Below are 56981 nucleotides of genomic sequence, written 5' to 3'. Positions count from 1 at the left end.
CGCACAATACGCATACCACGACCGCCACCCCCAAGGGATGCTTTAATAATAATCGGGTAATCATACTTTTCAGCAAATTTTTCGACTTCTTCTAATGAATTTACTGGACCATCACTACCAGGTATAACTGGAATTTGTGCTAGCTGCGCTTGTGTTCTTGCTTTCACTTTATCTCCAAACATATCTAAATGCTTACTTTTCGGACCGATAAAGATAATTCCTTCTTCTTCACAACGTTTAGCGAATTGAATATTTTCTGACAAGAAACCATATCCAGGGTGGATTGCATCTACATGATTACTTTTTGCAATCTCAATAATGCCTTCAATATCTAGATAAGCATCAATTGGTTTTTTTCCTTCCCCAACTAAATAGGACTCATCGGCTTTATAGCGATGATAAGAACCACTATCCTCTTTAGAATAGATTGCAACTGTTTTTAATCCAAGTTCCGAACAAGCTCGAAACACACGAATTGCAATCTCTCCACGGTTAGCTACCAATACTTTTTGAATACGTTGCAGCTTTGTCATGATTTTCCCCCTCTACTTTCCTACCACTCTAGAGATAAAATATATACACACCTTAAAAAGCGTGAAGTTCTTCACTTTCCACATTATATTATACTTAGAAAGCTTCACTTTATTTTTATCCATCATACCTTATTTTTTAACAAATGATAAGTTTTCTGTGCAATTTGTTTCACAAAAATAGTATAGCATACCTCTTCCTTTTCTAACAACTTAATTGTATATCACATTAAACTAAATGTGATATATCGTTTAACCGAAAGATATATTAATACATCACATTTAAAACTACTTAAAAATAAAAACACATCATGCTCTAAAGCACAATGTGTTTTTATTTTACAACTACAAGATGTGGTCCATTTTGTTCTTTTTCTTTCATTAATCCATTCTGTTGTTTCTCTTGTCGTTTCACGTGACTAGCAATATTGAGTAGTATCCCCATCGCAAGTAGATTAGCTAATAAAGAACTACCACCGTAACTGACAAACGGTAATGGTACTCCGGTAAGTGGTATTACTCCAGACATACCACCAACATTAATAAACGTTTGAACTCCAAACAAGCTTGCAATTCCGATAGCTATTAAACTTCCAAATGGATCTGTACACTTTTGTGCGACTCTAAATGATCGAATAATTATAAGCAATAAACAAATCAAAATGATTGCTACGCCTATAAAACCAAGTTCTTCCGATATAATTGCCATAATAAAATCCGTTTGTGGTTCTGGTAAATAACCATACTTTTGCACACTATTTCCTAATCCCCTACCATTAAGCCCTCCAGAAGCAATTCCAATAAATGAATTTACCAATTGGAATCCATCCTTTTGAGGATCATTAAACGGATCAAGGAAAACAGAAAAACGTGCCTTTTGATATGGATTTAATGCATAATTGCCAAGAAGATATAGTGCCGGAATCCATACTATAGAAGTTAAAGCAATTCGTTTAATCCATAAGTTAACCTGTACTCCCGAACAAAGGAACATAATTCCTACTGTTCCTGCAATTAACAAATCAGTACCTAAATCATTTTGCTTTAATATTAAAAACATGATTATACCAACACCAATGAGTACTGGACCTGACCCTTTGAAAACAGGTGTATTCGTTTCTTGTCTTTTCGCAAAAAAATGAGCTAATATGAGGATAACCGTTATCTTTACAAATTCCGCAGGCTGTATTCCAAATATCCATCCGTTTGCACCGTTTACTGACTTAGTGAAAAAGGCAGCTGCAGCTAATAAAGCAACACTAGCACCGTAGCTCCCCAACAAAAAAATTCGTTTTCTCCAAACTTTATATGGGATAGTAGCAATAATTATTAATACTATTGTCCCAGCAACTAAAGTAATTAATTGTCTTTTAAAAAAGAAATTTGCTGGTTTATCAAATCGCGAAATCGCAACAATGGAACTAGAACTATATACCATTATTACCCCCAGCACACATAAGATAACAAGAGGAAGTAACAATGAATAATCCATTGATTTCCATACTTTTTTCATTTCATTTCCTCTTTCTGTTTCAATTTAATTATTGTTGTATTCCATATGTACATTGATTCTTCCTGCTTTATTATACAAATAAAAAGCTCAAACTAATTTAGTTTGAGCCCCCTTATTTGAACCCGTTATTGTTGTTTGTTTGTAAATGCTTCATGAAGTGCAGATAACTCACGTTCGAGCTCACCTAACATTGCTTTCCCTTGTTCTTCTGCAATAAGACCAAGGCGAACTGCAAAATCGACCTCGCGGGATAGTCCAAACATTTGTGTGTCTAACACTTCTTCATATAATGGACATTGCGGCATTGTAAGATGGTCCATTTGCACCTTAATAAGTCTTAAAATCTTCTCTGCATCCGCTTGTAGAAGGGCTAGTGCCTTTTCCTGATGATTTGCTACTGTCTCAGACGCCAAATTGATTCCCTCCGTTTCCGTCCTACTCTCCTCTATCCTATCTATTAATATTAGCGATAGTTTTAATAAATTGCAATAGAAACATTTTTTGTGACAACAGTGTCTAATACTATTATACTGAAAAGTGGGAGTATAACACAAATGGGGGAACAACAATGAGCGAAATTTTATTTATTAACGGAAAAGTACGTTTTCCAATCACTATTGATCCAACTGTTTGGATCTTTGATGATCGAAAAGTAGATTTGACAACTTACTTTGATGAAACTAGAGAAAACACGTCTGAACTAGAAACTTATTTAAAAAACACTTCAGAACATTGGGATCGCGAAATCCGTGATGGTGCCGCTTTTCCTCCAATACAACAAAGTGTGAAGAAATATAAAAAAGAACAGCTGATTACTGGAACATTTGGTATACCATTTCATCCATTCCTTGCTAACGCTGAAATTTTAGAGGACGCTACGCAAGTTGAAATTGAAACGGTAGATCATACAATGACACTTCCATTAGAAACTGTCAAAAATGCTATACTAGGCTTTTCAAAAGAAGGAAAACCATTAAAAGAAGACGGGCCTGTTCATCTCTATTTCAATGATGGATCTAATCAACAAAATCCAATCCGTAACATCCGTAAATTTACAATTATTTAAAGAAAAGGAGTGAGCTTAAGCTCACTCCTTTTTACAATAAATCTGCTGCTAGTTGAGCTAAATTAGATCGCTCTCCTTTAACAAACTTCACATGACCACTAATACGCTGTTCTTTAAACTTCTCTACAACATACGTTAAGCCATTATTATATTCATCTAAATATGGGTGATCAATTTGCTGAGGATCTCCCATCAATACAATCTTACTCTTTTCCCCTACCCTAGTTAATATCGTTTTCACTTCATGCTTTGTTAAATTTTGTGCTTCGTCAATGATAATGAACTGATCTGGAATACTTCTCCCGCGTATATAAGTAAGGGCTTCTACTTCAATCGAACCCATTCCCGCTAGAATAGCATCTAACTCTCCTGGCTTTTTCGTATTAAATAAATACTCTAGGTTATCAAAAATTGGCTGCATCCATGGTCTTAATTTTTCTTCTTTTTCTCCTGGTAAATAACCGATATCTTTTCCGACTGGAACAATTGGTCTTGCCACAAGTAATTTTTTATATAACCCTAAGTCTTCTGTTTGCATAAGTCCCGAAGCTAACGCAAGTAACGTTTTTCCTGTGCCGGCTTTCCCCGTTAACGTTACAAGCGGAATATCTTCACGAAGCAACAATTCTAATCCCATAATTTGCTGCACGTTTCGTGGTCGTATCCCCCACACTTGTTCATTGTGAAAAATAAGTTTCTTTACCTTCTTCCCTAAGTGATCCACAATGCCAAGCGCAGAACTAGAGCCCCCTAATGCATCTTTCATTACTACAAATTGATTTGGGTAAAAAGGATGATTCGCAATTTCAGATAGAGGCAATTCACCTTTCTCATAAAAATAATCCAATTGTTCTTTTGATATATATCCTTCTAAAAAACCAGAATATATATTTTCTACTTCAATTACGCGATCACTTAAATAATCTTCAGCCTTCAAACCAATTGCATCAGCTTTTACCCTTACGAGTACATCTTTACTTACTAAAATAACAGACTTCCCGTCCTCTTTTTCCTGTTCTTCTAAAGATAGATTTTTTGCTACAGCTAAAATTCGATTATCATTTGTTTTTTCTACAAAAATATCTTGTAGTTGCACAAATGAACGATGGTTCAATTCAATACGAAATGTTCCGCCGTTTTCTAGCGGGATACTTTCATGCAGCTTTCCTATTTCACGAAATTTATCTATTAACTTAGATACATAACGAGCGTTTCTTCCTACTTCATCCATATAACGTTTTTTCGAATCAACCTCTTCTAATACAACTGCTGGAATCACTACTTCATTGGTTTCAAATGAAAAAATAGATAAAGGATCCTGCAAAAGTACATTCGTATCTAACACATAAATTTTATCCAACCTGTTACCCCCTGACTCCACTTTTAAATTTGTAGAACAAGGGTTTCATCCATAAAATATGGACGAACCATTGTTATAATTATATGTACCGTGTAAACGAGGTAGAATCGAAAATCATAGTCATTAAACCTTTTATTTATTCTTTATTCATTTCTATTCAATATATTACTTTTTATTATAATTATTAACGTTAAATCACAATAACCGACTACAAAAGTGAATAAACGAATTTCTTATTTAGCATCTTTATAATTCTCTTATCCCTACTAAGACTTCGTTATCCAGCTTTTTCGCTGCCCGAAGATCATATGTTTTTTCATATGTTGGTTCAATTGCAAGTTTCGCTCCATAAAACATAACATCACGCACTTCTTGCACCTTTACTTCTATTACAGTTAATTTTAGAGAAATACCTTCCATTCTATCTGTCAAAATTTCACCTGCACCACTTATAGAAAATACGGATTCATTCGCCATTATAGTCAATACCACACCTGTATTATGACGTATATTTTCCACAATACGTGAACGTTGATCTACTGCAAATCGAATACTAGTTTTACTCACTGCATACACCCAAGAAATAGCACTTACGTTAGGAACTTGTTTTTCGAAATCTGTCGTTGCTATCATAACAATACACTCTTTACGCAACGTTTGTACTAAATCCTCTGTTAAGGTAGGCTCTACTACATTCGCCATATTTTCACCTCCAAATATACTTGGTATATCCTTATCATAACTTATTTTTTGAATTGCGAAAATATTATTTTTTCCCACTATTATTCAAAAACATTATACTTCCATGATATACTTATACTGATAGAATTCGTATTGAGGTGACGAAATGAGAGTCAAATGTATGATTTGTGATAAAAAAGATATGTTAGATGATGAAAATCCTATGGCAAAAAAACTGCGTAATCGCCCTATTCATACATATATGTGCATGGAATGTTCGGAACGAATTGCAGAGCGTACAATGGAACGTCATGCAAGTGGTAATTTCCGATTATATCGTGATAAAAAAATCGAAGATGATTGGTAAAATGTAAATAAGTCCTTACTCATATAGATAAGGACTTATTTATATTTTTCTGGTTCACGATTCATCTGATCCAAAAAACAATCAATGGCTTCTAACGGAAACCTTGCAGATTTCCGTTCTCCATTTATTTCATATGTAATTAAATACATTTCCTCGTTCTTTTCGACTTCCACATTTCTTAATTTATGTTCTTCATATACCATATTTTGAAATAACAAATATGTTTCTTTTGCAGCACTATCATCTGGACGTGCTTCCGCAACTGTTTTAATTGTTAACCAATTATATAGTGCATCTTGCACTGAACGCATGAAAACTCCCCTTTCTTATCCTGCTTTTTGTTGTTTCGCTTGACGCAAACGCAGTCTATAAATTCCAAGTACAATTGCCGCTACAACAAGTCCTTCTCCAACAGGTAAAAACACAGCAAAAAAGGTTAATACTGTGCATCCAATTGCTAATGATATGTATATCACAATATTTTTTAGTACAGACAACTTTCTAGCAAACCCTAAATTATAAACGAGAGCACTTAATATAATAATCGTCCCATAAAGTAACCACATTCCTAACTCTGGATTTTCATCTACCTTACACAATTTTGCAAAAAAAGACATCCTTTCTAACACACTCTTCCCCCCTAGCAGTAAAATGCAATTTTCTTTATACACTTAATACAAGAGTAACTCGCAAAAAAAATACTGTCCACAAAAAAGAGTAAATATTCTAAAAAATAAACAAAATAAAAAAACAACGCCCTTTATAAAGGGCGTTGTTTTTTTATTTTTACGCTTCAACAGATTTCTTTTTCTTAGCAGCTCTTTCGCGCTCACTCTTATCAAGAATCTTTTTACGTAGACGAATTGATTCTGGAGTTACTTCACAGAACTCGTCATCGTTTAAGTACTCTAATGATTCTTCTAAAGTCATTAGGCGTGGTTTCTTCATTGTTGAAGTTTGATCTTTCGTCGCAGAACGAATGTTAGTTTGTTGTTTCATTTTCACAACGTTAACTGTTAAGTCGTTCTCACGAGTGTGTTCTCCGACAATCATACCAGCATATACTTCTGTACCTGGTTCAACGAAGATTACACCACGGTCTTCAACTTGCATAATACCGTATTGTGATGCTTTTCCTGTTTCAAGTGAAACTAGAACACCTTGGCGACGTCCACCAACTTGTCCAGCGTGTACTGGTTGGTAGCAATCGAATGTATGGTTTAAAATACCGTAACCACGAGTTAATGTTAAGAATTCTGTTGTGTAACCAATTAAACCACGTGCTGGAACCATGAAAGTAAGGCGAACTTGACCGTTTCCGTTATTCACCATATCTAACATTTCACCTTTACGTGCACCCATAGATTCCATAATAGAACCAGTGTATTCTTCAGGTACATCGATTTGTACGCGCTCTACAGGCTCACATCTTACGCCATCAACTTCTTTAATGATTACTTCTGGCTTAGATACTTGTAATTCATAACCTTCACGACGCATGTTTTCAATTAAGATAGATAAATGTAGTTCCCCACGTCCAGATACGATCCACGCATCAGGAGAATCTGTATTATCTACACGTAAACTTACATCTGTTTCTAATTGTGAACGAAGACGCTCTTCAATTTTACGAGATGTAATGTATTTACCTTCACGACCTGCAAATGGGCTGTTATTTACAAGGAACGTCATTTGTAGTGTTGGCTCATCAATACGTAATAATGGTAACGCATCTTGATGTTCAACTGGACATACTGTTTCACCTACGTTAATGTCTTCCATACCAGAAACGGCTACTAAGTCCCCTGCTTTTGCTTCTTCAATTTCTTGACGTTTTAATCCCATGTAACCGAATAATTTCGTTACGCGGAATTGCTTCACGCTTCCGTCTACTTTCATTAAAGCAACTTGTTGTCCAACCTTCATTGTACCGCGGAATACGCGACCAACTCCAATACGTCCAACGTAGTCGTTGTAATCAAGAAGTGCTACTTGGAATTGAAGTGGCTCTTCGCTGTTATCAATTGGTGCTGGAATATGTTCGATAATTGTATCGAATAATGATTTCATATTCTCTTCTTGATTTGCTGGATTTGAATCTAAGCTTGCTGTTCCGTTCATTGCTGATGCAAATACAACTGGGAACTCTAATTGATCTTCGTTTGCACCAAGCTCAATGAATAAGTCGATTACTTCATCAACTACTTCATCTGGACGAGCGAAGTCACGGTCAATTTTGTTTACAACTACGATTGGAGTTAAGTTTTGCTCAAGAGCTTTCTTTAAAACAAATCGTGTTTGTGGCATACAACCTTCATATGCATCAACAACAAGTAAAACACCATCAACCATTTTCATGATACGTTCTACTTCTCCACCGAAGTCAGCGTGACCAGGTGTATCTAAAATGTTAATTCTTTTATCTTCATAGTGAATCGCTGTATTTTTCGCTAAAATTGTAATACCGCGTTCTCTTTCTAGATCATTTGAATCCATTGCGCGTTCTTCAACGTGTTCGTTCGCACGGAAAGTCCCCGCTTGACGTAATAACTGGTCAACAAGTGTTGTTTTACCATGGTCAACGTGGGCAATAATTGCTATATTACGTAAATCTTGTCGTTTTTTCAACATGTCCAACTCCTAATGTCTTTTTAATCCTTCTCTATTATAAGAGCGAAGGGGATACAATAGCAATTAAAATAAAAGCAAGAATGAAAATATAGTTGTATTCTTACTTTTGTGAAAGTAAAATGAGATTGGAGGGTGAAGAAATGGAACACATTCAATATCGCTTTTTATTAACTGCAATTATCGGTGTTATTTTCTTAATCGGTATCGGCATTATGATTGCTGAAAATAGTCCAATCGGTATTATTATTTGCATTATCGGCACATTTGTTACAGTTGGATACGGTTTTGTAACAAAAAGAAAAATGCGCAAATCACAATAACGCTAAAAAGTAAGAAGCTTATACACAGCCTCTTACTTTTTTTGTTGCTCTCATATAAACGATAACACTTCTTCATACACTCCTGGTTTTGCAACTAACACACTGCTCTTCTCTATGATAGAAAGTGGCGCTCCAGAGAATGTCGTCACCTTACCTCCAACTTCTTCTACAATTATCTGCCCTCCGCCAAAATCCCATGGTGATAATCTCGGCGTTACATATGCATCTATTCTTCCTGTTGCAACGTATACCATCTCTAACGCTGCACAGCCATATGACCTTGTGCCCCTTGCTTTCTTAACAAGTGCCATCATACTTTCCATATTAAGCAATGGATTATCTGTAAGCCATATCGCATTTAAAGCTACAATACCTTGCTCTACAGTTCCTTTTTCCAATGGAGGAATTGATATATCATTACAAAAAGCTCCAGATCCCTTGACTGCATGATATAGTTCATCATGCACTGGATCATATATAAGTCCAATCTTTCCGATACCGTTCTCATAAATCCCAATTGAAATCGCAAAATTTCTTTTTTGATGAACAAAGTTCATCGTGCCGTCAATTGGATCAATTAACCAAACAACCCCGTCAGAAGACGTTATCTCGTCTCCATAACCCTCTTCTCCTAAAATATTATGATTCGGGAATGTTTCTTTAATTTTCCCAATTAAAAACTGTTCTATCTCTCGGTCCATATTTGTAACTAAGTCAGCTGCATTTGATTTTGTTTCTATAATAAGTGCTTTTTTCATTGATGCCATTAAATGCTCTCCTGCATCCCGAATCCACCGTTTGGCGTGTGCATCGATGTCTTTCCATACTTCTTGCATGTTTAAACACTCCGATCTATACTGTTCACAGAAAAAACGAACCCTTTATAAGGTTCGCACCAACTAATTTTTTATACATATACTATTATTACGCTTCTAAACGAATCATTTCAAGTCTTAACACTTCTAACTTTTGTACACACTCTTCTTTTTTCTGGTTATCATCTTCCATCATCGCATCATATAAAGTTGCTAATTCATAATCTAGCTCCAAACGTAGCACCGGTATTCTCTTTTCAGCATCTGTTCTCTTTAACGCATTAATCACCTGTCTCATATTATTTGCCTCCTCCCAATATTCGTCTGCCCTCGGACTAGAATTAATTCAATTTTCTGATTTTTTGTTTTATACTATACTATGTTGGATAAATCATCTATGCAACAAAATTATATTTTTTTATTTAAATTTTTTTGTGCTGTTTTTTTTATGAATAGTACAAGCTATGCTAAAATAAAAGCAAAATAGGAGTTGGAGGAACAATCATGACAATTCAAACATTCAAGTCAACTGATTTTGATGTCTTTACAGTTGATGGTCTCGAAGAACGAATGAGTGCAATTAAAACGAACATTCATCCTAAGCTAGAAGCTTTAGGGGAACAATTTGCAGAATACTTATCCAAACAAACTGATGAGAACTTTTTTTATCATGTTGCAAAACACGCACGCCGCAAAGTCAATCCACCAAACGATACTTGGGTTGCTTTTTCAACAAATAAACGAGGATATAAAATGCTACCGCATTTCCAAATCGGCTTATGGGGTACTCATGCCTTCATATACTTTGGTTTAATCTATGAGTGTCCACAAAAAGTTGAGACGGCTCATGCCTTCTTAGAACATTTAAATGATTTAAAAACAAATATTCCAAATGACTTCGTTTGGTCCATTGACCATACTAAACCAAGTGTGAAATTACATAAAACACTTGAAACCGAAGACTTACAAAAGATGATTGAACGATTAGCTACTGTAAAAAAAGCAGAATTATTAGTTGGTATTCATATATCACCAGAGGAGTTTTCAGCAATGACCAACGAACAATTCCTTGCTAAGATTGAATCTACGATGCAATCACTCCTTCCTTTATATGCACTTTGTAATCGATAGTAGAAAACGGACAATTTATATTGTCCGTTTTTAGTTGTTATCACATTATATCACTTCAGTTTTTATTTTTCAAAATATTTTTTACATTTTTACAAGCTTTTGTTCTTCGACTTCTTTTGCCCTTTGAATAGCACGATATATAGAGTATCCACTTACTTCTTGAAATTCTTTATCAATTTTCTTTTCTTCTGCTTTCGATGGAACAATCTCTTTAAAACGACGATATAAACCCATTAACTCTTCTCTTATAATTCCTTTTTCATAAGCTTTCTCAATCGCTTCATAAAACTTCACCATTGTAACCATTTCCTCATTTGACCAATCATAATCTAACGGATATTGATATTCCATTTCGCACCTCATTTATCATTTCTTCTTGTTTCATTATGCTATCTTAAAGAGAATATTTTATTCTTCATTATAGCCACTCTGCATTATACACTATTTATTCATTTTAATGGAATTGTCTTCCTCTATTCATTAGTTGAGGCTAACTATTAAACATACTCACCTTAAAAAGATTTTTTTCTATACATCTATAATTATTGGTGATATAATGCTTTTGTTTTATAGAAAATAAAGTGAAGCTACCATCTCAAAAACGATTTTTTGAATGGCAGAAAAACAAGCCTTATTCTAAAAAGGGCTACACTTTTTTAGAGCAGGATTATATAAAACAAATTACACTAAATATTATGAAGAAGAAGGGGTGTATAGATTGTCCCAATACGAAACACCATTGTTTACCGCTTTAGTTGAGCACAGTAAGCGAAATCCAATTCAATTCCATATTCCTGGTCATAAAAAAGGACAGGGCATGGATCCTACATTTCGCGAATTTATTGGGCATAATGCATTAGCAATTGATTTAATTAATATTGCGCCACTCGATGATTTACATCATCCAAAAGGTATGATTAAAGAAGCACAAGATTTAGCAGCAGCCGCATTCGGTGCAGATCATACTTTCTTTTCTATTCAAGGTACAAGTGGCGCTATTATGACAATGGTGATGAGCGTTTGCGGTCCTGGTGACAAAATCCTAGTACCACGAAACGTGCATAAATCAGTAATGTCAGCTATTATTTTCTCAGGTGCAAAACCGATTTTCATGCATCCTGAAATCGATCCGAAGCTCGGTATTTCTCATGGAATCACAATTCAATCTGTCAAAAAAGCACTTGAAGAGCACTCAGATGCAAAGGGCTTACTTGTTATTAACCCAACGTACTTTGGGTTTGCTGCAGACTTAGAACAGATTGTACAATTAGCACATTCTTATGACATCCCTGTACTAGTCGACGAAGCTCATGGTGTTCATATTCATTTTCACGATGAATTACCTATGTCAGCGATGCAAGCTGGTGCGGATATGGCAGCAACAAGTGTTCACAAATTAGGAGGCTCTTTAACTCAAAGTTCTATTCTTAATGTGAAAGAAGGCTTAGTGAATGTAAAGCATGTCCAATCTATTATTAGCATGCTTACAACTACATCAACTTCTTACATCTTGTTAGCATCCCTTGATGTTGCGAGAAAACGTCTTGCTACAGAAGGAACAGCACTCATAGAACAAACAATACAATTAGCTGAGCATGTTCGTGATGCTATAAATTCTATTGAGCATCTTTACTGTCCTGGAAAAGAAATGTTAGGTACAGATGCTACCTTTAACTATGATCCTACAAAGATAATTGTATCTGTAAAAGATCTAGGTATTACCGGCCACCAAGCTGAAGTATGGCTTAGAGAGCAATATAACATTGAAGTAGAACTCTCAGATCTATACAACATACTATGTCTTATCACTTTGGGAGATACAGAAAGTGATACAAATACACTTATTGCAGCATTACAAGATTTAGCAGCAACATTTAGAAATAGGGCAGATAAAGGTGTTCAAGTACAAGTAGAGATTCCAGAAATTCCAGTGCTAGCACTTTCTCCTCGAGATGCTTTTTATTCGGAAACAGAAGTCATTCCATTTGAAAATGCAGCGGGTCGTATTATAGCTGATTTTGTTATGGTTTATCCGCCAGGGATTCCAATCTTTACTCCGGGGGAAATTATTACACAAGAAAACTTAGAGTATATTCGTAAAAACTTAGAAGCAGGTTTACCTGTACAAGGTCCTGAAGATATGACATTACAAACATTACGTGTTATTAAAGAGTACAAGCCTATCAGTTGATAGGCTTTTTTTTCACCTTTTTTCCTTTTCTTCATACGATACTTAAGAATGTAACGTATAGGTGGGGATACTATTATGATTGTAATAGGCCGTTCTATTGTACATCCTTATATTACAAATGAATATGAGCCATTTGCAGCAGAGAAACAACAAATTTTATCAATAATGGCAGGAAATCAAGAAGTTTATTCCTTCCGAACAGCTGATGAACTCAGCTTTGATCTCAATTTACGAGTTAATATTATTATCTCTGCACTAGAGCTTTTTCAAAGTGGATTTCAGTTTCGTACATTTCAACAATCCTTTTGCAACCCCCAGTATTGGAAAAGAACGTCTCTTGGGGGATTCGAGCTTCTTCCAAACATACCACCTTCTATTGCCATACAGGATATTTTCAAAAACGGAAAACTATATGGAACTGAATGCGCAACCGCTATGATCATTATTTTTTATAAAGCTTTACTATCATTGTATGAGGAAGAAACTTTCAATCGTCTATTTGCAAACCTTTTACTTTATACATGGGACTACGACCAAGATCTAAGGCTTATAACAAAAAACGGTGGCGATCTTGTTCCAGGTGACCTCGTTTACTTTAAAAACCCACAAGTAAATCCAGCTACGATTGAATGGCAAGGAGAAAATACAATCTATTTAGGAAATTTCTTTTTTTACGGGCATGGCGTAGGTGTAAAAACAAAAGAAGAAATTATTTATTCATTAAATGAACGACGAGTCCCTTACGCTTTTATTTCAGCTTTCTTGACCGATACTATTACCCGTATCGATAGTCGTATAATGAGCCAATACGCTTCTTCTAGTACACCACAGACCTCCATAAGCTTTATTCCGATTAGGGATGATGCAATCGTTGCAACAGTTGGTCATACAACTACAATTTATTAAAAAAGCGCCTACACATGTAGGCGCTTTTTCTTATTATTAAGCTTTTGTATGTTCTTTATGGTCACATTCGCAATGAGATCCACATTTCCCGTATAGTACTGTTGATTTTTCATCTTCAAAATGTCCAATTGTTCCTTCACATACTTGGCATACGATTGTTCCCATTTTCATTTCCCCCTGAGTTTCAATAGTAATCTATTTATTTATCATTAAGCTTTCGCATTATCTTTTCTAGCACAGTCACAATTTGTTCCGCATTTTCCGTAAAGTACCGTCGTTTTCTCATCTTCAAAATGTCCGATTGTTCCTTCACATACTTGGCATACGATTGTTCCCATTTTTCATTTCCCCCTAAGTTTATGGTCCTAAAAACTTTTAGCTGTCCATTTCCTATCAATTATTGGGCTTTTGTATGCTCTGTGTGATCACATCCGCAAGATCCACATTTCCCGTAAAGTACCGTTACTTTCTCATCTTCGAAGTGTGCAATTGTACCTTCACAATCTTGACATACGATTGTTCCCATTTTTCATTTCCCCCTAAGTTTATAATCCCAAAAACTTTTTGTAACCGCTTAACTTTCTGTCTTTATTTTAATATGTTATACTTTTTACGTCAATAGGTTTTTAGTATAACACATTAAATATTTTAAATTTAAATTAGTATGCGATATTCAAATAAAAAACAGCCATATTTATAAGTACGACTGTTTCACATTAATTATTCTTCATATTCCGCATGTAAAGAAGTTGACGGAACTAGAAATTTGAAAAACTGAGCTAACTCCTTTGCTTCCTCTTCTGATCCTAATTTAAAAATCTCCTGTATATATTGAACATTCTCTACATCATCTCGTCCGAGTAAAGTAGACCTTCCTGTTTGCATACAAACAATGAGCGGCTTTCCAAAAAACATATTTGTATAAATAACACCAAAATCATAACGTGTATCATGTGTCATAAACCCTAAAAATCGTACCTTCACACTTTCATGCTCATCATACAATTTTTCAAACATTGGTTTCCACCTTTCTACATCACGTTTCATTAATAGTATATTAAACAAAACATGTAATACTCCTTTTAATTGTCAAAAAATTCAGTAGGATGTAGAATGATAGTATTCTACTAAGTTAGGGGGAACTTATATGCAACACGCCTTTATTACGCTTGTACCGAAATCCAACCAACAATCAGTTTCAATAGATGATATAAAACAACTTTTTCATTATTATAAAACGGTTACTTCTAAAACTGGTGCCCAAATTAATTACACGTATACAAATACCGCTTTTCCTTATGAAATTTTAGATACATCTACAACAACATTAAAACTTCAATCCAATCACGACCGGTATGACTCAATTTATATTGGTGTTGGTATAGAAAATGAACAATCTTTCATCCAAGTTTCTTTACCACCTAATGCAACATTTGGTGACAAAGGGAAAGCAAATGAATTTTGCCGTTTTTTAGCGAAGAAATTAGAAGGAGAGTTACAATTATTTAATGGAAGAACAATGTATTTTTATAAACGCTAATTTAAAAAATAGATAATATGATTAAAAATAATATACAATTCGAACATGTAAGAAATAAAGCTTGCTTTCTTACGTGCAATACAAAATATGCTATTACATAGGCTAAATATAGAAATACGAAAAAAAGAATAACTTTATAATGAAACTTATCACCATTCGATAATGTTAATACAGTGGAAAAGCCACTCCATAGTAGTAAATGATAAAATATAACATGTAATATTTTCATGGAACCTTCTCCTTTGACATGCTCTATTTTATTAATATATGGGGTTACGTTTGAATCAATTACATATTATAGGATGATATATATTACCTTTGAAGTAAGTTAAGCCGGAATCATTTGTTAAAGTATTATATATTCATTCGACAAGTACGTTTAAAGACCTTGCAAGTCATTTGATGAAAATAAAAATAGCCCCTCTCTTACAATAAGAGAAGGGCTATTTACATTACTTAAATTATTTTACAATGTGAATTGGCATTCCAAGAGCAACTTCAGCTGCTTCCATTGTGATTTCACCTAATGTTGGGTGAGCATGGATTGTTTGAGCGATATCTTCAGCTGTCATTCCAGCTTCGATAGCTAAACCAATCTCAGAGATAATATCAGAAGCACCTGCACCTGCAACTTGAGCACCTACAAGAAGACCATCTTCTTTACGTGTTACAAGTTGTAAGAAACCGTCAGTGCTGTTTAATGATAATGCACGACCGTTAGCAGCGAATGGGAACTTAGATACAGTCACAGTCATTCCAGCTTCTTCAGCTTGTTTTTTAGTGTAACCAACAGATGCTAATTCTGGATCAGTGAAGCATACTGCAGGAATTCCGATGTAATCGATAGCTGATGCATGGCCACTAATTGCTTCTACAGCTACTTTACCTTCGTAAGAAGCTTTGTGAGCTAATGGTGGTCCAGGAACGATATCACCGATTGCATAGATGTTTGGTACATTTGTACGACATTGCTCATCGATTTCGATGATGCCGCGGTCAGTCATTTTAACTCCAACTTGCTCAAGACCGATTTCTTGAGTGTTTGGACGACGACCTACAGTTACTAATACGTAATCTGCTTCTACAGTTTGGATTTCACCTTTAACCTCAAAGCTAACTTTTACGCCAGTTTCTGTCTCTTCAACGCCTTTAGCCATAGCTTTTGTATGGATATTTACGTTACCTTTTTTCTGTAGAGCGCGTTTAACAACAGAGCTCATAGCTTTTTCGAAACCAGCTAAGATTTCGTCGCCAGCTTCTACTACAGTAACTTCTGTACCGAAGTTAGCATATGCAGTACCTAATTCCATACCGATGTAACCGCCGCCGATTACAACAAGTTTTTTAGGAATTTCAGGTAAGCTTAAAGCACCTGTAGAGTTGATAACACGTTTAGAGTATTTGAATCCTGGAATTTCGATTGGTGTAGAACCAGTTGCAAGAACAGCATTTTTAAACGTATAAGTTTGAGCTGCATCTTCAGTCATAACGCGTAATGTATTAGCATCTACGAAGTAAGCTTCACCGCGAATGATTTCAACTTTGTTACCTTTAAGAAGGCCTTCAACACCGCCAGTTAATTTCTTAACTACGCCGTTTTTCCATTCTTGAACTTTTGTAAAGTCAACTTTTACGTTTTCTGCAGTAATACCCATGTCATCAGAATGCATTGCATTCTCATAACGATGACCTGCATTGATTAACGCTTTTGAAGGAATACATCCAACGTTTAAGCATACGCCACCAAGGTTAGCTTTTTCAATGATTGCTACCTTTTGACCTAATTGTGCTGCACGAATTGCCGCAACGTATCCACCAGGACCTGCACCAACAACGACTGTATCTAATTCAATTGGGAAATCTCCTACTACCATTGTTATTACGCCTCCATTACTAATAATTGTGGGTCATTCAATAGACGTTTAATTTGGTTTAACGCTTTTTGAGCAGTTGCACCGTCAATTAAACGATGGTCAAAGCTTAGAGATAATGCTAATACTGGAGCTGCAACGATCTCACCGTTTTTCACAACTGGTTTTTCAGCGATACGGCCGATACCAAGGATTGCTACTTCTGGGTGGTTGATAACTGGAGTGAACCATTGTCCACCTGCAGAACCAATGTTTGTAATTGTGCAAGAAGCACCTTTCATTTCAGCTGGAGCTAGACGACCTTCACGTGCTTTACCAGCAAGATCATTGATCTCGTTAGAGATTGTGAAGATAGACTTACGATCTGTATCTTTAACAACTGGTACTAATAGACCTTTGTCTGTATCAGCTGCGATACCGATATTGAAGTAATGTTTATGAACTACTTCTTGAGATGCATCGTCTAAAGAAGTGTTTAACATTGGGTATTCACGTAATGCAGATGTTAAAGCTTTAACAACGTACGGAAGGTAAGTTAATTTAATACCTTTGTCAGCTGCTACTGCTTTGAACTTCTTACGGTGAGCAACAAGTTCTGTTACATCTACTTCGTCCATTAATGTTACGTGAGGAGCTGTGTGTTTAGAGTTAACCATTGCTTTCGCAATCGCTTTACGGATACCACTCATTTTCTCACGAGTTTCTGGATATTCACCAGCTGGGATTGGTTGTGCTTTTGGTGCTTCTTCTTTCGCTGCTGCTGGAGTAGCTTCTACTGCTGCTGGAGCCTCAGTTGCTGCTACAGTTTGTCCACCATTTGCAAATGCATCGATGTCAGCTTTTACGATACGGCCATTCTTACCAGTACCAGCTACTTTATGAATGTCTACACCTTTTTCACGAGCGTATTTACGAACAGATGGCATAGCGATTACGCGCTCATTTACTACTTCTGCAGTTGCTGCTGGAGTAGCTTCCGCTGCTGGAGCTTCTACTGCTGCTTCTTCAGCTTTTGGAGCTTCATCATGATCGTCACCTTTAAATTTAAGGTTTTCGTATCCAGGAGCATCAAATTTAATTAATGTATCTCCTACGATTGCAACTGTTCCTTCTTCTACAAGTACTTCAAGTACTTTACCTTTAACAGGAGAAGGGATTTCTACTACTGCTTTATCATTTTGTACTTCAAGAAGTACATCGTCTTCGTTTACTTCATCGCCTGGTTTAATAAACCATTTTACGATTTCACCTTCGTGGATACCTTCACCGATATCTGGTAGTTTAAATTCAAATGCCACGGAATTCAGCCCCCTGATTCATTTCATTATTATGGAATATGTACAAAAGAAACCAGCATGTGCTGATTTCTTTTGCACATGAAAAGCTAAAAATTAGAAGTTCATTACTTTGTTTACAGCTTCAACAATATCTTTGTGGTTTGGTAACCATACGCTCTCTGCTTGAGAGAATGGGAATACTGTATCAGCAGCTGCAACACGTACAACTGGAGCTTCTAAGTTTAAGATTGCACGGTCGTTAATTTCCGCTACAACGTTAGCTGCAATACCAGCTTGTTTTTGAGCTTCTTGAACTACAACTACGCGACCTGTTTTTTCAACAGAAGCGATGATTGTTTCGATATCTAATGGTTGAACTGTACGTAAGTCAACAACCTCTAAAGAGATACCTTCTTTTTCAAGTTCTTCAGCAGCTTTTAATGCAGCGTGAACCATAGCACCGTAAGCGATAACAGATACATCTGTACCTTCACGTTTGATATCAGCTTTACCTAAATCAATTGTGTAATCACCTTCTGGTACCTCTTGACGGAATGAACGGTACAATTTCATATGCTCTAAGTAGATAACTGGATCGTTGTCACGAATCGCAGAGATTAAAAGACCTTTAGCATCGTATGGAGTAGATGGAATAACAACTTTTAGACCAGGTTGTTGAGCCACTAATCCTTCTAAGCTATCAGCATGAAGTTCAGGAGTATGAACACCACCACCGAATGGAGAACGAACTGTTACTGGAGCAGTCCAACGTCCACCAGAACGGTAACGCATACGAGCTAATTGACCAGAAATTGAATCCATTACTTCATAAACGAAACCGAAGAATTGGATTTCTGGAACTGGACGGAATCCTTCAAGTGCAAGACCAACTGCAAGTCCACCAATACCAGACTCTGCAAGTGGAGTATCCATTACACGATCTTCACCAAATTCAGCTTGTAAACCTTCAGTAGCACGGAATACACCGCCGTTTACACCAACGTCTTCACCAAATACAAGTACGTTAGGGTCATTTTTCATTTCAACGCGTAAAGCATCAGTGATTGCTTGAATCATTGTCATTTGAGCCATGGCTTACTTCGACTCCTTTTCTTTGTAGATTTCATATTGTTCAGCTAAGTTGTAAGGCATTTTTTCGTACATGATTTCCATTAAATCAGTTACTTTTTGTTTTGGAGCTTGGTCAGCCTTAGCAATTGCTTGTTTGATATCTTCTTTTGCTTCTTCGATTACTGTCTCTTCAACTTCTTGAGACCATAGGCCTTTAGCTTCTAAGAACTTACGGAAGCGTACGATTGGGTCTTTTTGTTCCCATTCGTTTTCGATATCTTTTGTACGGTAACGAGTTGGGTCATCACCAGCCATTGTATGTGGACCGTAACGGAATGTTAAAGTCTCGATTAAAGTAGGGCCTTCGCCATTTACTGCGCGCTCACGAGCGAAAGCAGTTGCTGCGTATACAGCTAATGGATCCATACCGTCTACTTGAATTCCGTAAATACCTGCTGCTACTGCTTTTTGTGCTACAGTTTTAGCTGCAGATTGCTTTTCTACTGGAGTAGAGATTGCATAACGGTTGTTTTGAACAACGAAGATTGCTGGAGCTTTGAATGCACCTGCAAAGTTCATACCTTCGTAGAAGTCACCTTGTGAAGCACCACCGTCACCAGTGTAAGTAATTGCAACAGATTTTTTACCACGTAGTTTCATACCTAACGCAACACCAGCAGTTTGGATGATTTGCGCACCGATAATGATCTGTGGAGCTAATGCATTTACATTCTCAGGCATTTGGTTACCCATGAAGTGTCCACGAGAGAATAAGAATGCTTGGTATAATGGTAATCCGTGCCATACTAATTGTGGTACATCACGGTATCCTGGTAAGATGAAGTCTTCTGCTTCAAGTGCGAAATGACTTGCTAATTGAGAAGCTTCTTGTCCAGCTGTAGGTGCGTAGAAACCTAAACGTCCTTGACGGTTTAAAGAAATAGAACGTTGATCTAATACGCGAGTATACACCATACGACGCATTAATTCTTTTAATTGATCATCAGATAATTCAGGCATAGCTGCTTCATTCACAACTTCACCGTTTTCATTTAAAATTTGTAATGTTTCAAATTGAGCTGCGATAGCTTTCATTTGCTCATCAACATTAAATAGGGTCTTTTTTGTTTTAGTACCCATTCCGTTCACCTCTTCCTCTCTTGAACCATATTCTGAAACGCTTTCACTGGCTATTTTCCAGTTTAAAAAGCGCAACGATGTAAACCAACATGTTTGTATGTCGGTTGAGAATAATTTTGTGTACCTAACAATCTGTACTAATGTTTTTTCAGAAACATATTAATACAATCTTGATCACGTTTTTTAGTTTACAACTATTCTAATTACGATGTCAATTACTTTGAATACGTTTTTTTATAAATAATATGCAGGTTTCTACTACACAAACGTGTTTTTATTTTTTACATCTGTATTAGTAAGCATTGACCTACTGTTATATTATTCCCTTTTTCACTTATTTTTTCTCTTAGAATAATATGTAAACGATTTAATTCTCTTTAGTTTTTCTCTCTTCGTAACAAAAATATACAAACTACTCTTCCTTTTTTAGGTAAATACCTATACATTTCTACCCTCTCTTCCATACATTATAGTAACCGCAGTATTAGCGGGAAATGATAAAGGAGGTCATCTCATGTACGGATACTCATATTGCTATCCAACTTGTTCATATCCTTCCTACGGTTATGGCGGTTCTTGTGGCGGGTCTGGACGCGGCTTCGCCTTAATCGTTGTGTTGTTTATTCTTTTAATTATCGTTGGTGCTGCTTGCATTCGCTAATTGTAAAACGAAACAACTATGGAAAGAAAAAGACGGCTTTGCCGTCTTTTTCTGTTTATCACATACATAACTACTCTATAATAGAACGATTTCCAAAATGCCTTCCCTTTCTTGCCGATGACTTTTTCCATCTCCTTTGGTAGACTAAAGAGGAAAGGAGAGATTACATATGCTTACAATGAAAGATGTTATTCGCGAAGGAGATCCTATTTTGCGCAACGTTGCAGAAGATGTGTCCTTACCGGCAAGCGAAGAAGATACAACTACCTTAAAAGAAATGATTGAATTCGTAATAAATAGCCAAGATCCTGAAATGGCTGAAAAATATAGTTTACGCCCTGGAATCGGATTAGCGGCTCCGCAAATCGGTGTTTCAAAAAAAATGATTGCAGTTCATGTAACCGATGCGGATGGTACATTATATAGCCATGCATTATTCAATCCAAAAATCATTAGCCATTCTGTTGAACGTACATATTTACAGGGTGGTGAAGGCTGTCTATCTGTAGACCGCGAAGTACCTGGTTATGTTCCTCGTTATACAAGAATTACAGTAAAAGCAACTTCTATTAACGGAGAAGAAGTAAAATTACGTTTAAAAGGTTTACCAGCAATCGTATTCCAACACGAGATTGATCATTTAAATGGCGTTATGTTCTATGACCATATCAATAAAGAAAATCCTTTTGCCGCTCCTGATGATTCCAAACCTCTAGAGCGATAATAATAAAAAGGCGGAAGTTAATCTTCCGCCTTTTTATTATGAAATGGGTTCCATATTCACTTATAGCAATCCAGCCCACTTTAGTCCATGATATATACCGTCTTCATTAACATCCTTTGTCACATGATTTGCAAGTTTTTTCAAGTCTTCATGGCCATTTCCCATCACAATACCTGTGCCAACGGCTTCGATCATTTCTAAATCATTTAAGCCATCTCCAAATGCATACACTTGATCACGATTAAAACCTAACTTTTCAATGTATTTCTCAATTCCTTTTGCCTTAGAACCACCATTCGGAATGATATCCATTGAATATGCATGCCAACGAATAAAATGGAAATCTGGATAATGATTAATAAACTTTTCCTCTTCATTTACTTCACAAAAAAGTAGTGTTTGATAAATATTACGTTCCTCATAAAAATTAGGCTCATATGCTGGATGCTCAAAGTTTAAGCTTCCAAAGCCTTCTTTCACATAATCATGATATTCCACTGATGCTCTCATATCTTGATGGTCAAGATATACAAGTGGATATCCTTCTTGTTTTGCAAACTGAGTAAACTTATGTAAAGCATCTGGATGTAACGGATTATTAAATATTACCTCATCTTCAAAGACAACATATTGTCCATTAAAACTAACATAATTATGTATATTAAGTTCCTTACGAATATCTTCGAACATAAATGGCGCGCGCCCTGTCGCAATTGCTACATGTACACCTTTTTCTTGTAACTGTTTTACTGCATCTCGTGTAGATTGCGGAATTTTTTTATCATGATCTAATAATGTTCCATCAATATCAAAAAAGACAATTTTATCATTCATTTGTCAAAATCCTTTCTGAGACTCTATATTCCTATTTTGAATATCACTTTTCAAATTCTAAAAAAAAGTATAACATATTAAACATCTGTGAAGAAAGCGTTCCCTTTCTGACCTTATTTGTAAACTTTGCATATATATATTAGTAAAACATGTAGATACTTGTTCGGATGAATTTTCTTTTCCATTCTTCCTCATACTATACCTATAACTAACGGCTACTGATCGTTACTATAGAATAACTTTCACTGTATGGGAAAGGACAAGATTCACCATTCACTTTTGTCCTATCTCTTATATCAGAGATAGAGTTTTCACTAGTAATAGGCATGTTTAAAATAAGGAAAGGAAGGAGTAATCATGCTGAAGAAGCTGAAGAAAAAGCTCAAGCGTTATTTAAATGGTCTAGTCCGTAAAAAGACAGTCGCTTAAATTGTGCCCATTTCGGGCTTTTTCTTCATTCTCATTCGAAAAAACATGAAAATCGTGACTGTTTGCTTTATAATAAGTAACAGATAATGCAAAACATAGACAAGGAGAGGTTTTCCAAATGATTTTTAAAGTATTTTATCAAGAAAAATTAACTGAGGTTCCAGTACGTGAAAATACAAAAGTTTTATATTTAGAGGCTACGTCTGAAAAGGATGTTCGTACAAAATTAAATAAGTTCGCATATAATATCGAGTTTGTTCAGTCTGTTACTGGCGCTCATCTTGAATATGAAAAAGAAAACGCTGATTTAACATTAGCGGAAATCGTATAGCGATATGAAATTTCTAAAAAACGACCAAGTTGCTGTATTTGCTCTCGGTGGGCTTGGTGAAATCGGTAAAAATACATACGCTGTTCAATTTCAAGATGAAATTATTATAATTGATGCTGGAATTAAATTTCCAGAGGACGAACTTCTCGGAATCGATTATGTAATACCAGACTACACTTATTTTGTGCGAAACGAAGATAAAATTAAAGGGTTATTCATTACACATGGTCACGAAGATCATATCGGCGGAATCCCTTACCTATTACGTCAAGTGAACATTCCAATTTACGGCGGAAAATTAGCAATTGCACTCATCAAAAACAAATTAGAAGAACACGGCTTACTTCGTAAAGCAAAACTTTACGAGATTCAAGAAGATGACGTTATTAAATTCAAAAAAACGTCTGTATCCTTCTTCCGTACAACTCACAGTATTCCAGATTCGTACGGCGTTGTTGTGAAAACACCTCAAGGTCAAGTTGTTCATACAGGTGACTTCAAATTTGACTTCACACCAGTTGGTGAACCAGCTGATTTAACAAAAATGGCTGAAATCGGTAAAGATGGCGTACTATGTCTATTATCTGATAGTACGAACAGTGAAGTTCCAAACTTTACTATGTCTGAGCGTCGCGTTGGTGATAGCATTCAAGACATTTTCCGTAAAGTAGAAGGACGGATTATATTCGCAACCTTTGCATCAAATATTCACCGCTTACAACAAGTTGTTGAAGCTGCTGTTGAAAACAACCGTAAAGTAGCTGTGTTTGGTCGAAGTATGGAAGCAGCGATTGAAATTGGACAAAACCTTGGTTATATTCGTTGCCCGAAAGATACATTCATAGATGCATCTCAACTAAACCGCTTACCAGCTAATAAAGTTGTTATTTTATGTACAGGTAGTCAAGGTGAACCGATGGCAGCACTTTCACGTATTGCAAACGGTACACACCGCCAAATTCAAATTATTCCTGGAGATACAGTTGTTTTCTCTTCTTCACCAATTCCAGGAAATACAATTAGCGTAAGTCGTACAATTAACATGTTGTACCGCGCTGGCGCTGATGTAATTCATGGGAAACTTTCAAATATCCATACAAGTGGACACGGTGGACAAGAAGAACAAAAATTAATGTTACGTCTAATTAAACCGAAGTACTTCATGCCAATTCATGGTGAATATCGTATGCAGCGTATGCACATGAACATAGCAAATGATTGTGGCATCCCTGAAGAAAATTGCTTCATTATGGATAATGGCGATGTTCTTGCTTTACGTTCGGATGAAGCTAGCGTAGCTGGAAAAATCCCATCTGGTTCGGTCTACATTGATGGAAACGGTATTGGAGATATTGGCAATATCGTATTACGCGATCGTCGTATCCTTTCTGAAGAAGGACTTGTAATTGTAGTTGTAAGCATTGATATGAAAGAATTTAAAGTTGCAGCAGGACCTGATATCATCTCACGCGGTTTCGTTTACATGCGTGAAAGTAGCGATTTAATCAATGATGCACAAACATTAATTACAACTCATTTAGAAAAAGTAATGGAGCGTAAAACAACACAATGGTCTGAAATTAAAAATGAAATTACAGACACATTAGCTCCATTCCTATATGAGAAAACGAAACGCCGTCCAATGATTTTACCAATCATTATGGAAATATAAGAAAAAGGACAATGCCATGAAGGCATTGTCCTTTTCTTTTCTCTTATCTTAAAAAGTGTTTAAATCGATCCACTTCATCGTCATGACCAATGACAATTAATATATCTCCTGCTTGAATATTCTCCGTAGCTCGAGGGGATACGATAACTTCTTTGCCTCGTTTAATTGCTACAATATTCAATCCAAACTTCGCACGAATATCTAATTCAATTAAAGAGTGCCCATCAATTTTTTTATTCGCAATAATCTCTACAATACTATGCTCATCTGAAAGCTCAAGGTAGTCTAGCACATTGCTTGATGCAATATTATTAGCAATCCTTTTTCCCATATCACGTTCTGGATGCACAATATGATCTGCACCTATTTTACTTAACACTTTTTCATGATAATCATTTTGAGCTTTTACAGTAATATTTTTTACACCCAACTCTTTCAAAATCAAGGTCGTTAAAATACTTGAATTTAAATTATCTCCAATAGCAACGACTACGTGATCAAAATTTCGAATACCAAGGCTTTTTAATACCATCTCATCTGTTGAATCTGCAATTACAGCATGCGAAGCTATATTTGCAAATTCATTAATTTTATCCTCATCTGAATCGATTGCCATTACTTCCATTCCTAATTGAGCTAGTTCTCGGCAAATACTTCCACCAAAGCGACCAAGTCCAATGACAGCAAATTCTTTTTCTTTCTCACCCACGGGAATTCCTCCAATAACTTCAAGTACTATTTATTTTCAGTGTAACACACTTTATATGCGTCACAAAAACTGTAATTAGCTCTTATTTTTGTTTTTGTATATAAAAATATTGTTGCAAGTAAAAAGCGATACCAACAAGTAGCATAGCAAATACAAATATATTTCCAAAAGAACTAAATGTTTCAAAAACGAATAATAATGTTTCTTGACCAAAAAAGGCAAATAGAAGCTGTGTGAATGCAAATAACAACGCCCATATGTAATGATGTTGATGGAATAAATAATGCGTTGCACCTAAAAAAGCAATAAACGAAAAGATAAAGATCCACCAATTTTCTAAAAATAGTTGCCAATTAGAAAATTGATATCCATTTACTAATATCGCAATAAGCGCGATAACTACCATCGTCGGCACACTCCAAAATAATGCCCGTCCTCTAAAGAAACGAGTGCCTTTAACATCTCCTTTTTCATGTGCAATATATGTTAGTACTACTGTGCTTATATACAAAACAGAAAGAATTGTTAAAACGATAATAAGCCAAAAATGTAATTGATAATATTCATGCTCTATATTTGTCACGATTGCAGCTAACATGCACGGAATTAACATTCCCGTCCAACCATCTACTTTTCTTTCATTCCAAAAGACCGTATTACCAATCCTTATTCCTAACAACATAAAAATAATGATACCCAATACAAATAACGTAGTTTTATTCCCTACTAAACTCGTTGAAAAAGCAATTAATCCAATAAATAAAAAGAGCACAAACCCATTCATAATTTCTAGTACAGGTGATAAATATCTCTTCACCCATTTGTATGTTTCGTCATATTCATTATTATCTACTAGACGATAGGCATAAAAACTTATCCCAAAATAAACCGCCGCAATAATAACATACGCATATAAGACGAAACATAAAATCGCACTGCTAATTTGCACGTAATTCCCCACCCTTTTTTCTATGTTTCACATTGATTTTACACACTTTTCATACTAAAAGTAAACATATATAAGTTAGTCAAATAATTAATAATGAGCAGTGGCTAAACCCCCTGCTCATTATTAAAACAGTACAATTAACTTTAATTCTTCCATTTGTATATAAATGTCTAAAATCAATCTATACGAGCGTTACTTACACCTCAGAACAAAAAGTTTTTTGGAACCTTCAAGAAAGTGGAAGTTTTATTTTCTATTCCCTTTCCACTTTACATATTGGCTTAAAAATGTAATTGCCTTTTCAATCACTTCTTCGTCTGGTTTTAATTTTGCATGATGTAAACCATATTCTGAATTTACTCCAAGCCAAAACATAAATCCAGGGATTTCTCGAAGCATATAACCAAAATCTTCACCCGTCATTGCCTCAGTACATGTAATAACATTCATATCAGTTTGTTTATGTACAAATTCCATAAACTCTCTCGTTAACTCTTCATGGTTATATACTTGATGATACATTGCTCCGTAATCTATAATCGCCTCACACTGGAAAGAAGCTTCGATACCTGCAACAATTGACTCAATTCTGCTTTTCACACGCTTCATTGATTCCACTGATAATGTTCGAATCGTTCCTTCTAAACGAGATTTTTCTGCAATAATATTTTGAACCGTACCACCAGTAATTTTCCCGATTGTAATTACTGCACTATCAAGAGGATTTACATTGCGACTAATAACGGATTGAAGCTGTGTAACAAGATGACTCGCTGCAACAATCATGTCATTTGCAGTATGCGGATAGGCAGCATGGCCACCTTTCCCTTTTAAATCAATATATAATTCTGAAGTATTGGCAAATAACAGTCCTTCTTTCGTTGCAATTGTCCCCACAGCGTATTCTGGTGCAATATGAAGACCAAGAATTATATTCGGTTTCCATTCTTTTAACTCTTCACTTTCTAACATAGGAAGAGCACCGCCTGGTCCTTCTTCTGCTGGCTGGAATAGAAATACAAGGTCATCATCTATTCTTTCGCTCACAGCTTTCGTTAGAAGGCCTAAACCGATTGTTGTATGTACATCATGGCCACATGCATGCATCATTCCTTCATGAATAGAAGCAAACTCGTATCCAGTTTCCTCTGTAATTGGTAAACCGTCTATATCTGCACGATAACCTATTATTTTTTCGGGATTTTTTCCATTTACTTTAACGATTACACCCGTTTTCCATGTCTTCACTTCCACAAATTCATGAGAAAGTGTTCCTATATAATCTAAAATATACTGTTGTGTTTTCCATTCCTTAAATCCGATTTCTGGAATTCTATGTAGATCTCTACGAATTTGGACAAATTTGCTTACTGTCATTTTTGCACCTCTATCTATAAAAAGCGTAAGAGCCCATTTACGCTCTTACGCTTTTTTTACTTTTTATTTCTCTGGGTTTAATTGACGAAGCTCTTGTTTAATTTCTGTTTTTGCTTTTGTCTTCTCATCAATTTCTTTGATTACACGTGCTGGAGTACCTGCAACAACTGTGTATGGAGGTACATCTTCTGTTACAACAGCTCCCGCTGCTACAACTGCACCTTTACCTACTGTAACACCCTCTAAAACAACTACATTTGCACCGATTACTACATCATCTTCAACGATAACTGGTTTTGCAGAAGGTGGCTCAATAACACCTGCAAGTACAGCACCTGCACCTACGTGACAGTTTTTACCGACTGTTGCACGTCCACCAAGTACTGCGTTCATGTCGATCATAGAACCTTCACCAATTACAGCACCAATGTTAATTGTTGCATTCATCATAATTACAGCGTTGTCACCAATTTCAACATGGTCACGAATAATAGCACCTGGCTCGATGCGAGCTTTAATACCTTTTAAATCAAGCATTGGGATTGCAGAATTACGACGATCGTTTTCTACAACGTAGTCAACGATGTGCTTATTATTCTCATCAAGAATTGTCTTAATTTCAGACCATTCTCCGAATAATACACCTGATTTTTTATTCACAAATGCTTGTACTGTTTCAGGGAATGTTACTTCTTTTAAATCCCCTTTTATGTATACCTTTACAGGAGTTTTCTTTTCACTTTTTTGAATAAACGAAATAATTTCGTTAGCGTCCATCATTTTCATTCTTGTTGCCTCCTAAATCCATTTATAATGTTACTCTACCAAACGAAAGAGCGAGTAGCAAGATAATAATCTTATTTTTCCCTTTGAATTTCTTCTATAATTTCTAAAAATGCTTGTACTTGCTTCAACTGCCTTGCCGAGTCACTTGTTAACAACCATGTTTCTCTCGTCAGTTGAACAGGTGTTTTATACATATTTTCCTGTACTTCCTTTAAAACAGTAGAAGGTAAAAGGGCATAACCTATACCATTTAAAACAAGTTGTTTACATGTTTCAATTTGGTCAACTACAATCGTTCGCTTAGGCGGATTAGAAAATAAACCATACCACCAATTTTGTATTTGTCCATAATAAGTCGAGTCACTTTTAAATTGAATGAACGGCCTATTTGTTTCTTTTAACATCGAAATATCTTTTATTTCTTTATCAACTAAATACAGTTCATCTTCAAATAATTGTTGCTTCTGACCTTTATATTCTTGTGTTCCCCTCAGTATAGCAACATGCACGTCTCCTTCATAAAACTGCTTTTGCACTTCACTACTCCATCCAGTAAACAGCGATATCTTTACAGAAGGATATTTATGCACAAACTTTTTCAAAACAGGAGGGAGCCAATATTGACCAATAACTGATGCAACAGCTATTTTTAACGTTCCATGAGTTTCCGTTCTGAAAACAGCCAGCTCACTTTTTATATCTTCTTCCCTTTGCAACATTTCTTTGGCATAATTTGCAACTTTTTCCCCTTCAGGTGTAATTGTCAATCCTTTTTGTGAGCGAATAAAAAACTTCATTCCCCATTGTTTCTCCATAGATTGTAATCGTTGACTCAGCGCAGGTTGGGAAACAAATAAACGTTCCGCCGCTTTTCTCATATTTGATTCCTGAGCTAACACAACCATCATTTGAAAATCATCAATTTGCAACTTTCTCCCTCTTTCCTTAGCTTCCATACACCTTATTTCAATAAGCTTTTCATCCTTAATTTATCCGAATGCTTTCATTCAGAAAATACAATTGTCCAGCGCAAACTTTCCTTATGTTTTATGTCTTTTTAAATATAATACATACACAAGTGATATGCACGAAAAAAAGTGACTTCTTCGTTTCTATGAAGTCACTTTTTTCACTTTATCGATTATGTTGCCTTACTTTCTTATTCAACAATTTTAAAATAGCCCGACGTGTTAAAATCCCCTCAAAATAGCCTTCTTCATTAACAGCGCAAATAAAAGGATGATCAATTGTCATTTCTAAAGCTTTTGCAAATGAATCGTCTAATTTAAGAACAGGTATATCTTCTTTCATCACCTGCTCTACTTTCATATCATCGAGCCTTTCAAACTCAATACGTTCTAATCCTAACATACCATCTAATATCATGGCAGTACTAATCAAACCATGTAGTTTATACATTGGATCTAAGACAGGTATCGCTGAATATCCAGATTTTACAAGAACAAGTAAAGCATGTTCTAAACTATTTCCAATTTGGACATGAGCTACTTTTTCCGATGAAATCATTAAATCCTTCACAAGAATTTGTTGAAATTCGTCTTTCGGAATACTAATCATATTACATCCCCCATTTTCCCTTTTTCCTGCTTATGTTCACAACTCTATTCACATTTTATGACAGCGTTTTCATATTATTATTTTGTCCTAAATTTATTTCAATAAAAATACAATCACACAGCTATTTTAGCATACCGCACAAAAAAAAGACTACCATTCCGGTAGCGCTTAATACCCTTTATTTTTTAATCTGTAAAATAACCTTGTGATTTTTTTATATTGCATCACATCTGTCTGTTTCAAACCATTCTCAATATCTGTAAGTTCCACAGCTAAAATTTCACTTGCGTAATTTTGCTGAAATAAAATATCTAGTAGTAAACTTTCTTCTTCCTTCGTTAAAACAACTTCCCTTTGCATATACCCCTCTCCTTACACTCGCATCGTTACTCTTATTATATAAAAAATTCAACCTATTTAATAGATGTAATATTCAGTTTTTATTAAAAGATATGTAACAATCGTACACATACAAAAAAATCATTTCGTATATCGATTTGCATAGCTAAACGCCGCATAAGCATCCGGCTTAATTTTTGCAGTTAATCCCATCGCTCGAATTTTTTCTGTCATATCTAAAATAAATTCTTTTGTTAAGCCATCATTCCCAATGTCTAAATGAATTTCCATTATGAATCCAGCCCCATCTTGAGCATAAGGATGCAATAACTCCCATATTGTTTGTATATGAGTAGGCGTAAATAGACATGCGATTTCTTGACTAAACTGCGTTTCTAAATATATTTTCTCACGTAAGGTCGCTGGCTTATCTTTTACTGATCTATGGTGTAAACAACCCCAGGCACCTTTTCCAATACGATGAATATGGATTGCTGTAATAAACCTCGTATCCTTTTGATGCGCTTGCGAGTCTGTCCCAATGGATAATCGATACAAATTTCGCGGATCCTTTTCAATGAAACTACAAATACGGTTAAAGACCATATCAAAATTTAAATGTCTCTCTGAAACATTGTAAAATTTATGTGCACCGTCCACAGAGTCACGTCCTTTCAATTAGACAGACTTTTCGTATTCTCATTGTATGGGACAAAAACTAAAATTATAACTTCCTATCCTTTATTCGTTTCAATATTTCGAATTACAAAGTGACAAACTTGGCACGTATAAATTACATTTTGATTAGATTGAGCCGTTAATACATGAATAATCTCAGCAGAACTTTGACAATTAGGACAAATCACAACTGGTAAACGTTCCATACGATAACCTCCTAGTTATATTTCTCCCGCTATTTGCAAAACCCAGCGATAGTGAGAAGTTTAGCTTCACATATTCACCCGGTTGACGGGACTAATTATCCACATGGATAAGCAAACTTGCACGGATTAAATTTTCATTTTAATACCATTGTAGGAAAAATAAAAAACTTCTATACATTATGCTAGAAAGTAATAGAACTAAAAAAGGTACTGCCATGTGGCAGTACCTTTTTTATATGTATCAAGAAATGATATCGTAAATCTCAATTGCAACCATGTCGATATTATCGAATTGATATACTTGAGGTTTTTCACCTTGTTGATACACTTCTAACTCATACATTTCACTTTTATCGAAAAATTTCACGCTACATTTGCGCTCACCGTTCACTTCAAAATAGCGTTGTGCTACTTCACCGCTTTCAGCTTGTTCTTGTAGACTAACAAGTCGAGTTAAAATTCCTTGGAGTAGAGACATGAAATCTCTCCTTTCTCTGATCTTCCTACCAATAGGTTTTACAGCTATACTCATTCTATCCGTCATAACAGAAAAAATGTTCCACACTCTAGGATAAAGGTTATTGGCCAGAAACTCAACTAAAAATTTGTCGAAATACGAAGGAAAAAACAGAAAGAACATATTTCTCCTTCATTATTGCGGTTTTTATACTGGAAGAATATAATAAAAAACAGAAAAAAGGAGGAATTACAATGAAAAAAATTGAGGTTTATACACAACCCGATTGTCCGCCATGTGTTATTGTAAAAGAATTTTTGAAGCATAATAACGTTGCATATGAAGAATTTGACGTAAAAAAAGACGCTGCTGCTCGCAATCGTCTTTTATACGACTATGATTCTTATTCAACTCCAACAGTCGTAATTGATGGCGAAGTAGTTGCAGGTTTTCAAATTGAAAAGTTACAACAACTACTCAATATAGAATAGGAATAGGTAAATACCTATTCCTATTCTTATCCCGCTATTTGTAGGTAGTAAAACTCCCACCCACTGATTAAAAGTTTCACTTTATAATTGTTGCAACCTTTTTATTTCAGTTAAAAGTTCCTGACTTTCATGATATCCTGCTAACTTCCATTTATCTTGATCCCTTTTCAATGTTACAATTTGATATTGTCCACTTTTTGTCCGCTCATATACATATAAATTTTTATGTTCTTCATCATACGACATTTTCGTTTCTGAATTAAAAGAAAACGGTGCTTCTTTTGCCGGAAGTAAATATTCACCACTTTGTTTATCACTTCTGCTATTTTCATCTGTAAATACTTGAAGGAAATTATCTGTAAAATACGGTGATAACGTCTCTATCATCTTATTCATCGGCAAATGCTTCCCACGAATTGAAAACTGGGTTTCATAGCCTTTTTGTATCGTTGTAAATACTTCTTTCCGATCGACTTCCACTTCCTCTTTTCCTAAAACAGTCGTAACACTATAACCAACTAGAAAGGCAACACATACAAATAGAACAAGCCATATTCCATATTTCCTCATTTTTTCACCTTCCTTTTAAAAGAACTTGTCTTTGTAGTATTCATTGTAACAATGATTATGCAAAGAAAGGACAGATTTCGTTCGTAAAATCTTTACAACGATAGACAGCATTTTCATCACCATTTTCACTATTACCAATTTATGATAAAAACAAACAAAAAATGCACGAATCTCTTCGTGCATTAAAATAAAACATCTTCTTCATATAAATATTCATAAGATAAATCTATAAATAAAAAGTTGTCATCATCAATCGGGAAAGAAAATGTTCGTACCATTTCTCCCGTTTCAATATCTGCATATAAATCTGAAAGCCTCGCCTTATTCTCAAAACGCATTTTCATTATATTCTCGAGAAAATACGGGCGCCAGCTCCAGTTCTTCATATAATAATCCGGCATCACAATCCATTCTCCATCTTTTTTCATAACATTTCCTGATTGTTGGAAACCATCTTCATTACAAATAAATATACGAAAACTACACTGTGATACACTTTGACTAAATTGTAATAACCAATCATTTATATCTTCATTCTTTTTTTGTTTTGATAAAACATCGCCAATGCGATCGCGTAACATCTCTGTTAAATTATAAATTTTTTGTAACTTCTTCTTTTCATGCTGAATAAACTGATGACATTCATTACCTAGTCGCTCTTTCAAAACATTCGTTTCAATAAAATCAGGTAAACATTCTTTTAAATAATTACCTTGATAATATCTTCCGCCGTTCTTCCAAGCATATTGCAGTTGATAAAAAGCATCTATTTCTTCATATAATAAAGTTGCACCAATTCTTCTAGCAAGTAATGATAAAGAATATAAAATATCTTGATAAGATTGTAAAAGTGCTGTTTGCCTTAAGTTCGTTAAATCTACTTTTAAAATATCAGGTGCTAACACGCTAATACGCTCTAAATTACTTGTACCCGTTCCGACTTTATTAATCGAAATTTGAATACCATATGTACGATAATACATAAGCAAATGATTAAATTGCTCTATATCTTCTTTACATTCATGCTCTGTAATCTCTAAAACAATTTGTTTTAAATTTAAACCTTGTTCTTCATACCTCAATAAAAGTTGAAGCAAGCTTTCATCATCATCATTCATTAATACATTAGCATTCCGATGTATAAATAATAATAATTTTTGATCGCTTTCTAAATAACGATTTAAAGCTTTTTCTACTATAATATTATCCGCTTCCAGTTGAAATTCACTTGGAATCGAATCATCGTGAAAGAAAGAAGCTAAACTTTGTATGCCCTCTTCTGTTTGAATACGTCCTACTACTTCATATCCAATTACAGTATGCTCATCAGCACTAAAAATAGCTTGATAATAAGGAAGGACTTTATCCAAGTTACTCATTACATCTAATGCATCTATCAACGTGCTTCCCTCCCTTTACTTTTCAAAAATTATAACATGATATTTACGGAAAAATAATAAAAAATCCCTTCAGTTTTCCTGAAGGGATTAGAGGGGTAAAATGCTAAGGGGAATTAGCAATTCTACTATGAAGAAAAAAGAGGTCTTAAATATAACGTATATATGACCTCTTGTAAACACTTTTCTTTCATATGTCACAATTCCGTCACATTTAACCGTGAAAAAATGAATCAAACATTCATTTTTTTATCCCTTTTAAAATGGATATTGATGTAAATGTTGTCCTCCATCCATTGTCATGCAAGTTCCATTTATGTACGCAGCTTCATCTGAGCATAAATAATAAGCTAGACCAGCGATTTCTTCTGGCGTACCCAGCCTTCCAAGCGGAACACTTTGTATCGTACGCTTAGCCATTTCTTCTGAAATCCATAATTTATCAGCACCACCCGTACGTTCAATTGGTCCTGGAGCGATAGCGTTAACTCGTATTCCATATTTACGTCCCCACTCAACAGCGAGCGTCTTCGTCATCGCTAATACTCCTGCCTTCGCTGCAGCCGAATGAATAACTCCTGGACCTGCATCCCATGCATATGTTGCTACCATATTAATGATATTCCCTTTTATACCTTTTTCAATCCAATATTTTCCGACAGCATGGCTACAGTAAAATGTACCGTTTAATACAATATTAATGACCGAATTCCAGCCATTCACGGATAAATCTTCTGCTGGACAAATAAAGTTTCCAGCTGCATTATTTATTAAAACATCAATTCGACCAAACTTCTCATCAATCTGTTCAATCATTTTCTGAATGTCATCCGTATTTCTTACATCCATTTGTACAGGTAATACTTGCCCTGGAAATTGTTCAATTTCCAACTTTGTTTCCTCTAGTTTTTCTTTTGTACGTCCTGTAATAACAACTCGTGCCCCTTCTTTTGCAAAGCGAGTCGCCATTCCTTTTCCCATTCCACTCGATCCACCTGTTATAATAACTACCTTTTCTTTCACATACATCCCCTCCAAAAAATGAATACACATTCATTTTATCACTTTATTTAATAGAAATCTTTATATTTTTAAACTTTTCTGATATTTTAATGTAAAGAACTTTCTTTTTATTCATTTTTTTCGTAATCTATACTAATTTTTTATTATGTAAAATATATTTTTAAATAAACTGAAAGGAGATTTGAGTAGCCTGTAAATGGAATAAAAACATTGAGGTATACTCATATTTTTATGACGCACATTACAAGAAGAAATTTTTTGAAAATTGGTATGCGTACTTGTCTCTATTCATTTATAACCAGTGGCATCGGATACTACTATGCTAAATATATAGAACCCCATTTCATTTCTTTTACACAGCACACATTAAAATCACAACTCATCCCAAAAAGTTTTCATGGTATGAAAATTCTTCAATTCAGCGATTTACATCTCGGATACTATTTCTCGCTTCAACATTTATCTCAAGTTGTTTCTAAAATTAATGCTGTAAATCCAGATATTGTCCTTTTTACCGGAGATCTCATTGATAATTATCAAACGTATACTGACACTCCTTTTGTCGCATCCATTTTAAAAAATATACAAGCCCCCTTCGGTAAATTCGCTATTTATGGTAACCATGATCACGGTGGATATGGAACTGAATACTATGAGCACATCATGCGTGAATCAGGATTTGAACTATTGCTAAATAGTGAAAAAAGAATTCGTCTAATGGATAATAGTGAAATTTCTATTTTCGGTCTCGATGATATACTACTAGGCAAACCAAAAATAGAGAAAACATTACAACATGCACGGCAAAATACTTATAACATCGTTCTTGTTCACGAGCCAGATATCGCGCCGCAAATTTCCAAATATCCAATCAACTTGCAACTTTCTGGTCATAGCCATGGCGGACAAGTACAAATTCCTTTTTTAGGTGCTATTATTACACCATCACTCGCCAAAGACTATATTGAAGGCTTCTATACGATGCAGGATTTAACTCTCTATGTCAATCGAGGTCTTGGAAGAACACGTGTCCCATTTCGTTTTATGTCAAAACCTGAAATCACAATTTTCACACTCCAACATTCGTAATAATTCGCCTATTTTCTTACATATCCTTTCTTGTACGCGCTCATCCATGTTTCGTTTACCATATGATAAAAGTGAGTCCAATAAAGGAGGTATGTTCATGTATCCATATTATCAACCAATTCCAGTCCGTTCAGCACCTATTGGTCCAGTAGGCGACTCACGCTTCTTCCCGTTTTTTGGCGTTCCCTTTCTAGCTGGAATTGCTGGTGGATTGCTCGGCGGAGCATTAGCTTTCGGCCCTCGACCATTTTATCCACCTTATCCACCACCTTTCCCGCCGCCAGCACCTTATCCTTGTTACGGTGGACCATGTCAGCAACCATACTATTACTAGGTTAAAGTAACGATTCTTTCAAATATTATTCTCTCAACGAGCCATCTCATTACACGCTTATAATAAAACTATTGTTTCTACTCATCCTTCCATTTTTGGAGCATATGAGTAGAAAAAAGTAAAAACCTCTTATGGACATAAGAGGTTTTTACTTTTTTTCATTATTCAGCGTCTGTATTTTGATACGCCATCTTAAACAACTTCACTTGGCTATCAATTTCTTCTGTACTACCATTAATAACATAATAGTAATCACCATCTTTATTTTGTTCACGTGTTTTCACATTATCAGCTAATGTAAGCTGTAAAATCGCCTTAATTCGTGCCTTCATTTCAATATCTAATATCGGGAAAGATATTTCCACTCGCTTCTCCATATTTCGCGTCATCAAATCAGCTGAAGATAAATATATTTTCTCCTCCCCATTATGATGGAAATAATAAATACGGCTATGTTCTAAATATCTTCCAACAACACTAACTACACGAATATTTTCACTTACATTTGGAATACCAGGTCGTAGGCAACATGTTCCTCGAACAATGAGCTCTACCTTTACTCCAGCTTGTGATGCTTCGTACATTTTTTTTATTAACGGTTTATCTGTTAATGAATTCATCTTAGCGATAATATATCCATTTCCATATTGCCTATGATAACGGATTTCTTCATCTATTAAATCCATAAATTGCTCTCTTATATCAAATGGAGCAACCGATAAATGATGAAAATGTGGCTTTGTTGTATAACCACTTAAATAATTAAAGAAATTGGTTGCATCGACCCCAAAATCTTTTCTTGATGTAATATATCCAAAATCAGTATATAACTTCGCTGTTGCATCATTATAGTTCCCAGTTCCCAGATGTACGAACCTTTCGATTTTTCCGTTTTTTCTCCTTACAACTAGCGTAATTTTACTATGTGTTTTCAAGTGACTGACACCGTAAATAACATGACAGCCTGCCTGTTCCAATTCTTTAGCCCAGTGAACATTGTTTTCTTCATCAAACCTTGCCTTTAATTCAACTAATACCGTCACTTGTTTTCCCTTTTCAGCCGCTATCTTTAACGCCTGAATAATCGGTGAATCACCACTTACACGATATAACGTTTGTTTAATCGCAAGTACATTCGGATCGTCTGCCGCATCACGGACAAAATCAACTACCGGCTGAAATGATTCAAAAGGATGATGTAATAAAATATCATGCTCAATTGCTTTTTCAAATACATCTTCTTCATCACCTAAATCTTGAGGCGGTTGCGGAATAAGAGCTGGATATACAAGATGTTCATATAAAGGAGCTAGTTTTTTATATAAAGAAAACAAACATGTCAAATCTAATGGGCCATCCATTATATATACATCTTCATCTTTTACTTCCAGAACCTCATATAATAACGCTAATACTCTTTCATCAATGTGTTCTTTCCCAACTTCTAAACGTACAGCAGCCCCCCACTTACGCTTTTTTAATTCTTTTTCAATTACCTTTAATAAATCTCTCGCACCTTCTTCATGAATCGTTAAATCTGCATTGCGTGTAATACGGAAACGAGTAACAGATGATACTGTATATCCCGTAAATAATTTATGAGTAAAGCTACTAATTACGTCTTCTAATAAAATAAATTTATGCTTTTGCCCTTCGCTCGGTAAAATTATGAAGCGCTCAAGTAATGAAGGAACTTGTACAATCCCTAACTTCGTCCTGTTTTCTTCTTCCGCTTGCTTCTCATCATATAAAAGAGTAGCCAAATTCAAACTTTTGTTTAATAACATTGGAAATGGGCGATATGCATCAATAGCTACAGGAGTTAACACCGGAAAAATTTGCTCGTCAAAATACTCTTCTATAAATTCTCGCTGCTCTTTCGTCAAATCATTGAATGTTAAACGTTCAATTCCCTCTAACTCAAGTGCTGGTAATACATAATTTTTAAATGTATCATATTGTACTGTCATTAGTGCATGGGCTTTTATCGCAATTTTATTTAATTGCTTTTTCGGTGTTAAGCCAGCTTTATTTTCTGGTTGATTAAATCCAGCACTCACTTGATCCTTTAATCCCGCTACACGTACCATAAAAAATTCATCTAAATTCGAACTAAAAATACTAATAAATTTCAATCTTTCCAAAAGTGGATTATTTGCATCTTGCGCTTCTTGTAAGACACGTTCATTAAATGCTAACCAACTTAACTCTCGATTATTGTAATAAGCTGTATCATTTAAATTTACTGCATTCCCCTTCAATAATTCCATTCTCTTCACACTTCCCCTTGAAACTTTTTTACTATAATTTAGTTAATTTCATTTTATCAAATTACAATATTACAAAGTGTAAATTTTTCGTAAAGACATCCGTACAACCTAATGTTTTAGTTCAAATAATAAATTAATATTCGTTTTTAATACTCTTTCTAACTGTTTTTTTTGTTTTTCAGCTTGTACTTTTTCTGCTAATGCCGATTGTTCACATAAAACTTTAAACATTAATCCCTCTTCGCTTTCTGTTATAGATATGGTATCAATAAGCGATCGTTGCCTTACATTTAAAGTAGCTGAAAATTGTAAAACAGCTCCTAACAGGCGGATTTTTTTTTGTTCGCTTTTATCAAACCAACCTTCAAATGGAGATAAATGTTGTTTAAATAACATTTTTGATTTATACGATGCAATAAGCGCTAGCCTTACTCGATCTTTATGCATCATGCCATCAATTGTCTTATTCGCTAATAAATAAAACGTATGTAAACGGCTCGCTTCTTCGTCTATATATTTGCCTATATTAAATACTTTCGCAGCTTGATGGAACACTTCCCAGTCTTTTACTGTCATAGAAATAAGCCCTATTTCCTCAAGTTGTTTGCAAATTAATCTTCCATGTTTAATAAGTTGAATAACAAATTCCATGTCCATTTCGTATTCATGTGATAGTAAATGCAAACTTTCTTCAACTACGTTCGGATAATATGAAATCCCCAAATCTTTTGTCAACTCTTCATAGAAAACACCTTCTCTTAACCCTTTTCTACTTAATACAAATGCCGGTGCCTCTATAACATTAACAAGTGTATGAAATACTTCAACCGCTGGAATAATCGTATCTGCTCGATCTTTTGCTAATCCTTCCAATTTCTGAAGTTCTATGAACGACAATTTTTCCAATTCCTCTTTTACACTTTCAATATCTTCTTCTTTCATCTTGTATAAATGTAATCCTGCTATAGGATAACATATTAAATTTTGATGGATTTTTACTAAGTTCCTAGCACTACCACCAATTGCAATAAGAGGCAATTTCTTATTGATTAACCATGGTAACTTTCGAAATTGAAACTCTAAATACTGTTGCATTCCCTCTAACTCATCTTTAGTAGGAATATCACCTTTAATAAATTGTTGCTTTAAAGAAAGTGCCCCAAAAGGAAAACTATGGTACTCTAAAATCTCTCTATTTCTAAAGTATGTAACTTCCGTACTTCCCCCACCAATATCTACCGTTATTCCTTCTGAAAACGATGTAGAATTCATAACCGCCAAGTATCCGTAACGCGCTTCCTCATACTCTGATAATACTCTAAGAGTAAAGTCCGTTTGTCCTTCAACAAGCTTTTTAATTTCCTCTTGATTCTCCGACTGTCTAATTGTTGCTGTTGCAACACAAAGTACATGATGCAACTGATGGAATCTTGTACTTTCTTGAAATTGAAATAATGTCTGTAATAATACTTCTATTCCCTCTTCATTCAATACACCATCAATTAAGTAATTCCTTAACCTAGCAACAACTTTCGTATTTTCAATCTCTTTATAAAAACCTCCATTTTGCTTTTCATAAATAACTAAACGCATTGTATTAGATCCAATATCTATAATGGCATACTGTTGTTTTAATATTTCTTTCAAACTTCTCACTCTTTCATTATCAAATTTCAAAAACATATTCTATTACTATTATACAAAATAGTTGTTTTTTGTAACAATATTGCTTTAATATTGAAAATATATACAATCACTTTTTGCGTATAATAAATACCTATTTTATTTATGGTATAATAATGAAAAATTGAAAGGAGATTCAATATGAAACCTTCACAACCACAATCTCAATTACAAAACCAACATTCTATTAATCGACTAGCTCAATCTATTTTCGTTGTGAATCGTCATGCTAAAGCAGCTACTAATCCTAAATATTTATACTGGTTAAAAAAGACAGCTTTAGAACGTTTGATCGCTGAAAAAAAAGCAATTAAAGAAGGATTGCATTTTTCTAGAAACCCACGTTTTAGCCAACAACAATCTGATGTCCTTATACGTTTAGGCGATTATTTTTTCCACATCCCTCCTACGAAAGAAGATTTTCGAATTCTACCGCATCTTGGTCATCTTGAATCCTCCTATCGAAATCCGAAAACAACCTTATCTTTAACAGTAGCAAAAAAAACACTTCAAGATTATATTGGTCCTGAAGCATTAAAACAAGAAAAAAAATTAAGTGAGCCTGTTCCATGGTATAGTCGTACTTATACAAAAAAATAAAACAGTTTGGCCAAGTGTAGGCCAAACTGTTTTATTTTTTCTCTTCTTTAATTTTAATATTTGCTTGTTTATAAAAAGCTACTTTTTCTGTATTATAAGACTTTGTAAATTCATTAAATTTATCTTTTTCTGACTCAATATCCTTATAAGATTGATTTACTACTTTTACTTTTTCACTAATATCTTTTAATTTAGTACCTTTATCTTGTAACATTGTATATAACTCTTTTTCTTGTTTTAAAGATTTGTTATAGCTGTCATACATTTTATTAAATGAATCGTGGCGTTTCTCATACGTGCTTTTCACTTTATCAGCTTGATCTTTCAATTTCTTATCTTCAATTTTCTTCACATACTTATCAGCTGACTTCACTTCTTCTTGCGCTTTATTTAAAACTTCTTTTTCTTTTGTAAGCACTTTTTCTCGTTCAGTTGTATTTTTCACTGCTTGATTCAGTTTTTCTTTAACAGTTTGATTATTATCTTTTCCTTCTTGAACAATCTGGTTATATAATTCTTGTCCTTCTTTCTCTAAAGTCTCAAGTTTTTTTGCATCTTCAAACATTGTTTTTTCTTGTTTAGCAGCGTTTTCAAACGCTACATATAATTCTTCTTCTGGTTTCGGGCCGAAACAACCGGCTAATAAAATCATTGATAATGTAGTTACAATTGCTAATTTACTATATTTCAACATCTCTTCCTCCTACTTATAAACGACCATCGTGTAATATAAAAAAGTTATAAAATATGTAATTGTTCTATACACTCGCATCTTTTTTACGAAGATCATTAATATTGTTTGTACAAATTATTACTTGATATTACATTATTCTTTTTGAATTATTTAGCAATTCCATATCCATCTTTAAGTATACTACTTCGTGTTTTTTAAGGCCTGTTCACACTATGTATTACTTTAATATCCACGGAATTTCACCTCAGTCTTAATAAGACTATAATAGTTCACCTGATAAAAGGTGATCGCTCCGCTCTCACGTCTATCATTCCCTTTCCAGCTTTCTATCAATTAATCTCTTTGTTCATTTTACACAGTACAATCGATATCTCGCAACAACTTACAAATATTCTTTTCATTTCCTAAAAAGGAAAAGTGTAGAGCTTGCTTTCCTCTACACTTTTAAAATAAAACACACTGTGCAAATTGCATTGGCACTACCATCATAATTATATGCTTATTTCATATATTTTTAAAGACTTTTATTACAAACGCGGCGTTTTTTTGTAATAAAAGTCAAAAAAATGTTACAAATAAAACATCTTCCTATCATATATCTTCAAATCAAAGCTTCACTCATTTTCCTGCAAATTTCTATACTGGTACAATTGATTTTGCGACTTTCTCAACAGTTCTTCAAACGTTTTTCCTTCTACTGGATAGCTAGCTGCTCCAAATAAAAGAGTGACACTGAGTAAATCACCTTCTATTTCACTTTCAATATTTTTCATTAATCGTTTTGTTATTGTTGATGTTTCATGACCATTATCAATTGCTACAATAACGTACTTATTTTCATCCCACTTTGTAACAACATCACCCTTCCGAATTGTCTTTACAATGGTACTCTCTAATTTTTGTACTAACACTCCCAACTTTTTTTCTTGCAACGTGTCTTTTAATCCTTCCCATTCTTTTACAGAAAGAATGTACACTGTAATATTACGAGAATCTCTTTCAGATAAAGCAGCTACTTTCCCAAAAAAATCAACAACAAAATCATTGCTTGCCATTCCTCCTACTTCCATACCCATACGCTCGTTCGCTCTTTTATCGTACCAATGTCCAAAATAATAACTTAGTATCATTTGCAATATATAAATAATAAAGACGGTATAAAATGATCGTGAATCCAGTTTTGCAATTACATCCTGAAGTGCAATCCATTCTGTAACTGCCACAGTATTGCCAAGCAATAATCCACTAATTTTCCCTTTATGTTTCATACTTTTCCCCCTTTTATACCAATATATGTTTCTATATCAATAATGTTTTTCTACAAAATAAAAAATGTACATATGCAATGTACATTTCTGCTTAAGCTTGTATACCTTTTCTACTCTATTTCATATATATAATATATAACTTTTATAGAAAGGAGTAATCTATATGCTACAAAAAGAGAATCTATCAGATGCTATGCGTTTACTAGCTGGTTTTCTATTATCATTAAAATTATTATTTACCTCTTTCGGGATACACTTTATTACAAACGATCAAATCGACGCTATTGTTAATGTTGTTTCATTTTTATTTATTCTATACTTTGGCTACAAAAATAACTATGTAGGAAAAAAAGGAATGGAGCAAAAGAAAATACTCAAAAAACACAACCTTCACTAAAAAAGGAACCTTTTGTACAGGTTCCTTTTTATCATTGACGCACAACAACTTCATTTGTTTGCAGTGGGCCATATGATATCTCTTTATCTTGAAATGTATATGTAGCCTGAAAGAATGTTTGTTTAAGAGCTTTATCTTTATTAGCTTTTATTTTACAACGTAGTTCCACCTTCTCATTCGGTAACAAATCATCAATTCGCCATCTAACAAGCTGGAATAAAAACTCACTTATCCCCTTATCAACTTTTAAAGAATTAGGAATATAAGCAAAGTAATCTCGAATCATATGACTTACAACAACTCTCGAAATCATTTCTACCCCTTTATTTTCCACTTCAATTCGCATAATAAGTATGTCGTTTACATCGTAGGTCAATTCATACGAAAACTGTTCTGTATACATACTACCAATTTGTAATGTAACGGCTACTTGAGGAAATTCGTTTTCCTTTTTCGATCCGTCAATCCACAATACTGGTTGTAGCGGTATTGAATACTTTCCTGTATCCGAAATTCGTCCCCATATTTTCATAATATATATTCACCTCATTTCAGATGTAACATACACACAATGAATTCCCCAAATTACTAAAGCTTGCTACAAGCAATGTTTAATATTTCTCTTCCTTTTATCCTATTCGACAATATGAAGAAAAAACCATTTTTCATCTATTAACAGAAGGTGTTCTTTATGAAATTTTTTTACAATTTACTTCATTCCCTTCATAGCAATATTCAGTATGGCTCACTCGTTCTCTACTCATACGAAAGAATATTTTGACGTAAGAAAAAGTTTGCCTTATAGTCAAATTTGACTATAATATTCTTTATGGCATATCAGTGCACTTATGGAAAAGAAATTAAAATCAACTATACATTAAAATTTTTTATCCACTGCACTCAAAACTTAATATAGTTTACTTATTTCTAAAGGAGGGTTATATTTGGAAACTCAACCATTAAAAAAAGAAGCCAACAAGACAAAATTTGTTGTTGCTGGTTTACTGCTTGGTATATTAATGGCCGCAATGGATAATACAATCGTTGCAACCGCAATGGCAACAATCGTTGGAGACCTAGGAGGATTTGATAAGTTTGTTTGGGTCACATCAGCTTATATGGTAGCAACAATGGCAGGGATGCCTATCTTCGGGAAACTTTCTGATATGTACGGGCGGAAACGTTTTTATATTGGGGGCCTCATTCTTTTCTTATTCGGTTCTGCTCTTTGCGGAACAGCTTCAAGTATTGAGCAATTAAGTATTTATAGAGCTATTCAAGGGATCGGTGGTGGTGCCCTTATGCCTATCGCCTTCACAATTATGTACGATATCTTCCCACCAGAAAAACGCGGGAAGATGACAGGACTATTCGGTGCTGTTTTCGGGACATCTAGTGTATTCGGTCCTTTATTAGGTGCTTATATTACAGACTATATAAGTTGGCATTGGGTCTTCTATATTAATATTCCATTAGGACTTATCTCCTTTTTCTTCATTACTAAATACTACAGTGAGTCTCTAGAATTTAGAAAACAAAAAATTGATTGGGCTGGTGCTATTACACTTGTCATAAGTATCGTTTGCTTAATGTTCGCATTAGAACTTGGTGGTAAGGAATATGCCTGGAATTCTACTGTAATTATTGGCTTATTTACAACAGTAGTTATTACGCTTATTATTTTCTTCTTTGTAGAACGAAAAGCAACCGAGCCTATTATTTCGTTCCATCTATTTAAAAAACCTTTATTCGCAGCTAGTCAAGGAGTTGCCTTTTTCTATGGTGCCGCTTTTATTATCTGTACAGTTTATATTCCAATCTTCATTCAAGGCGTTCTTGGAGGTTCCGCCTCTAATGCTGGATTAATTTTAACACCAATGATGGTTGGTTCTGTAATTGGAAGTCAAACAGGAGGACAATTAGCTTCTCGAACAAGCTATCGTAACATTATGATGGTATCTGGTGTCTTCTTCGTTCTTGGTATTTATTTATTAAGTACTTTAACAATGGACACACCTCGTTTACTCGTAACACTATTTATGATTCTCGCTGGGCTTGGTGTTGGCTTCTCATTCTCAGTATTAAGTATGTCTTCTATTCACAAGTTGGAAATGCGGGACCGTGGTTCGGCGACATCAACAAACTCATTCTTCCGATCACTCGGTATGACCCTTGGTGTAACGATTTTCGGTACAATTCAAAATCATATTTTTACAGATAAACTAAACTCTGTATTCCCCCCTGAACTAGCAAAATTAGCTCCAAAAGGCGGAGACACAAGTTTCTTATTATCACCAGGCGCTACCGCAAAAATTCCTGCTGAAATATTAGCGGGTATTAAAGAAGCTCTCGCTACATCTATTGCGAATACATTCTTCTGGGCACTCATCCCGGCTGTACTAAGTATTATTTGTATTTTACTTATGGGAAATGAACGCCTCTTTACAGGCCCTAAAAAGAAAGAAAAACAAAAGCAAGTTAGTTAATATAAAAAAGAAGCGGCATATTCCTTTATGAAAAAGGATATGCCGTTTATAATATGTATAAAGTGAAACTTTAATCAGTGGGGGATGTTCATCCCCCACTGATTATTAGCCCACACCAATCGGGCTTTTACGGGCAGTTAATCCCCACCTAACTTCTTTGCTTCCGCTGAATTTTTGGGTGGGGATCTTACTGGATAAAGTTTTTATATACAGGAGTTGAGACAGCATGAGCATGAAATTAGTCATTCTCGGCTTGCTACTCGAAGGAGATAAACATCCATATGAAGTGCAGCATATTATGAAAGAACGACAAATGGATTGTTACATTAAATATGCTAAAGGATCACTTTATTACGCCTTCGAGCAATTAGAAAAGCAAGGGGCAATTCATATTACAAATGTAATTAGAGACACAAATCGACCTGACAAAACGATTTTTCATATAACAGAAGAAGGCAAAAAACTATTCCACACTTTACTATTAAAACAATTCGAAGCCAAAAACCAAATATATAAACCTATTTATTCAGCCTTATCTTTCGCTCACTTTAGCAATGATCACGAATTAGTTCCTATTTTAGAAAAAAAGAAAAACGATACTCTTCAATATTTACATACTATGCAAACGATATATGATTGTAATAAAGGAAAGGTTCCACGTGCACAACTATATATTTTGCAAAGTGTAATTGAGCATATTACAGTTGAATTACAATGGCTAAACACCCTCCTTAAAGATGCTATAGCAGGCCGACTTTCAGAAGTTGCTATAGATGAAGATTGAGCTATGAAAGAAGACATCCCTACTTCTTTCATAGCTCAATTTCTCTTTTCATACTGTAATATTATTCGTTACTCCAGAATATAAAAAGTCAGAATACTAAGAAATAAAAACTTTAGAATTTTCTTATTTTAAAACAGTAGACAAAATTCCAAAAATTATGTTAAAATTTGTTTCAATATCATATCGCTTGTTAAATTCCTTTCAAAAGGAAAATAGGTACACGAAAGTTTTGTTTCGTGTTTAAAAGGGAAGCTTGGTGAAACTCCAACACGGTCCCGCCACTGTAAATGCTGAGATTTCTTTTTGGTGCCACTGTGAAAACGGGAAGGTAAAAGAAATTATATGAAGCATAAGTCAGGAGACCTGCCTGTTTTAACAACACTGATAGATTCACGGATGATGATGAGGTGTTAAAACAAAAAGGAAGGCTTATTTTCTATGTCTTTGTACTTTTTGTTATAGGTATTTCCTAGTAAACGGAAATGCTTACTTTCAATTAGGGAGGAATTTAAAATGGCAATTCAAACAAGTAACTTAGGTTATCCACGTATCGGACTACAACGAGAGTGGAAAAAAACATTGGAAGCTTTTTGGTCCAATAAAATCGATGAAGAACAATTTTTAACAACAATGAAAGAAATTCGCCTTCAACACGTAAAAGTACAGCAAGAAAAAGGGATTGAACTCATTCCAATTGGCGACTTTACATATTATGATCACGTTTTGGATACTGCCTATATGCTAGGATTTATTCCATCACGTTTTTCTGAGTTTACATCTTACCTTGATGTATATTTCGCAATGGCGCGTGGCTCTAAAGATCACGTAGCTTCCGAAATGACAAAATGGTTTAACACAAACTATCACTATATCGTTCCTGAATATGAAGAGGGATTACAAATCTCTTTAAAAGATAATCGTCCCCTTCGCTTATACGAAGAGGCAAAACAAGAATTAGGAGTAGATGGAAAGCCTGTTATTTTAGGACCATATACTTTCTTAAAATTAGCTAAAGGCTATACACAAGAACAATTTCCTACCATTTTAAAACAGTTAGTTGCACCTTACGTACAACTGCTTTCAGAACTACATACAGCTGGTGCACCAGCCATTCAAGTTGATGAACCGATTTTCGCTTCTTTAACTAAAAAAGAAGTTCAACAAGCAAAAGAAATTTATGAAGCTATTCGTAAAGAAGTTCCAAATGCGACTCTTCTTTTACAAACATATTTTGATAGCGTAGAAGAAAACTATGAAGAAATTATTACATTCCCGGTATCCGGTATTGGATTAGATTTCATTCATGGTAAAGAAGGTAATCTAAATGCTATTTCAAAATATGGATTCCCAGCTGATAAAACTTTAGCTGTCGGTTGTATAGATGGCCGTAACATTTGGAGAGCTGACCTTGATGAAGTTCTTGAGTTATTTACAACGTTACAAAAACAAGTCCAAACGAAAGATATCATCGTTCAGCCTTCTTGTAGCTTATTGCATACACCAATCGATAAAACAGAAGAAACTCACTTATCGACTGAGCTGTTTGATGCGTTAGCATTTGCAAATCAAAAATTAGAAGAGTTAGTTCTTATTCATTCCGCTCTCACTCAAGGTACAGAAAGCATTAGTAATGAGCTGGAAACATATCGAAACGTACATCATACAATTCGTTCATCTGCTGCACGTAACCGAGAAGATGTCAAAGCAGCACGAACAGCACTAAAAGAAGAAGATTTTTCACGTCCTCTTCCATTTGAAAAACGATACGAATTACAACAAGTTGCTCTAGAGTTACCGCTATTACCAACAACGACTATTGGTAGCTTCCCGCAAACAACTGAAGTTCGTCAAACGCGAAAAGAATGGCGTAACGGTGTTATTTCAAATGAACAATATGAACAATTTATTGAAAAAGAGACAGAAAAATGGATTCGTTACCAAGAAGAAATTGGGCTTGATGTCCTTGTACATGGTGAATTTGAAAGAACTGACATGGTCGAATATTTTGGTGAGCGTCTTGCTGGTTTCTCATTCACTAAAAACGGTTGGGTACAATCATACGGTTCCCGCTGCGTAAAACCACCTGTTATTTATGGTGATGTAGCCTTTATTAACGGCATGACTATTAAGGAAACAGTTTATGCGCAAAGCTTAACAGAGAAAGTTGTAAAAGGAATGTTAACCGGACCTGTTACAATTTTAAATTGGTCCTTCGTTCGAAATGATATTCCAAGAAAAGAAGTTTCGTATCAAATTGCACTAGCTCTTCGTCACGAAATTGAACTACTTGAATCTTCCGGAATTAGAGTAATCCAAGTCGATGAGCCCGCACTTCGTGAAGGAATGCCACTAAAAGAAAAAGATTGGGATGCTTATATTACATGGGCAGTACAATCCTTCCTTTTAGCAACTTCTTCTGTAGCAAATGAAACACAAATTCATACTCATATGTGTTACAGTAACTTCGAAGATATTGTTGACGCGATTCGCGCATTAGATGCAGATGTAATTTCTATCGAAACATCAAGAAGTCACGGAGAATTTATTGATACATTAAAACATACAACATATGAAAAAGGCATCGGCCTAGGTGTATATGATATTCATAGCCCACGTGTACCGAGTAAAGATGAAATGTATACAATCGTAGAACAATCTTTAGAAGTATGTGATCCTAAATATTTCTGGATTAATCCTGATTGTGGTTTAAAAACGAGAAGAACAGAAGAAGTTATTCCAGCTTTAGAACATATGGTGCAAGCAGCGAAAGATGCTCGTTCCCTTTTAAAAACAAACGCATAACAAAAATGGGTTATCCTTTTCTCAGGATAACCCATTTTTTATTCTTTACTTTCAAAAAAGAATTCATATTGTATTTTATATAATTCATCATCCGTTGGCTCTTCAAGAGGAATTGCTTGTAATACAACTGTATACTCACCATTTGGAATAGGTATTTGAAATTTATTAGAAAGAATACTCGTTATAACGATACTTTCATTTTCAACTGTAAAAGGAACCGTAATCGTTCTAACTACTTCTTCTTTTTCAATATGTTTCCCTGGGGTCACTTTCACTTCACAAGTATAATCAGAAAGTGCTTCAAAAATAACAGTTCCATCTGCCTTAGCATAACCTCTTTCAAAATCTTCATCAGTCCAATCTACATAAGGCTGCTCACCGTCATAGTTCATCAACATTAATTGCGAATAAGAAATCGTTAACTCCATAGTTCCCCTTCTCCTTCATTATGAAATATACAACTACTACTTCACTTCAAATTTTACTCGCGTACCATCTGGGTATTTATCTAACTTATTCCCTACCCAAGAGCCTGCTCCACGGTTATCCGCCGGACTTATATATTCAATATGTGCTCCTTTTCCGCCTTCCTTGCACATCGCCATTGGCCATTCATCACGATCATACCCTTTTTTTGATGGATATGGTGCTAACGACAATTTCCTTCTATCTGCAGCACCACCACGATCGATTGTACAAACTTCTGAATGCCCTTCTTTTATAGCATCCGTAATATGTTTTCCTGTCTCTGGATAACGTTCTTTCGGAAATTCTAACACTTGATCATACGTATTCGTTTTCTTTACACTTGTTTCCTCTGGCACAAGTACTTCATAAACTGCTACTAAAATAGACAGAATTGCGATAATTGAAATGATAATACCTTTTAATTGCTTCATGTATACCTCCATGTTTCTACCAGTTTCTTTTCCTCCGTTATTATAACAAACTTCTCCTGTATATGTTTTCAGACATTATTTTAGTTATTCCTTGCCATTCCGCCAAAAATTTTCATTTTTTCACTAATGCTGTAGAAAACTAATAGCCTTCCGACATTCTTTTTCAAAGGAAGTCCTCATAAAAGATTGAAATGATATATACGATACTTTTTGGGGAGGAAATATGATGGAAGCTACCTATAAAACGAAAGATGTCACGAATAAAACAGGCATCCCAAAACATATAGTTCGCAAATATAGTCAACTGTTAGAGGAACATGGTTATATGATTTCCAAAACAGCTGATGCTCGTATTTATAAACTTGATGATTTAAAATTATTGAAATCTATACACGAAAGAGCTGCTACATTACAAGAAGATATTTCAGAAACGATACCGATTATTTTAAAAGAAAAAGAGGCCCCACCTGTACCAGTTATACAAGATAAGCAAGAGATACAAACGAAAGAAAAAGAAGATGGGCGTAACTTTGAGGAGTTCATGTTAAAACTTGAAATGCTAGCTCAATTAAATGAGGCAATTATTCATCAAAATTCTACTTTAATTACACAAAATCGTTTAAAGGATGAGAAACTAGACGAATTGATGCAACAAGTTTATGTAAAAGAAGGCTCTCAAGAAAAAATGCTTCAAGAGTTAGTCGATCACGCCGCTCAAACAGATGCACTGCAAAAAGAAAAGATGGACTTATTAATGAATCATATGTATAAACGAGAATCCAAACAGGAAGAAAAAATGAATAAACTTGTTAGTCAAATTTATAATAAAGACAGTAACCGTGATGCACAGCTTATGCAAGTTATTCGAGAAATTCAAGAAACAAAAAGAATGGTTGCTGCCTCAAAAGAGCAAAGCTTCTTTCAATCATTTAAAAGTTTATTTAGCCGAGCAAAACAAGAAAAAACAAATGAATAAACAATATAAAATAAAAAGTTACCTTTCATCGGTAACTTTTATTCCTTATTTTGTACAGCTGGTAATATAATAATTGCTTCAGTGCCTTTTCCACTTTCACTCTTATATTCCAATGTACCATTATGCGCTTGTAAAATAATAAATGTTACCATAAGTCCTAATCCTGTCCCTTTTTCTTTTAAAGAATAATATGGTTGCCCAAGCCTTGCTAACTGTTCTTTCGTCATACCAACACCACTATCTTTAACTCTTATTATGATTGTTTCATCTTTTTGAATAGCTGTTACTTTTAAATATCCTTTATTTCCTTGAATTGCTTCAATACCATTTTTAACAACATTCATAATGGCTTGCTTCAATTTTGTCTTATCACCAATCGTATAAAGACTTTCTGAAATTTCAACTTGTAAATATACACCTTGCATCGCTGCAAATGACGACATAAGAGTGGTCATTTCTATTAATTGGGCTGATAAACAAATGTGTTCTTTTTTCTCAATTTGTGGCCTTGCTAAATTTAAGTAATCTGAAATAATTTGTTCCGCCCGATCCAATTCAGCTAATACGAGACGCATATAATCCTTATTCTTCACATCTTCCGTACTTTCTAGCAATTGGATAAATCCACGAACAACAGTTAGTGGATTTCGAACTTCATGTGCCACACTTGCTGCTAACTCACTTACAATATTAAGCTTTTCTGATTTTTGCATCTCTGTACGTAGCAATGCATTTTCATTTAAATATTCAGTTAAATACACCTGGAATACCATTGTCATGACCATGATAAGCGAGGCAAATATAAATCCGCTATATATTTGCGAAATATACGGTGTAAATCCTGTTTCCAAAAGAACATTAATCATGCCTAATACTAAAGAAACAAGCACATAAAATGATGAAATCATAAATGCTAAAATTAATTTCTTATCCCTTGAAAAAAGAGACCATTTCTTTGATAAAAATAGCGGAACTATCAATAAAAATATTACTTCTAAAACTGGAAGAAAGCTCATTCCCTTTAGTAACCATTCGTATGCAACAAAAATAACCGCTGGGATTAAACCAACAATCCCACCATATAAAAAACCACTGACAATTGGAATGGGATGAAAGTTATACCCACACACATTGCCAAAACAAATAGAGTATGTCATGGAGAGAACGAGCGTAACGCTAGATAAAAACATAATAAAGTAACGATTTGGCTTCGGAGGCATTTCTTGATAGCGATTTAAACGAATCGCTTCATATAAAAATAGTGGCAAAATTATGATGGCAATTTGAATCAATAAATCACGGATAAGCTCCATAACCTCTCATCCCCTATATGTATTTTGATATGATTATATCATTTTATAGGTGTATTTGTTTTAAAATTTTGATTTTTCTTAACATATTTGTTAATTCTTTGTTAACAACTCATAATAATTGTTACAGATTTTCGAAATGATTGTAAACCCTGTACCAAATTTCCTTCGTGCAGTATACAATGAATACGGATTACAAAGAAAATATAAAAATACTTTTTTAGACGGACAACTATAGCAAAATACAGCATATAATCCATACTATCTATGTTTACAAATAAGTGATCATTACTTTAGTAGGAGGAAGATAAATATGGCGGGTACTACGCTTGTTTTAAAAGAAGAAAATTTGGTTGTTCTAGAAAATGTTGAAAAATCAGTATATGAAGAGTTACAGCATAAAGCGGGAGAAGAAAACTGCACATGTGCTGTGAACGAATCAGTTGTTCACCTTGGCAAGGTATCCTCTGTACTCTGGAATGAAGATGAAATAGATTGGGAATACGGATATTAAAAAGTCGCTTATAGCGGCTTTTTTTCTCTTTTCTCTCTCTTTCTAAATAACATATACAAAGCGTAATCATAGAAAATATGATAAAATGAACTTAATTTTCAAACGGAAGAAAGGGAGATACAATGGAACAATTCATTAACCCTAGAGTGAAGGATATCCAAATTTCTGGAATCCGTCAATTCTCTAACATGATTCAAAACTATGATAATTTGATTTCTTTAACAATTGGACAACCCGATTTCCCTACACCTTCTCTCGTGAAAGAAGCGGCAAAACGGGCTATTACAGAAAACTATACAAGCTATACACATAACGCTGGTTTACTAGAATTACGTAAGGCAGCTTGTAACTTCGTAAAAGATAACTACGATTTACATTACTCACCTGAAAACGAAACCATCGTTACAATCGGTGCTAGCGAAGCAATTGATGTTGCATTCCGAACGATTTTAGAGCCAGGAACAGAAGTAATTTTACCTGCTCCTATTTATCCAGGTTACGAACCCATTATTCGATTATGCGGTGCAACGCCTATTTTTGTAGATGTTCGTGAAACTGGATTTCGTTTAACAGCTGAAGCGCTTAAAAATGCTATTACAGAAAAAACAAGATGTATCGTACTACCGTATCCTTCTAATCCAACTGGTGTAACTTTATCCACAGAAGAATTAAAAGATATTGTAGATGTTTTAAAAGATAAAAATATTTTCGTCCTTTCAGATGAAATTTATAGTGAGCTTGTATATGAACAAAAGCATACATCTATCGCACATTTCCCAGAAATGCGTGAAAAGACAATTGTCATTAACGGTTTATCTAAATCACATTCTATGACTGGCTGGCGTGTTGGACTTTTATTTGCACCAAGCTATTTAGCAGGACACATATTAAAAGTTCATCAATACAATGTAACGTGTGCTACTTCAATCGCTCAATACGCTGCAATTGAAGCATTAACAGCAGCTAAAGACGCACCAAAAATGATGCGCCACCAATATAAAAAACGCCGTGATTACGTATATAATAGACTCACTCAAATGGAATTAACAGTTGAAAAGCCAACAGGTGCATTTTACTTATTCCCATATGTTGGTCATTTGACATCTTCATCATTTGATTTTGCACTTGATCTTGTCAAAGAAGCGGGACTAGCTGTAGTTCCTGGAACAGCATTCTCTGAATACGGTGAAGGCTACCTTCGCTTGTCCTATGCGTATAGTATCGAAACTTTAAAAGAAGGCTGCGACCGATTAGAAGCCTTTCTAATGAAAAAAGCTAAGAGTTAAACTCTTAGCTTTTTTATGCATAATGATCACAAGTTTGACGTTTTAGTAATTTATGAGGAATAATGATACACTTTGCAGTGGATTCTGCATTCTCTACTTTATCAACTAAAGCTTTTGCTGCCTCATATCCTAGCTGATAAATATTCACATCAACTGTCGAAAGTGGAGGGCTCGCAATTTCTGATAATAAAGCATTATTAAAGCTTACAATAGAAACATCTTTCGGTACAACGAATCCTTTTTTAGAAAGAGCACTTAACACACCAAGTCCAATTAAGTCATCGGTTGCCATAATTGCCGTTGGCGGTTGCTGCAGTCCCATTAATTCCTCAACAGCTTGTTGACCACTTTCCCTCGAAAAATCAAAATGTAAAATATATTCTTTTGGTAATACAATGTCTGCTAATTTCAAGGCATCACTCATACCAGCTAAACGATCTCTCGTTACAAGTAAATCTGATCCACCACCAATGAACGCGATTTGCTTATGCCCTAATGAAATTAAATATTCTGCCACTTCTCTTGCAGCTGTATAATTGTCATTATCTACATATGTAATTTCATCTTTTCGATCATATGGTTTTCCTATTAAAACAAACGGGAAATTTTGTTCATGTAAATATTGAATAATCCGATCATTCTCCCTTGAATATAAAAGAATAATGCCACCAATTTGGCGTCCCTGTACCATCTTTACGACACCATTAAAAATTTCCTCTTCCGTTTCACCTGTCGACATGTAAAGCGCATAACCTTCTACGTGTGCAAATGAACTAATCCCTCTTATAACTTCTGGGAAAAATGGATTTTGAAAAGCTTTACTTGCAGAACTTGGCATAACAAGACCAAGTGTTTTCGTCGTTTGGTTCGCAAGATTTCTCGCATTTAAATTGGGATGATACCCTAATTCACTCATCACTTTCCTAACACGGCGCTTTGTCTTTTCACTTATACTTGGATTATCAGCAATTACACGAGAAACTGTTGATGGTGCCACATTCGCTTGCTTCGCCACATCTTTAATTGTAACTGTCATAAAAATCCCCCTCCTCTCATTTCTCTGCCATTTTTCATATATTTTATCTCGCACTCATTGCAAGTCATAAACTTTCATTTCTTATATCTTGCAAAACTAATCCTATTCTCCCTCTTCATGTATTGTAAGGGATATAGCTATTTTTTCCTATACTATAATATACTATTTATTTCACTTCTTTTCACATGTGATGTCAAATCTCTTTTCATCTCCCTATAAACTTATTTATAGGGAGATGAAAAGAAAAATGGGACGTAATGTCCCATTTTTCATCCTTTTGTACCTCCAGCTGTTAAACCAGAAATAAAGTATTTTTGTAGTGATAGGAATAAAATTGAAATTGGGATCGCAATTAACACAGAACCCGCTGCAAACGTTGTAAATTCATTACCGAATTTCTTCGCAACCATTTCATATAATCCAACTGCTAAAGTATAATTTTCTGGTGTTCGCAAAATAATACTCGCTAAAATGAAATCTGTAAATGGACCAATGAAAGTAAATAACGCTACAACCGCTACGATTGGCTTTGCAAGTGGCATAATGATTTGCCAAAAAATACGAAAATGCCCTGCTCCATCCATTCGAGCTGATTCATCTAGTTCTTTCGGAATCGTATCAAAATACCCTTTCATAAGCCATGTATTCATCGGAATAGCCCCACCTACATAAATTAAAATTAATGCAAGGTGTGTATCAATTAATCCTGTTAATTGAGCTAATACGTATAAAGCAATTAACGCTGCAAAGTTTGGAATCATTTGCAGAATTAAAAATGTTAATAAACCATTTTTTCTTCCAACAAAACGATATCTCGAAAATGCATAAGCAGTAAAGCTAATTGCTAACACTGAGAAAATCATCGTTAAAACACTTACTTTTAATGTGTTTTTATACCATAGTAAGTAATTACTATTCTCTAGATCTAATAA

66 protein-coding genes and 1 riboswitch (2 of these 67 only partly in view) are annotated in these 56981 nt (G+C 34.7%); of the genes, 22 read left to right on the top strand and 44 right to left on the bottom strand.

Going from position 1 to position 56981, the window contains the following annotated elements; all coding sequences use genetic code 11:
- The 3 genes from pyc to ACTFRU_RS16495 form a co-directional block, all read right to left on the bottom strand.
- On the bottom strand, nucleotides 1-533 hold the start of the coding sequence (gene pyc, locus ACTFRU_RS16505; RefSeq protein WP_000164085.1) for a pyruvate carboxylase. 2914 nt of this gene lie to the left of the window's left edge; the window shows 533 of its 3447 coding nt (coding positions 1-533); it begins with the start codon at nucleotides 531-533; its stop codon lies beyond the left edge, outside the window.
- 331 nt (nucleotides 534-864) lie between these two features.
- Nucleotides 865-2043 (bottom strand): FtsW/RodA/SpoVE family cell cycle protein, encoded by a 1179-nt coding sequence (locus ACTFRU_RS16500; protein ID WP_016123290.1) that lies wholly within the window; start codon nucleotides 2041-2043, stop codon nucleotides 865-867.
- Nucleotides 2044-2168: 125 nt separating this feature from the next.
- The gene (locus ACTFRU_RS16495) at nucleotides 2169-2456 is read right to left on the bottom strand and encodes a YlaN family protein (protein ID WP_000135694.1); all 288 of its coding nucleotides are present in this window, start codon (nucleotides 2454-2456) and stop codon (nucleotides 2169-2171) included.
- A gap of 155 nt (nucleotides 2457-2611) precedes the next feature.
- Between ACTFRU_RS16495 and ACTFRU_RS16490 the strand changes: the two genes are divergently transcribed.
- Nucleotides 2612-3109 carry a hypothetical protein gene (locus ACTFRU_RS16490; protein WP_001289809.1) on the top strand — a complete coding sequence of 166 codons (498 nt, stop codon included), beginning with the start codon at nucleotides 2612-2614 and terminating at the stop codon, nucleotides 3107-3109.
- A 31-nt stretch (nucleotides 3110-3140) separates the two neighbouring features.
- On the opposite strand, the gene ACTFRU_RS16485 is transcribed toward ACTFRU_RS16490, so the two are convergent.
- Both ACTFRU_RS16485 and ACTFRU_RS16480 read right to left on the bottom strand, forming a co-directional pair.
- The gene (locus tag ACTFRU_RS16485; protein ID WP_000358083.1) at nucleotides 3141-4469 is read right to left on the bottom strand and encodes a PhoH family protein; all 1329 of its coding nucleotides are present in this window, start codon (nucleotides 4467-4469) and stop codon (nucleotides 3141-3143) included.
- A 246-nt stretch (nucleotides 4470-4715) separates the two neighbouring features.
- The gene (locus tag ACTFRU_RS16480) at nucleotides 4716-5171 is read right to left on the bottom strand and encodes a pyridoxamine 5'-phosphate oxidase family protein (RefSeq protein WP_000024596.1); all 456 of its coding nucleotides are present in this window, start codon (nucleotides 5169-5171) and stop codon (nucleotides 4716-4718) included.
- Nucleotides 5172-5316: 145 nt separating this feature from the next.
- Between ACTFRU_RS16480 and ACTFRU_RS16475 the strand changes: the two genes are divergently transcribed.
- Nucleotides 5317-5517, top strand: coding sequence for a YlaI family protein (locus ACTFRU_RS16475; protein WP_002082250.1), 201 nt, complete (start codon nucleotides 5317-5319; stop codon nucleotides 5515-5517).
- Nucleotides 5518-5552: 35 nt separating this feature from the next.
- Here the strand turns inward: ACTFRU_RS16475 and ACTFRU_RS16470 are convergent, their stop codons facing one another.
- The 3 genes from ACTFRU_RS16470 to typA all read right to left on the bottom strand — a co-directional run bounded on the left by ACTFRU_RS16470 (nucleotide 5553) and on the right by typA (nucleotide 8148).
- On the bottom strand, nucleotides 5553-5828 hold the full coding sequence (locus ACTFRU_RS16470; RefSeq protein WP_001258151.1) for a hypothetical protein: 276 nt from the start codon (nucleotides 5826-5828) through the stop codon (nucleotides 5553-5555).
- Between the two features lie 15 nt (nucleotides 5829-5843).
- The gene (locus ACTFRU_RS16465; protein ID WP_000893662.1) at nucleotides 5844-6146 is read right to left on the bottom strand and encodes a YlaH-like family protein; all 303 of its coding nucleotides are present in this window, start codon (nucleotides 6144-6146) and stop codon (nucleotides 5844-5846) included.
- 157 nt (nucleotides 6147-6303) lie between these two features.
- On the bottom strand, nucleotides 6304-8148 hold the full coding sequence (typA, locus tag ACTFRU_RS16460; RefSeq protein ID WP_000914762.1) for a translational GTPase TypA: 1845 nt from the start codon (nucleotides 8146-8148) through the stop codon (nucleotides 6304-6306).
- 140 nt (nucleotides 8149-8288) lie between these two features.
- On the opposite strand from typA, the gene ACTFRU_RS16455 reads away from it, so the two are divergent.
- On the top strand, nucleotides 8289-8468 hold the full coding sequence (locus ACTFRU_RS16455; RefSeq protein WP_000400127.1) for a DUF5325 family protein: 180 nt from the start codon (nucleotides 8289-8291) through the stop codon (nucleotides 8466-8468).
- Nucleotides 8469-8518: 50 nt separating this feature from the next.
- On the opposite strand, the gene ACTFRU_RS16450 is transcribed toward ACTFRU_RS16455, so the two are convergent.
- Together ACTFRU_RS16450 and ACTFRU_RS16445 are read right to left on the bottom strand one after the other, a co-directional pair.
- Nucleotides 8519-9304 carry an inositol monophosphatase family protein gene (locus tag ACTFRU_RS16450; protein WP_001158701.1) on the bottom strand — a complete coding sequence of 262 codons (786 nt, stop codon included), beginning with the start codon at nucleotides 9302-9304 and terminating at the stop codon, nucleotides 8519-8521.
- A gap of 88 nt (nucleotides 9305-9392) precedes the next feature.
- Nucleotides 9393-9581, bottom strand: a complete 189-nt coding sequence (locus ACTFRU_RS16445; protein ID WP_001250165.1) for a hypothetical protein — start codon at nucleotides 9579-9581, stop codon at nucleotides 9393-9395.
- A gap of 206 nt (nucleotides 9582-9787) precedes the next feature.
- Between ACTFRU_RS16445 and ACTFRU_RS16440 the strand changes: the two genes are divergently transcribed.
- Nucleotides 9788-10414 (top strand): YktB family protein, encoded by a 627-nt coding sequence (locus ACTFRU_RS16440; protein ID WP_000155317.1) that lies wholly within the window; start codon nucleotides 9788-9790, stop codon nucleotides 10412-10414.
- An 81-nt stretch (nucleotides 10415-10495) separates the two neighbouring features.
- Here ACTFRU_RS16440 and ACTFRU_RS16435 read toward each other — a convergent pair whose 3' ends face one another.
- Nucleotides 10496-10765 carry a UPF0223 family protein gene (locus ACTFRU_RS16435; protein WP_000456562.1) on the bottom strand — a complete coding sequence of 90 codons (270 nt, stop codon included), beginning with the start codon at nucleotides 10763-10765 and terminating at the stop codon, nucleotides 10496-10498.
- Between the two features lie 367 nt (nucleotides 10766-11132).
- On the opposite strand from ACTFRU_RS16435, the gene speA reads away from it, so the two are divergent.
- Both speA and ACTFRU_RS16425 read left to right on the top strand, forming a co-directional pair.
- Nucleotides 11133-12605 carry an arginine decarboxylase gene (gene speA / locus ACTFRU_RS16430; RefSeq protein WP_000084899.1) on the top strand — a complete coding sequence of 491 codons (1473 nt, stop codon included), beginning with the start codon at nucleotides 11133-11135 and terminating at the stop codon, nucleotides 12603-12605.
- Between the two features lie 75 nt (nucleotides 12606-12680).
- Nucleotides 12681-13511 (top strand): protein-glutamine gamma-glutamyltransferase, encoded by an 831-nt coding sequence (locus ACTFRU_RS16425; RefSeq protein WP_000635337.1) that lies wholly within the window; start codon nucleotides 12681-12683, stop codon nucleotides 13509-13511.
- Between the two features lie 36 nt (nucleotides 13512-13547).
- Here the strand turns inward: ACTFRU_RS16425 and ACTFRU_RS16420 are convergent, their stop codons facing one another.
- The 4 genes from ACTFRU_RS16420 to ACTFRU_RS16405 form a co-directional block, all read right to left on the bottom strand.
- Complete coding sequence (locus ACTFRU_RS16420; protein ID WP_000536796.1) at nucleotides 13548-13676, bottom strand: GapA-binding peptide SR1P; 129 nt, start codon at nucleotides 13674-13676, stop codon at nucleotides 13548-13550.
- A 44-nt stretch (nucleotides 13677-13720) separates the two neighbouring features.
- Nucleotides 13721-13849 (bottom strand): GapA-binding peptide SR1P, encoded by a 129-nt coding sequence (locus ACTFRU_RS16415; RefSeq protein ID WP_000536803.1) that lies wholly within the window; start codon nucleotides 13847-13849, stop codon nucleotides 13721-13723.
- A 59-nt stretch (nucleotides 13850-13908) separates the two neighbouring features.
- Nucleotides 13909-14037, bottom strand: coding sequence for a GapA-binding peptide SR1P (locus tag ACTFRU_RS16410; protein ID WP_000536778.1), 129 nt, complete (start codon nucleotides 14035-14037; stop codon nucleotides 13909-13911).
- A 194-nt stretch (nucleotides 14038-14231) separates the two neighbouring features.
- The gene (locus tag ACTFRU_RS16405; protein WP_000462038.1) at nucleotides 14232-14528 is read right to left on the bottom strand and encodes a DUF3055 domain-containing protein; all 297 of its coding nucleotides are present in this window, start codon (nucleotides 14526-14528) and stop codon (nucleotides 14232-14234) included.
- Nucleotides 14529-14658: 130 nt separating this feature from the next.
- Here ACTFRU_RS16405 and ACTFRU_RS16400 point away from each other — a divergent pair, with 130 nt between their 5' ends.
- Entirely contained in the window at nucleotides 14659-15051 is a 393-nt protein-coding gene (locus ACTFRU_RS16400) for a DUF1885 family protein (protein WP_001163299.1), read from the top strand.
- A gap of 1 nt (nucleotide 15052) precedes the next feature.
- On the opposite strand, the gene ACTFRU_RS16395 is transcribed toward ACTFRU_RS16400, so the two are convergent.
- From ACTFRU_RS16395 to pdhA, 5 genes are all read right to left on the bottom strand, one after another.
- Entirely contained in the window at nucleotides 15053-15280 is a 228-nt protein-coding gene (locus ACTFRU_RS16395; protein ID WP_000697469.1) for a hypothetical protein, read from the bottom strand.
- A gap of 232 nt (nucleotides 15281-15512) precedes the next feature.
- On the bottom strand, nucleotides 15513-16925 hold the full coding sequence (lpdA, locus tag ACTFRU_RS16390) for a dihydrolipoyl dehydrogenase (protein ID WP_000260104.1): 1413 nt from the start codon (nucleotides 16923-16925) through the stop codon (nucleotides 15513-15515).
- 5 nt (nucleotides 16926-16930) lie between these two features.
- The gene (gene pdhC, locus ACTFRU_RS16385; protein ID WP_000863419.1) at nucleotides 16931-18220 is read right to left on the bottom strand and encodes a pyruvate dehydrogenase complex dihydrolipoyllysine-residue acetyltransferase; all 1290 of its coding nucleotides are present in this window, start codon (nucleotides 18218-18220) and stop codon (nucleotides 16931-16933) included.
- Between the two features lie 93 nt (nucleotides 18221-18313).
- Nucleotides 18314-19291 carry a pyruvate dehydrogenase complex E1 component subunit beta gene (gene pdhB / locus ACTFRU_RS16380; RefSeq protein WP_000068168.1) on the bottom strand — a complete coding sequence of 326 codons (978 nt, stop codon included), beginning with the start codon at nucleotides 19289-19291 and terminating at the stop codon, nucleotides 18314-18316.
- A 3-nt stretch (nucleotides 19292-19294) separates the two neighbouring features.
- The gene (pdhA, locus tag ACTFRU_RS16375; RefSeq protein ID WP_000536895.1) at nucleotides 19295-20410 is read right to left on the bottom strand and encodes a pyruvate dehydrogenase E1 component subunit alpha; all 1116 of its coding nucleotides are present in this window, start codon (nucleotides 20408-20410) and stop codon (nucleotides 19295-19297) included.
- A 514-nt stretch (nucleotides 20411-20924) separates the two neighbouring features.
- Between pdhA and ACTFRU_RS16370 the strand changes: the two genes are divergently transcribed.
- Both ACTFRU_RS16370 and def read left to right on the top strand, forming a co-directional pair.
- The gene (locus ACTFRU_RS16370; RefSeq protein ID WP_000274562.1) at nucleotides 20925-21071 is read left to right on the top strand and encodes a YjcZ family sporulation protein; all 147 of its coding nucleotides are present in this window, start codon (nucleotides 20925-20927) and stop codon (nucleotides 21069-21071) included.
- Nucleotides 21072-21240: 169 nt separating this feature from the next.
- Nucleotides 21241-21795 carry a peptide deformylase gene (def, locus tag ACTFRU_RS16365; protein WP_000957042.1) on the top strand — a complete coding sequence of 185 codons (555 nt, stop codon included), beginning with the start codon at nucleotides 21241-21243 and terminating at the stop codon, nucleotides 21793-21795.
- 60 nt (nucleotides 21796-21855) lie between these two features.
- On the opposite strand, the gene ACTFRU_RS16360 is transcribed toward def, so the two are convergent.
- Nucleotides 21856-22629 carry a Cof-type HAD-IIB family hydrolase gene (locus ACTFRU_RS16360; RefSeq protein WP_000998275.1) on the bottom strand — a complete coding sequence of 258 codons (774 nt, stop codon included), beginning with the start codon at nucleotides 22627-22629 and terminating at the stop codon, nucleotides 21856-21858.
- Between the two features lie 547 nt (nucleotides 22630-23176).
- Here ACTFRU_RS16360 and ACTFRU_RS16355 point away from each other — a divergent pair.
- A complete protein-coding gene (locus ACTFRU_RS16355) occupies nucleotides 23177-23389 on the top strand; it encodes a DNA-dependent RNA polymerase subunit epsilon (RefSeq protein WP_000576435.1) in 213 nt (70 codons plus the stop codon).
- 4 nt (nucleotides 23390-23393) lie between these two features.
- Nucleotides 23394-25061, top strand: a complete 1668-nt coding sequence (gene rnjA, locus ACTFRU_RS16350) for a ribonuclease J1 (protein WP_000670377.1) — start codon at nucleotides 23394-23396, stop codon at nucleotides 25059-25061.
- Nucleotides 25062-25104: 43 nt separating this feature from the next.
- On the opposite strand, the gene ACTFRU_RS16345 is transcribed toward rnjA, so the two are convergent.
- The 10 genes from ACTFRU_RS16345 to ACTFRU_RS16300 form a co-directional block, all read right to left on the bottom strand.
- Nucleotides 25105-25770: a potassium channel family protein gene (locus tag ACTFRU_RS16345; protein ID WP_000504032.1), complete on the bottom strand. Its 666-nt coding sequence runs from the start codon at nucleotides 25768-25770 to the stop codon at nucleotides 25105-25107.
- A gap of 82 nt (nucleotides 25771-25852) precedes the next feature.
- Nucleotides 25853-26719: a cytochrome c oxidase assembly protein gene (locus ACTFRU_RS16340; RefSeq protein ID WP_001167324.1), complete on the bottom strand. Its 867-nt coding sequence runs from the start codon at nucleotides 26717-26719 to the stop codon at nucleotides 25853-25855.
- A 246-nt stretch (nucleotides 26720-26965) separates the two neighbouring features.
- On the bottom strand, nucleotides 26966-28096 hold the full coding sequence (locus ACTFRU_RS16335) for an N-acetyldiaminopimelate deacetylase (protein WP_000218672.1): 1131 nt from the start codon (nucleotides 28094-28096) through the stop codon (nucleotides 26966-26968).
- Between the two features lie 63 nt (nucleotides 28097-28159).
- Nucleotides 28160-28882 (bottom strand): 2,3,4,5-tetrahydropyridine-2,6-dicarboxylate N-acetyltransferase, encoded by a 723-nt coding sequence (gene dapD, locus ACTFRU_RS16330; RefSeq protein WP_000783241.1) that lies wholly within the window; start codon nucleotides 28880-28882, stop codon nucleotides 28160-28162.
- Between the two features lie 71 nt (nucleotides 28883-28953).
- Entirely contained in the window at nucleotides 28954-29838 is an 885-nt protein-coding gene (locus tag ACTFRU_RS16325; protein WP_001987174.1) for a LysR family transcriptional regulator, read from the bottom strand.
- 178 nt (nucleotides 29839-30016) lie between these two features.
- Nucleotides 30017-30460, bottom strand: coding sequence for a cyclic-di-AMP-binding protein CbpB (gene cbpB, locus ACTFRU_RS16320; protein ID WP_000623579.1), 444 nt, complete (start codon nucleotides 30458-30460; stop codon nucleotides 30017-30019).
- 168 nt (nucleotides 30461-30628) lie between these two features.
- A complete protein-coding gene (gene abbA / locus ACTFRU_RS16315) occupies nucleotides 30629-30820 on the bottom strand; it encodes an antirepressor AbbA (protein WP_001188692.1) in 192 nt (63 codons plus the stop codon).
- A 120-nt stretch (nucleotides 30821-30940) separates the two neighbouring features.
- Nucleotides 30941-31459, bottom strand: coding sequence for a ribonuclease H-like YkuK family protein (locus ACTFRU_RS16310; protein ID WP_000348487.1), 519 nt, complete (start codon nucleotides 31457-31459; stop codon nucleotides 30941-30943).
- Nucleotides 31460-31533: 74 nt separating this feature from the next.
- Nucleotides 31534-31683 carry a hypothetical protein gene (locus ACTFRU_RS16305; RefSeq protein ID WP_000440540.1) on the bottom strand — a complete coding sequence of 50 codons (150 nt, stop codon included), beginning with the start codon at nucleotides 31681-31683 and terminating at the stop codon, nucleotides 31534-31536.
- Between the two features lie 241 nt (nucleotides 31684-31924).
- Nucleotides 31925-32161 carry a YkuJ family protein gene (locus ACTFRU_RS16300; protein ID WP_000055151.1) on the bottom strand — a complete coding sequence of 79 codons (237 nt, stop codon included), beginning with the start codon at nucleotides 32159-32161 and terminating at the stop codon, nucleotides 31925-31927.
- A gap of 233 nt (nucleotides 32162-32394) precedes the next feature.
- Between ACTFRU_RS16300 and ACTFRU_RS16295 the strand changes: the two genes are divergently transcribed.
- The gene (locus ACTFRU_RS16295; protein ID WP_000717875.1) at nucleotides 32395-32631 is read left to right on the top strand and encodes a glutaredoxin family protein; all 237 of its coding nucleotides are present in this window, start codon (nucleotides 32395-32397) and stop codon (nucleotides 32629-32631) included.
- An 81-nt stretch (nucleotides 32632-32712) separates the two neighbouring features.
- On the opposite strand, the gene ACTFRU_RS16290 is transcribed toward ACTFRU_RS16295, so the two are convergent.
- From ACTFRU_RS16290 to fadH, 3 genes are all read right to left on the bottom strand, one after another.
- Complete coding sequence (locus ACTFRU_RS16290; protein WP_001233804.1) at nucleotides 32713-33201, bottom strand: DUF3993 domain-containing protein; 489 nt, start codon at nucleotides 33199-33201, stop codon at nucleotides 32713-32715.
- 182 nt (nucleotides 33202-33383) lie between these two features.
- Nucleotides 33384-34601, bottom strand: coding sequence for an EAL domain-containing protein (locus tag ACTFRU_RS16285; protein ID WP_000564306.1), 1218 nt, complete (start codon nucleotides 34599-34601; stop codon nucleotides 33384-33386).
- A gap of 255 nt (nucleotides 34602-34856) precedes the next feature.
- Nucleotides 34857-35621: a 2,4-dienoyl-CoA reductase gene (gene fadH, locus ACTFRU_RS16280; protein WP_000660913.1), complete on the bottom strand. Its 765-nt coding sequence runs from the start codon at nucleotides 35619-35621 to the stop codon at nucleotides 34857-34859.
- A 231-nt stretch (nucleotides 35622-35852) separates the two neighbouring features.
- Here fadH and ACTFRU_RS16275 point away from each other — a divergent pair, with 231 nt between their 5' ends.
- Together ACTFRU_RS16275 and ACTFRU_RS16270 are read left to right on the top strand one after the other, a co-directional pair.
- Nucleotides 35853-36710, top strand: coding sequence for a metallophosphoesterase (locus tag ACTFRU_RS16275; protein WP_002024756.1), 858 nt, complete (start codon nucleotides 35853-35855; stop codon nucleotides 36708-36710).
- Between the two features lie 97 nt (nucleotides 36711-36807).
- Nucleotides 36808-37044 carry a hypothetical protein gene (locus ACTFRU_RS16270; RefSeq protein WP_000283738.1) on the top strand — a complete coding sequence of 79 codons (237 nt, stop codon included), beginning with the start codon at nucleotides 36808-36810 and terminating at the stop codon, nucleotides 37042-37044.
- Nucleotides 37045-37205: 161 nt separating this feature from the next.
- Here the strand turns inward: ACTFRU_RS16270 and ACTFRU_RS16265 are convergent, their stop codons facing one another.
- Nucleotides 37206-39314, bottom strand: a complete 2109-nt coding sequence (locus ACTFRU_RS16265; protein WP_000421680.1) for a polyphosphate kinase — start codon at nucleotides 39312-39314, stop codon at nucleotides 37206-37208.
- A 108-nt stretch (nucleotides 39315-39422) separates the two neighbouring features.
- Nucleotides 39423-40997, bottom strand: a complete 1575-nt coding sequence (ppx, locus tag ACTFRU_RS16260) for an exopolyphosphatase (protein ID WP_116344706.1) — start codon at nucleotides 40995-40997, stop codon at nucleotides 39423-39425.
- A gap of 141 nt (nucleotides 40998-41138) precedes the next feature.
- Between ppx and ACTFRU_RS16255 the strand changes: the two genes are divergently transcribed.
- Nucleotides 41139-41597: a YkyB family protein gene (locus tag ACTFRU_RS16255; RefSeq protein ID WP_000804864.1), complete on the top strand. Its 459-nt coding sequence runs from the start codon at nucleotides 41139-41141 to the stop codon at nucleotides 41595-41597.
- A gap of 31 nt (nucleotides 41598-41628) precedes the next feature.
- Here ACTFRU_RS16255 and ACTFRU_RS16250 read toward each other — a convergent pair whose 3' ends face one another.
- Together ACTFRU_RS16250 and ACTFRU_RS16245 are read right to left on the bottom strand one after the other, a co-directional pair.
- On the bottom strand, nucleotides 41629-42291 hold the full coding sequence (locus ACTFRU_RS16250) for a YkyA family protein (RefSeq protein WP_000922498.1): 663 nt from the start codon (nucleotides 42289-42291) through the stop codon (nucleotides 41629-41631).
- A gap of 614 nt (nucleotides 42292-42905) precedes the next feature.
- Nucleotides 42906-43559 (bottom strand): diguanylate cyclase domain-containing protein, encoded by a 654-nt coding sequence (locus ACTFRU_RS16245; protein ID WP_000680811.1) that lies wholly within the window; start codon nucleotides 43557-43559, stop codon nucleotides 42906-42908.
- Between the two features lie 163 nt (nucleotides 43560-43722).
- Here ACTFRU_RS16245 and ACTFRU_RS16240 point away from each other — a divergent pair, with 163 nt between their 5' ends.
- Nucleotides 43723-43956, top strand: coding sequence for an SPP1 phage holin family protein (locus ACTFRU_RS16240; RefSeq protein ID WP_000939448.1), 234 nt, complete (start codon nucleotides 43723-43725; stop codon nucleotides 43954-43956).
- Nucleotides 43957-43987: 31 nt separating this feature from the next.
- Here the strand turns inward: ACTFRU_RS16240 and ACTFRU_RS16235 are convergent, their stop codons facing one another.
- Nucleotides 43988-44488, bottom strand: a complete 501-nt coding sequence (locus tag ACTFRU_RS16235; protein ID WP_000708120.1) for a hypothetical protein — start codon at nucleotides 44486-44488, stop codon at nucleotides 43988-43990.
- A 412-nt stretch (nucleotides 44489-44900) separates the two neighbouring features.
- On the opposite strand from ACTFRU_RS16235, the gene ACTFRU_RS16230 reads away from it, so the two are divergent.
- From ACTFRU_RS16230 to metE, 3 genes are all read left to right on the top strand, one after another.
- Nucleotides 44901-46442: an MDR family MFS transporter gene (locus ACTFRU_RS16230; RefSeq protein WP_000449912.1), complete on the top strand. Its 1542-nt coding sequence runs from the start codon at nucleotides 44901-44903 to the stop codon at nucleotides 46440-46442.
- A gap of 226 nt (nucleotides 46443-46668) precedes the next feature.
- Nucleotides 46669-47226, top strand: coding sequence for a PadR family transcriptional regulator (locus ACTFRU_RS16225; protein ID WP_000062062.1), 558 nt, complete (start codon nucleotides 46669-46671; stop codon nucleotides 47224-47226).
- A gap of 197 nt (nucleotides 47227-47423) precedes the next feature.
- A riboswitch (cobalamin riboswitch) is annotated at nucleotides 47424-47611 on the top strand.
- A 128-nt stretch (nucleotides 47612-47739) separates the two neighbouring features.
- A complete protein-coding gene (gene metE / locus ACTFRU_RS16220; protein ID WP_001007610.1) occupies nucleotides 47740-50028 on the top strand; it encodes a 5-methyltetrahydropteroyltriglutamate--homocysteine S-methyltransferase in 2289 nt (762 codons plus the stop codon).
- Nucleotides 50029-50066: 38 nt separating this feature from the next.
- On the opposite strand, the gene comJ is transcribed toward metE, so the two are convergent.
- Both comJ and nucA read right to left on the bottom strand, forming a co-directional pair.
- A complete protein-coding gene (gene comJ, locus ACTFRU_RS16215) occupies nucleotides 50067-50456 on the bottom strand; it encodes a competence protein ComJ (protein WP_000424030.1) in 390 nt (129 codons plus the stop codon).
- A 36-nt stretch (nucleotides 50457-50492) separates the two neighbouring features.
- A complete protein-coding gene (gene nucA, locus ACTFRU_RS16210; protein ID WP_000811494.1) occupies nucleotides 50493-50927 on the bottom strand; it encodes a DNA-entry nuclease in 435 nt (144 codons plus the stop codon).
- Between the two features lie 226 nt (nucleotides 50928-51153).
- On the opposite strand from nucA, the gene ACTFRU_RS16205 reads away from it, so the two are divergent.
- Nucleotides 51154-51903, top strand: a complete 750-nt coding sequence (locus ACTFRU_RS16205; RefSeq protein WP_000388471.1) for a DUF3967 domain-containing protein — start codon at nucleotides 51154-51156, stop codon at nucleotides 51901-51903.
- 38 nt (nucleotides 51904-51941) lie between these two features.
- On the opposite strand, the gene kinB is transcribed toward ACTFRU_RS16205, so the two are convergent.
- Nucleotides 51942-53216, bottom strand: a complete 1275-nt coding sequence (kinB, locus tag ACTFRU_RS16200; protein ID WP_025709085.1) for a sporulation sensor histidine kinase KinB — start codon at nucleotides 53214-53216, stop codon at nucleotides 51942-51944.
- A gap of 310 nt (nucleotides 53217-53526) precedes the next feature.
- Here kinB and ACTFRU_RS16195 point away from each other — a divergent pair, with 310 nt between their 5' ends.
- Nucleotides 53527-53727, top strand: coding sequence for a hypothetical protein (locus ACTFRU_RS16195; RefSeq protein WP_000929280.1), 201 nt, complete (start codon nucleotides 53527-53529; stop codon nucleotides 53725-53727).
- Between the two features lie 122 nt (nucleotides 53728-53849).
- Nucleotides 53850-55013, top strand: a complete 1164-nt coding sequence (locus ACTFRU_RS16190) for an aminotransferase A (protein ID WP_000434577.1) — start codon at nucleotides 53850-53852, stop codon at nucleotides 55011-55013.
- Between the two features lie 13 nt (nucleotides 55014-55026).
- On the opposite strand, the gene malR is transcribed toward ACTFRU_RS16190, so the two are convergent.
- Both malR and malD read right to left on the bottom strand, forming a co-directional pair.
- Entirely contained in the window at nucleotides 55027-56049 is a 1023-nt protein-coding gene (gene malR, locus ACTFRU_RS16185) for a maltose operon transcriptional repressor MalR (RefSeq protein ID WP_000219053.1), read from the bottom strand.
- A 269-nt stretch (nucleotides 56050-56318) separates the two neighbouring features.
- Nucleotides 56319-56981 carry the 3' portion of a maltosaccharide ABC transporter permease MalD gene (gene malD, locus ACTFRU_RS16180; RefSeq protein WP_001022608.1) on the bottom strand. Its footprint extends 180 nt past the window's final position, so the window shows 663 of its 843 coding nt (coding positions 181-843); the start codon falls outside the window, past its right edge; it ends in the stop codon at nucleotides 56319-56321.

This window comes from Bacillus cereus group sp. MYBK220-1 (assembly GCF_051916445.1).
Classification (GTDB): Bacteria; Bacillota; Bacilli; order Bacillales; family Bacillaceae_G; genus Bacillus_A; species Bacillus_A cereus.
This window is presented reverse-complemented; position numbering and strand designations above follow the sequence as displayed.

Coding starts and splice junctions, on each gene's coding strand:
- ACTFRU_RS16500 (WP_016123290.1), bottom strand. CDS start 2,043: ATGAAAAAAGTATGGAAATCAATGGATTATTCATTGTTACTTCCTCTT.
- ACTFRU_RS16490 (WP_001289809.1), top strand. CDS start 2,612: ATGAGCGAAATTTTATTTATTAACGGAAAAGTACGTTTTCCAATCACT.
- ACTFRU_RS16480 (WP_000024596.1), bottom strand. CDS start 5,171: ATGGCGAATGTAGTAGAGCCTACCTTAACAGAGGATTTAGTACAAACG.
- ACTFRU_RS16475 (WP_002082250.1), top strand. CDS start 5,317: ATGAGAGTCAAATGTATGATTTGTGATAAAAAAGATATGTTAGATGAT.
- ACTFRU_RS16470 (WP_001258151.1), bottom strand. CDS start 5,828: ATGCGTTCAGTGCAAGATGCACTATATAATTGGTTAACAATTAAAACA.
- typA (WP_000914762.1), bottom strand. CDS start 8,148: ATGTTGAAAAAACGACAAGATTTACGTAATATAGCAATTATTGCCCAC.
- ACTFRU_RS16455 (WP_000400127.1), top strand. CDS start 8,289: ATGGAACACATTCAATATCGCTTTTTATTAACTGCAATTATCGGTGTT.
- ACTFRU_RS16450 (WP_001158701.1), bottom strand. CDS start 9,304: ATGCAAGAAGTATGGAAAGACATCGATGCACACGCCAAACGGTGGATT.
- ACTFRU_RS16445 (WP_001250165.1), bottom strand. CDS start 9,581: ATGAGACAGGTGATTAATGCGTTAAAGAGAACAGATGCTGAAAAGAGA.
- ACTFRU_RS16440 (WP_000155317.1), top strand. CDS start 9,788: ATGACAATTCAAACATTCAAGTCAACTGATTTTGATGTCTTTACAGTT.
- ACTFRU_RS16435 (WP_000456562.1), bottom strand. CDS start 10,765: ATGGAATATCAATATCCGTTAGATTATGATTGGTCAAATGAGGAAATG.
- ACTFRU_RS16425 (WP_000635337.1), top strand. CDS start 12,681: ATGATTGTAATAGGCCGTTCTATTGTACATCCTTATATTACAAATGAA.
- ACTFRU_RS16420 (WP_000536796.1), bottom strand. CDS start 13,676: ATGGGAACAATCGTATGCCAAGTATGTGAAGGAACAATTGGACATTTT.
- ACTFRU_RS16415 (WP_000536803.1), bottom strand. CDS start 13,849: ATGGGAACAATCGTATGCCAAGTATGTGAAGGAACAATCGGACATTTT.
- ACTFRU_RS16410 (WP_000536778.1), bottom strand. CDS start 14,037: ATGGGAACAATCGTATGTCAAGATTGTGAAGGTACAATTGCACACTTC.
- ACTFRU_RS16405 (WP_000462038.1), bottom strand. CDS start 14,528: ATGTTTGAAAAATTGTATGATGAGCATGAAAGTGTGAAGGTACGATTT.
- ACTFRU_RS16400 (WP_001163299.1), top strand. CDS start 14,659: ATGCAACACGCCTTTATTACGCTTGTACCGAAATCCAACCAACAATCA.
- ACTFRU_RS16395 (WP_000697469.1), bottom strand. CDS start 15,280: ATGAAAATATTACATGTTATATTTTATCATTTACTACTATGGAGTGGC.
- lpdA (WP_000260104.1), bottom strand. CDS start 16,925: ATGGTAGTAGGAGATTTCCCAATTGAATTAGATACAGTCGTTGTTGGT.
- pdhB (WP_000068168.1), bottom strand. CDS start 19,291: ATGGCTCAAATGACAATGATTCAAGCAATCACTGATGCTTTACGCGTT.
- pdhA (WP_000536895.1), bottom strand. CDS start 20,410: ATGGGTACTAAAACAAAAAAGACCCTATTTAATGTTGATGAGCAAATG.
- ACTFRU_RS16370 (WP_000274562.1), top strand. CDS start 20,925: ATGTACGGATACTCATATTGCTATCCAACTTGTTCATATCCTTCCTAC.
- def (WP_000957042.1), top strand. CDS start 21,241: ATGCTTACAATGAAAGATGTTATTCGCGAAGGAGATCCTATTTTGCGC.
- ACTFRU_RS16360 (WP_000998275.1), bottom strand. CDS start 22,629: ATGAATGATAAAATTGTCTTTTTTGATATTGATGGAACATTATTAGAT.
- ACTFRU_RS16355 (WP_000576435.1), top strand. CDS start 23,177: ATGATTTTTAAAGTATTTTATCAAGAAAAATTAACTGAGGTTCCAGTA.
- rnjA (WP_000670377.1), top strand. CDS start 23,394: ATGAAATTTCTAAAAAACGACCAAGTTGCTGTATTTGCTCTCGGTGGG.
- ACTFRU_RS16335 (WP_000218672.1), bottom strand. CDS start 28,096: ATGACAGTAAGCAAATTTGTCCAAATTCGTAGAGATCTACATAGAATT.
- dapD (WP_000783241.1), bottom strand. CDS start 28,882: ATGAAAATGATGGACGCTAACGAAATTATTTCGTTTATTCAAAAAAGT.
- ACTFRU_RS16325 (WP_001987174.1), bottom strand. CDS start 29,838: ATGGAAGCTAAGGAAAGAGGGAGAAAGTTGCAAATTGATGATTTTCAA.
- cbpB (WP_000623579.1), bottom strand. CDS start 30,460: ATGATTAGTATTCCGAAAGACGAATTTCAACAAATTCTTGTGAAGGAT.
- abbA (WP_001188692.1), bottom strand. CDS start 30,820: ATGCAAAGGGAAGTTGTTTTAACGAAGGAAGAAGAAAGTTTACTACTA.
- ACTFRU_RS16305 (WP_000440540.1), bottom strand. CDS start 31,683: ATGGAACGTTTACCAGTTGTGATTTGTCCTAATTGTCAAAGTTCTGCT.
- ACTFRU_RS16300 (WP_000055151.1), bottom strand. CDS start 32,161: ATGTCTCTACTCCAAGGAATTTTAACTCGACTTGTTAGTCTACAAGAA.
- ACTFRU_RS16295 (WP_000717875.1), top strand. CDS start 32,395: ATGAAAAAAATTGAGGTTTATACACAACCCGATTGTCCGCCATGTGTT.
- ACTFRU_RS16290 (WP_001233804.1), bottom strand. CDS start 33,201: ATGAGGAAATATGGAATATGGCTTGTTCTATTTGTATGTGTTGCCTTT.
- ACTFRU_RS16275 (WP_002024756.1), top strand. CDS start 35,853: ATGACGCACATTACAAGAAGAAATTTTTTGAAAATTGGTATGCGTACT.
- ACTFRU_RS16270 (WP_000283738.1), top strand. CDS start 36,808: ATGTATCCATATTATCAACCAATTCCAGTCCGTTCAGCACCTATTGGT.
- ACTFRU_RS16265 (WP_000421680.1), bottom strand. CDS start 39,314: ATGGAATTATTGAAGGGGAATGCAGTAAATTTAAATGATACAGCTTAT.
- ppx (WP_116344706.1), bottom strand. CDS start 40,997: ATGTTTTTGAAATTTGATAATGAAAGAGTGAGAAGTTTGAAAGAAATA.
- ACTFRU_RS16255 (WP_000804864.1), top strand. CDS start 41,139: ATGAAACCTTCACAACCACAATCTCAATTACAAAACCAACATTCTATT.
- ACTFRU_RS16250 (WP_000922498.1), bottom strand. CDS start 42,291: ATGTTGAAATATAGTAAATTAGCAATTGTAACTACATTATCAATGATT.
- ACTFRU_RS16245 (WP_000680811.1), bottom strand. CDS start 43,559: ATGAAACATAAAGGGAAAATTAGTGGATTATTGCTTGGCAATACTGTG.
- ACTFRU_RS16240 (WP_000939448.1), top strand. CDS start 43,723: ATGCTACAAAAAGAGAATCTATCAGATGCTATGCGTTTACTAGCTGGT.
- ACTFRU_RS16235 (WP_000708120.1), bottom strand. CDS start 44,488: ATGAAAATATGGGGACGAATTTCGGATACAGGAAAGTATTCAATACCG.
- ACTFRU_RS16225 (WP_000062062.1), top strand. CDS start 46,669: ATGAGCATGAAATTAGTCATTCTCGGCTTGCTACTCGAAGGAGATAAA.
- metE (WP_001007610.1), top strand. CDS start 47,740: ATGGCAATTCAAACAAGTAACTTAGGTTATCCACGTATCGGACTACAA.
- comJ (WP_000424030.1), bottom strand. CDS start 50,456: ATGGAGTTAACGATTTCTTATTCGCAATTAATGTTGATGAACTATGAC.
- nucA (WP_000811494.1), bottom strand. CDS start 50,927: ATGAAGCAATTAAAAGGTATTATCATTTCAATTATCGCAATTCTGTCT.
- ACTFRU_RS16205 (WP_000388471.1), top strand. CDS start 51,154: ATGGAAGCTACCTATAAAACGAAAGATGTCACGAATAAAACAGGCATC.
- kinB (WP_025709085.1), bottom strand. CDS start 53,216: ATGGAGCTTATCCGTGATTTATTGATTCAAATTGCCATCATAATTTTG.
- ACTFRU_RS16195 (WP_000929280.1), top strand. CDS start 53,527: ATGGCGGGTACTACGCTTGTTTTAAAAGAAGAAAATTTGGTTGTTCTA.
- ACTFRU_RS16190 (WP_000434577.1), top strand. CDS start 53,850: ATGGAACAATTCATTAACCCTAGAGTGAAGGATATCCAAATTTCTGGA.
- malR (WP_000219053.1), bottom strand. CDS start 56,049: ATGACAGTTACAATTAAAGATGTGGCGAAGCAAGCGAATGTGGCACCA.